This is a genomic window from Desulfotomaculum sp. (assembly GCA_003513005.1).
Classification (GTDB): Bacteria; Bacillota; Desulfotomaculia; order Desulfotomaculales; family Nap2-2B; genus 46-80.
The window spans coordinates 1-52,484 of the sequence record DOTD01000039.1 but is presented as its reverse complement, the minus strand read 5'-3'; the positions used below and the strand labels follow the sequence as shown (position 1 = coordinate 52,484).

Here is a 52,484-nt window from a genome sequence, read left to right as displayed (position 1 = left end):
ATACTCATCGCTGTAGTAATAGTAACATATTTAAAGTTTTTATCGCTCCGAAGGAGGCGTCATGGCAGGAAGAGAGCATTGGCAAAGTTGGCTAAAGAGCAGTTCGTATCTACATGAACTTGAAAATAAAACAAGCAGTTGTTGAAGAACTATCTTAAAAGTTTTAAGAATGAATCCAAGTATCGCTAGGATAAATTGCCAACCAGTAAAATGGTTTTATAATCATACCTTCCGGTTAGGGCTGCTTAAGAATCGCTTGTTTCTTTTTAACTCAAGGCATTGAATTGATTAAGGTTCGTTAGGAGATTTGTCGAAATTTGGCTTATTTTTGTACTAGATGTAAGCTATTTTCTATTCAAGGTTTTAAATGATATAATAATGGCGTCATAAGAATATGAAAGGGTGGATACAGCGTTGGAGGGGCAGGAAACTCATGTTTTAGCAAGGTATGCGACTATTGCGGTTGATGTTGCAACACGCATCGCACGGGGGGAGTATAGGGAAGGTCAGAAGGTGTTTGGGAGATCTACCCTGGCAGGAAAGTATAGTGTGTCACCAGAAACAATCCGCCGGGCTTTGACTCTTCTTCAGGAAACCGGTATTGTCGGCGTTGTTCCCGGGGTTGGAGTTGTCGTCCAGTCCCAGAAAGCCGCCGAAGCTTTTTTAACCGAGTACGGTCACCGGAAAGTACTGCGGGACATGCAGAAAAAGCTGCACAGCCTGCTTAAAGAAAGAGAAATCATAGACCAGGAAATCGAAAAACTAATGAACGAACTGTTGGATTATACCTTAAAAATGGCCGGCAACCTGCAGCGAGTAGAAGAAATAAGAGTGTCGCCCAGTTCGGCTCTTGTCGGTAAAACACTGGCCGAGGCGGAGTTCAGGACAAAGACCGGAGCAACAGTCCTGTCTGTTTACCGGGGCGGGGAAGAAATCCTTTCACCGCAGGCCGATACTGTCGTTTACAGCGGGGATGTTTTAATCCTCATTGCTCCTCCGGAATTAAAGGATAAAGTATACGGGCTTGTGAACAATATCCCGCCAGACAGCGCAAGTGAGCATCTCTAAATTCGTCGAATTATTGACATGTGCTTGAGATTGGCTTTATAATATTCATAAAAAAGAACACCTTCGGGGACGGGTGGAATTCCCTATCGGCGGTAAGAAGCGCTAAGGCTTTGAGCCCGCTAGCCTATATGGCTGATCTGGTGAAAATCCAGGGCCGACAGTAACAGTCTGGATGGGAGAAGGTTTTGCTTTGATTCCTTATTATTTTTAAGGATTGATCAAGTTGTCTTTTGCCCCGGAGGTTTTAACGGGGCTTTTGTTATTTATGAGTGATCAAGACATGCTTTATATGGGCAGGGCTTTGGAACTGGCCAGGCTGGGCAGGGGAAAAACAAGCCCCAATCCTATGGTTGGGGCGGTGGTTGTCAAGGACGGCCAGGTGGCCGGGGAAGGTTACCATCACAAAGCGGGGAGCCCTCATGCCGAGATTATCGCACTTGACAATGCAGGTGAAAAAGCAAAGGGCGCCACACTTTATGTGAATCTGGAACCCTGCAGTCATTACGGCCGGACCGGTCCCTGCGCAAATGCCGTTGTTGAGGCCGGAATAAGCAGGGTTGTCATTGCGATGAGTGATCCCAACCCGCTGGTCTGCGGCAAGGGAATATCTTATCTTGAGCAGCGAAATGTTGAAGTCGCTACAGGTGTGCTGGAGGATGAAGCCCTTCTTTTAAACGAAGTTTTTATCAAATATATAACCACAGGCAGGCCTTTTGTAATATTAAAAGCGGCAATGAGCTTAGACGGTAAAATTGCTGCCCATACAGGGGATTCCCGTTGGGTTACAGGTCCTGAAGCCCGCAGCCGGGTTCATGTTTTGCGCAGTTTGTACGATGCCGTTCTGGTGGGTATAAATACTGTGCTGGCTGATGACCCGCTTCTTACGGTACGGCTGCCCGATGAGAAAGGGAGAAATCCCATACGGATTGTAGTTGACAGCGTGGCCCGCATACCGGTAAATTCTCTTGTGCTCTCGCAGCTGGCTGAAGCGCCGACAATTATAGTAACAACCGGGAGCGCCGGCGCACAAAAAATTGCCCGGCTGAAAAAAACGGGGGCGGAAGTGCTTGTCGTGCCGGGAGACGGGCCCCGTGTGGATTTAAAATGGTTGATGGCGGAATTGGCCAGGCAGGAAATTACCAGTGTGATGATTGAAGGGGGAGGGGAAATAAACGCTTCAGCTTTGGAAAGCGGCCTGGTGGATAAGATAATCTGGTTTATCGCCCCAAAAATAGTTGGCGGGCGGCTGTCTCCGAGCCCTGTGGGAGGTTCGGGAGTGTCTCTGATGGCGGAAACCAGGCAGATTGAAAACTTAACTGTGACGCGGTTTGGCGAGGATATCTGTCTGGAGGGTTACCTGAAAAAATTAACATGATTAAAGATCGGGGGGCATTGAACTGTTTACTGGTCTGGTAGAGGAACTTGGCCAACTTATAACAATTGTGCGGGGACCGGCGTCGGCAGGATTAAAAATTAAAGCCGGGCAGGTTTTAAAACAGGCGCGCCAAGGGGACAGCATAGCTGTCAATGGTGTTTGCCTTACAGTTACAAAGCTTGGTGAAGGTTTCTTTACAGCGGATGTTATGGCTGAAACCCTGGCCAAGTCCAACCTGGGCAAACTGGGGCCTGGAGATATATTGAATCTTGAACGGGCGATGCGTTTGGACAGCCGCCTGGGTGGGCATTTGGTCAGCGGCCATATTGACGGAGTTGGTGTCATTTCAGGGAAAAGGACGGAAGATCTGGCCGTTGTGTTTGATATTTCAGCCCCTGTTGAGGTAACGCGTTATTTAATAAAAAAAGGTTCGGTTGCTGTTGACGGCATAAGCCTTACCGTTGTAAATTTTAATGAGCAAAGTTTCAGGGTCTCGATTATACCTCATACTGCCAGGAATACTACACTGGGTTATAAAAACCCGGGGGAAACTGTAAATCTCGAAGCGGATCTAATTGGAAAGTATATAGAAAAATTTATATCGAACAGCCGCCCGGATACCGGGGAGAAAAAGGATGGAATATCCTTGTCTTTTCTGGGCGAGCAGGGATTCTTATAGAAAAAGCCTGGTAAAAAGTTTCTTTGGAAAGGAAAAAAGGCGATGGAATATAAGTTTAATACTATCGAAGAAGCTATTCAGGAGATGCGGCAGGGCAAAATGATTGTTGTGGTTGACGGCCAGGATCGGGAAAACGAGGGAGATCTGGTAATGGCCGCTGAAAAGGCCACACCGGAAGCAATTAATTTCATGGTCACACACGGCAGGGGGCTCTTATGCATGCCGTTAGCGGCTGAGCGGCTGGACGAACTGGATTTGCCGCCTATGGTGGCCAATAACACCGATCCTCACGGTACCGCTTTTACTGTCTCTGTCGATCACAGGGAAACAACTACAGGTATTTCGGCTTTTGAGCGCGCTTTTACAGTTAAGGCGATATTGGACCCGGTGACTACTGCTGATGATTTGAGGCGTCCCGGCCATATCTTTCCTTTAAGGGCCAAGGAAGGCGGCGTTCTCCGCCGGGCCGGCCATACCGAGGCTTCGGTGGATTTGGCCAGGCTGGCGGGGTTGTTTCCGGCCGGGGTTATCTGTGAAGTAATGAGGGAAGACGGGAAAATGGCCCGCGTGGATGACCTGATCAAATTCTGCAGCCTTCACGGATTAATGATTATTACCGTGGCTGATCTGATTCAATACAGGAGGCGTACGGAAAAACTTATCAGAAAGGTTGATGAGGCGAAGCTCCCCACCAGGTATGGCGATTTCATCGCTGTAGCCTATGAAAGCACCCTTGACGGGAAGGGGCATCTTGCGCTGGTAAAAGGTGATCTAAGCGCCGTCGAAGCTCCGCTGGTCAGGGTACACTCGGAGTGCCTGACAGGAGATGTTTTTGGGTCACTGCGCTGCGATTGCGGTGATCAGGTTATCACGGCGCTGGAAATGATCGAAAAGGAAGGCGCCGGCGTGCTGTTATACATGCGCCAGGAAGGACGGGGGATTGGCCTTTTAAATAAAATTAGGGCTTATAAGCTTCAGGACGGGGGGAAGGATACTGTCGAGGCTAACGAAGAACTCGGCTTTCCGCCTGACTTAAGGGATTATGGTATTGGAGCTCAAATCCTGGCGGACCTCGGTCTGGAAAAAATTCGCCTGATGACCAATAATCCCCGAAAAATAGTCGGTCTTGAGGGATACGGCCTGAAGGTTATCAAAAGAGTTCCCATTGAAATTTCTCCGGGAGCTGACAACCGCTTTTATTTATCTACCAAAAAGGAAAAGTTAGGCCATTTGTTGGAAATAGACGGTTAATTTTTTTAATTAAAAAGGAGTGAAAAAATTGAAGGTTTACGAAGGTCATTTAATGGGCCAGGGCTTAAAATTCGGGGTGGTGGTCGGACGTTTCAACGAATTTATTACCAACCGCCTTTTAAGCGGCGCTCTGGATACACTGAAACGTCATGGGGTTGCCGATGATGATATAGAAGTGGCCTGGGTTCCGGGCGCCTTTGAAATACCAACGGTAGCCCGCCGAATGATCGGCCTTGGGCGTTTTGACGCTGTTGTTTGCCTCGGTGCTGTAATTCGCGGCGCAACTCCGCATTTCGAACATGTGGCAAACCAGGTATCCAGAGGCGTCGCTAAAATCAGCCTGGACAGCGGAGTACCCGTTACATTTGGTGTTATCCTTGCCGATAGTATCGAACAGGCTATTGAACGTGCCGGCGCCAAAGCAGGAAATAAAGGTGGCAGCGCTGCTGAGATGGCCATTGAGATGGCCAATTTGCTTAAGGGAATTTCCGGCGGAAAGGAAGAATAACTTGTGGGACAGTTCCGGACGGTGCGGAGTTTAAAGGAAATTGACGAACTTACCATATCACCTGACAGGTTTCTTTTTTCCGCCAGCGCGCAGGAGATAAAAGAGGGCTGGACTACGGATATCTACTTTGTAAAGGCCAGAGAAATTTTAAAAGAAACCGGGTTGGATAAAGTTCCGGTAACAGCAGAAGTTTTCGCTCGCCATTCGGGGATATTGGCAGGCGTTCCCGAGGTTAAAAACCTTTTACAGGATACAGGCGTTGAGTTATGGTCCCTTCAGGAGGGCGAGCCATTCCGGGGAAAAGAGGTCGTTATGCGCATCAGCGGCCTCTATGATAACTTCGGAATTTTTGAAACGGCCTTACTGGGCATCTTAGCCAGTTCAAGCGGTTGGGCGACTGCCGCCAGGCAGTGCAAGGACGCCGCCGGCACGAAGAAGGTTGTTTGTTTTGGAGCCCGCCATGTACATCCTGCCGTTGCGCCTGTTATGGAAAGAGCTGCTCTCATCGGCGGCGCAGACGGAGCGAGCTGTATTCTGGGGGCGAAACTGGCCGGCCGGGAACCGACTGGAACGATGCCTCATGCTGTAATTATTATTCTGGGCGATACGGTAAAGGTTGCGGATATCTATCAGCGGATTATGCCTGAGGGGGCGCCGGTAATCATACTAGTCGATACTTTCAAGGATGAGGCGGAGGAAACATTGAGAGTTGCCGAAGCCCTGAAAGAAAGGTTAAGTGGTGTCAGGCTGGATACGCCAGGCGAAAGAGGCGGGGTTACACCTTCACTGGTTACTGAAATAAGGGCGCGCCTTGACCTCGGGGGCTTTTCACATGTCCAAATTCTGGTTAGCGGGGGATTAACGCCTGAACGTATAGTGGTCCTTGACAGGGCAGGCGCGGATTCTTTCGGAGTAGGAAGTTATATATCGTCCGCCCCGCCCATCGATATGACAATGGACCTGAAAGAAGTCGACGGAAAACTGGTTGCCAAGCGGGGCCGCATTCCGGGGATTACCCATTCGCCGCGTTTAAAAAGGCTTTAAGAAAACTGCCGGTTGGCTTTTTTAGATTGCTCTTTTTACTTTTCCGCTTCTTAAACAGCGCGTACAAACAAGAATTCTTTTCGGCGTACCGTCAACTATCGCCTTAACCCGCTGCAGGTTTGCCGCCCAGGTTCTCTTTGTGCGGATGTGGGAATGGCTTACCTTCATGCCGACTTCTATACCCTTCCCGCAGATTGTGCATTTTCTGGCCAATCAATACATCTCCCTTGAAGAATAGACTGTTAGTTATTCTATCAAAAGTTGCAGGGTCATGCAAGTATGTTTTCCAGGACACAAGGTAATCACCCCATAGACCAAAAAATTCAGTACTTGAAAACGGTTGGCCCGAAAAGGGCGGCGATCTTTAATAAGCTGGGGATCGAAACTGTTTACGATCTGCTTTATTATTTCCCGCGGGATTACGAAGACAGAAGCCAGGTAAAGACTGCCTTTGAAACTGCTCACGGCGAAAAGGCCACTCTTATCGGGACGGTAACGGGTGTAAAGGAAACAAAACCGCGGCCGGGCCTGGTCGTTACCAAACTGCTGCTTAAAGACAGCGGTGGTTTTTTTATGGGGATCTGGTTTAACCAGCCTTTTCTAAAAAAACAGTTTTCGCCCGGGAAGAAGGTTGTCCTGACCGGTAAAATAGACCGTGCTACAGGGCAGGTTCAGGTATATGCAAATGATTTTGAGCTAATGGAAGAAGGGGAAGAACTTTTGCAAGGCGGGCGAATCGTGCCCGTTTATCCGCTTACCGAACAGCTCAGCCAGCGCCTGTTGCGCAGGATCATTAAAAAAGGGCTGGCTGAATGGACCCACAGGCTGAGGGAATTTATCCCGCCGCATTTAGTTGAAGCGCACGCGCTGCCTGTTTTGCCGGAAGCCCTGGAGGAAGTTCATTTTCCGGCCAGCATTCAAAAAGCTCAAAAAGCAAAAGAACGTTTTATCTGGGAAGATTTATTTTTATTTCAGGTTGCCCTTGGTTTGCGGCGTTTAAAACTGACCAGGATAAATAAACCCCATCAATACCTCCCCCACCCGGATATTGTGGAAAAATTCACCGGCAAGCTCCCCTTTACTCTGACGGCAGGCCAAAATAACGCCTGGCAGGAAATTAACAATGATTTGGACAAGGCCGGTCCGATGTACCGTTTGCTACAGGGCGATGTTGGCTCAGGCAAAACTGTTGTCAGCCTGCTGTTTCTGCTGAAAGCGGTCGGCAGCGGCCTGCAGGGAGCGCTGATGGCGCCGACAGAGATACTTGCCGAACAGCACTACCTCGGCCTGCGGCGCCTTCTGGGTGATTCGGGGATTGAAATAGGATTCATTTCGGGCGGCCTCAGGAAGAAAGAACGCGCAGTGTTTCTTGAAAGGCTGCGCGCAGGCCAAATATCAATTATAGTAGGTACCCACGCCCTTATCCAGGATGATGTGGAATTCAAGAACCTTGCAGCGGTTGTAATTGATGAACAGCACCGTTTCGGCGTGCGGCAGAGGGCCCTTCTGCAGTCCAAGGGGCAATATCCGGATGTCCTGATCATGACCGCTACACCGATACCGCGCACTCTAGCACTGACTTTATACGGTGATTTGGAAATCAGCACGATCCGGGAACTTCCCCCCGGCCGCAAACCGGTTAAGACATACCTGTCAACAGACATGGGATCAGTTTACCGTTTTGTCCGCAAGCAGGTGGATCTTGGCCGGCAGGCATATATTATTTGCCCTCTGATCGAGGAATCCGAGAGATTTGATGCGCAGGCGGCGGTTGAACTGGAAAAAGAACTATCCTCGGGAATTTTCTTTCGGGACTGCAGGGTAGCTCTATTGCACGGAAGATTAAAAACCGACGAAAAAGAAAGGATTATGAGGTCTTTTTACAGCGGTGCGGTTGATGTTTTAATCTCAACTACTATCATCGAAGTGGGTGTAGATGTGCCAAATGCGAGCGTAATGGTTATTTTGGGAGCGGAACGGTTTGGCCTCGCCCAGTTGCACCAGCTGCGCGGGCGTGTGGGACGGGGAAGCGAAGAATCATACTGTATTCTTGTGTCGGATTCGCCGTCTGAAGATGCGCGGGAACGTTTGGAGGTCCTTACCAGGGTTGCAGATGGTTTTTCTCTTGCCGAAGCAGACCTGTCTTTAAGGGGGCCGGGTGAACTGACGGGATTCCGCCAGTCCGGCCTGCCAGAATTTAAAGCCGCCGACCTGATCCGTGATCAGCGCCTGCTTTTGCAGGTCCGTGGCGAGGCTTTTAAATTGCTGGAAACCGATCCGGAGCTTATGCGCCGCGATAACATATTATTGAGGGAGGAATTACAGGCAAGGTCGATGTTAAATTGGGGCGGGGGTTGATTTTTGAACAAAATATAATGATATTCTTAATATTTAAAGCATCAAATTAAAATTTAACTTTAATAGTTTTTAAATCCTTATTTTCAAGCTATTAACTGGGTAAAATGTTCTAGTTTAAAGCCATTTATTAATGCTCATAATAAGCTTAAGCTGAAAATAAGGAGGTGAAAATTAAATGGCACAGGGACAGAAATCAAACAGGATTCTCATTAATCAGGCTTCCAACGCAATGGAGCAGTTCAAGTGGGAAACTGCTGCCGAGCTTGGAATTCAGGTTCCCCAGGGTGGTTACATGGGTGATATTCCTTCCCGTGTTAATGGTGCAATAGGCGGCAATATGGTCAAAAAGATGATCGCTGCTTACGAAACAAGCCTGGCTAGCGGCAACCAGCCTCCGACCCCTCAGGTTACTTCCAGCGGCGCCCGCTAGAGCGTTCCTTAAGGAAGTTTTTCCTGACTGAGAACCGAAGATGAGTAAAGGATATATTTTCTCTAAACTACAGGGTTTAATTGAAAATGGATATTAGCCGGAAGACCAGTTTGTAAAGTATAACTGGTCTTCTGTGTGTTTTTAACAGTATAGATACCCATGCTGCCAATGCAGTGTCTTCAATAAGATGAAAATTCATCAGCAAAGGGGGGGCAATGCCTTAAGTGCGATTTTGAGCCTTCATTCAAAGAATGAGTGAACCTTAAGGACAAGCGAGGGAACTGTTTGAGGCGCATGCGCTTAAGTTTGACTTAAGCCCGAGGGTGAACGAGTTCGTACAAGTATAAGAGGCGATTATTAAGCACGCAGGCAGTTGACCTCCCTAAGATAAGCTAATTTTCAGTATATACGGTTATCAATAATTAATGCATATAGAATGTATAGTCATCCTGGGTTAATTCCGGCTGTAAAGCCGATGTTATACCGGTTGCTATAATTTTTGCCGTGCTGTGGATCAAGGTGTCAATCTCTTTGGGAGTAACTGTCAGATTTCCTCCGAAGGGTTCGAGCACTTTATTGATCACCTGTTGCGAAAAGTTTGGCCCTGTTTGATTGTTTGCCTGCGCCTGTTTTAAATACTGTTCAATAGCATCACTTGCTATAACGGCAGCGTGAACCACTGTGGGCACACCGATCGCTATTACTGGCACACCCATTGTTTCCTGGTTAATACCGGATCTCTGGTTTCCTATACCGGAACCGGGCTTAATTCCAGTGGTGGCTATTTGGATTGTTGTTGCGATGCGTGTTGCACTGCGGGCAGCAAGTGAGTCGACGGTGATGATTAATTCCGGGTGGACTTTTTCCGCAACTCCCTTGATAACCTCCGCAGTTTCTATACCCGTAATTCCCAGTACGCCGGGCGCCATGGCGCTGACTGATCGCATTCCTTGTTTTAATGTCTGAGGAGCGTAATTAAAAAGATGGCGTGTAACCAGACTTTGCTCAATTACTTCAGGACCCAGCGCATCAGGGGTTGCCCGCCAGTTTCCCAGCCCGGCCAGTAAAATATTAGCGTATTCGGGGAGGTTGATTAATTTTTTGAGATAGCGGGCCAGTATCTCGCTTATTTCCTTATGCGCCAGGGGATTGTTTTCCCTGATTACAGGCGCTTCAATGGTTATGTAAGTGCCGGCCGGTTTTCCCATGATTTTTTCGGCGTAAGGTTCAATAATATCTACTATGGTTACCTGGGCATGTTCGTAATTCTCCTGATCGACCTTTACACCCGGAATTTCCTGACCGGTTTCCCCGCGCACAATTTCCCTTGCTTCCAGGGCAAGGTCCAAGCTGATTCCAAAATTCTGGCAAACTTCACTTAACATGATCGACACCTTCTATGATTGCATAGATATAGCATTCCCTCATAAATTTTGTTTATGTGCGTAGATTCCAGGAAAATACTTAATTAATACAAATTAGTTTTATCATTGTGTTAAGATTATGGTAAAATGTACGGAAGAAGGAAAGCTTGGCATGGTTAGGGTAATTTCCGGCATATACAGAGGCCGCCTGCTTAAAGTGCCCCGCGGGTGGAAAGGTCGTCCGACCGGTGACAGGGTAAAAGAAGCTCTTTTTGATATACTCGGCGCAAGAGTTCAGGAGAGCAGGTTTTTGGACCTTTATGCCGGAACCGGCAATGTGGGTATCGAGGCAGTGAGCCGGGGAGCGCGGCGGGTCTGCTTCGTAGATCAAAACAGCAAAGCTGTGCAGGCTATCTATGAAAACCTAAAATTTTTAACCGGGGACTTATCCGCTCAAGTTTGCGTAATTAAGTCGAATGTTTTAAAAGCCCTTAAATTAATGGCAAACAGAAAAGAGCTTTATGATATTGTCTTTCTTGATCCGCCGTATGAGCAGGGCCTTGAAAATCCTACAATCGAGATGATCGGCAACAGCGGTTTGCTCTTACCGGATGGCGTTATTATTGTGGAAAGCAGTAAAAGAGAGGTGTTGCCGGCTAGGATTGATAATTTAACATTAACACGCCAACACAGGTACGGGGATACACTGTTGACTTTTTATAGTTTAAAACCTGAACTGGCTGATTGTCCAAGCCAATAAAAGGGAGGTTTGTAAGTGGAGCTGTCAAATATCCTTAACGAACTTGAGGAACTGGTTGAAGAAAGTATGCGGGTTCCCCTGACAAGGAAAGTTTTAATCAATGAAGACCGGCTATTGGATTGCCTTGACCGGATTCGCACATCCATACCGGAAGAAATGCGTCAGGCAAAATGGTTGATTCAGGAACGCGAAAAGGTGCTTTCTGATTCAAAAAGAGAGGCGTCAAGGATTCTGGATGATGCTAAAAGACAAATGGACAGGCAGGCTGAGGAAAGTGAAATAACACGCCAGGCTCAAATAATAGCTGAGGAAATGATCCAGAAGGCGGAACAGGTTGCCTTTGAAATTAAACAGGGGGCACGAGATTACGCTGATGATGTTTTAGGCGGGATTGAAAAAGACCTCGAGAAACTAACGGACCAAGTGAAAAAGGGCAGGGAAGAATTGAACGGTTTAAAACAAACTGATTAACGTTAAAGCAAACTGGTTAACGAATCAAAAGGGGCCTTCCAAATGGAAGACCCCTTTCCTAAAGAATTAACTTTACAGGTTGATATTCGAATATTTTCTCCAGGGTCTGGCAACTTGTTTGTTTTCCAGTATCTCCAGGGCCTGGCAAATAACTTTTCTTGTATCGTGCGGCATAATCACATCGTCAACATAACCGCGTTCCGCGGGCTGGTAGGGATGCTCGTATGCCTTATTGTATTCTGCAATTCTCTTCGCTGCTGTTTCTGCCGGGTTCGGAGAATTCTTAATTTCCTTGGCAAAAATTACACTTGCCGCAGTAGCGCCGCCGACGATGTTAATCTTGGCTGTCGGCCAGGCGTAGCACAGGTCTGCCCCGATGCTCTTGTCCAGGATGGCGTAATGAGCGCCAGCATAAGATTTTCCGGTGATTACTGCAATAAGGGGCACCGTAGCGTCGGCCCAGGCATAAAGGGTTTTTGCACCGTGACGCAGGATTCCTTTATGCTCTTCTTCGGAACCAATCCAGAATGCAGGGCAGTCGACAAGGGTTACTACAGGGATATTGAAAAGGTCGCATGTGCGGACGAATCTGGCCAGTTTATCAGAGGAGTCGCAGTTCATAGCGCCTGCAAGGAAGTCGGGATTGTTGACAACCATTCCGACTGATCTCCCATCGAAGCGTGCGAAGCCGACGATTAATTGTGGAGCAAACTCCTTGTGGATTTCAAAGAAGCTTCCCTTATCCACAACCATATCGATAAGCGGGTATGCATCGTAAGGTGTCATCAGCAGCGGGTCAGGCAGGAAGTCATCCAGTTCCGGGATCTCTCTGTTGGGGTCGTCGCCAATTTTTACAATCGGGGGCTTTTCCCTGTTGTTTTGGGGCATGTAGGAGAGAAGTTTCTTAGCCGCATCTATGCACTCAAAATCGTCTTCTCCCACGATATGCGTGTTTCCTGCCCTAACAGCATGCGGTTCCCAGCCGGAAAGCTCTTCCAGGGAAATATCCTCACCTGTTTGTGTTTTTACGAAGGCCGGTCCGGCAATTCCTAAAAAGCCGGTTTTTGCGCTTTGAATCAGGAAGTCGTTCATAATCGGGTGGTAAGCCTGACCGCCAAGGCAGGGGCCAAGAAGCAGCGCTATCTGGGGGATGATTCCTGAAGCGCGGCACTGGGCTGCAAAGGTCCAGCCGTATGCCTCCAGGGTATCCATTCCTTCCTGCAGACGTGCGCCGCCGGAGTCGTTAATGCCAATAAAGGGCCAGCCCTTATTCTGGGCAAATTCAAGAGCCCAGACGAATTTTTTGCCGTGATACTCACCGAAAGTCCCGGCCATAGCCGTGAAGTCCTCTGAGATTACAACGACGTTACGGCCGTTTATTTTTCCGTATCCAGCCACAACGCCTTCTGCAGGGACGTACACTTTATCCATGCCGAATTCTGATTGGCGGTGCTTCATAAAAGCGCCGACCTCCCAGAAACTGTGCGGGTCCAGAAGTAAGTCAAGTCTCTGGCGGGCGTCGGTCTGTCCTTTTGCCCTGCGTTTTGCTAAGGCGTCTTCTCCTCCCATTCCAAGGGCGGCTTTCCGCCTTTTCATATAATCATCATAAATATCATCAAATTTAGTAGCCATTACGCGCCTCCTCTTTTTGTAATAATTCACAAGGGGTCAAAAAATAATAATCTAAATGACTATCTGGTTGGTAGAAATCCAACCTTTAAATTGCCCCTCATCTTCCCTTTCCCTTTCAAACTAAGGAAATACCACTTTTCCTGATTATCTTTTTTGTATAAAATTAACACCTCCCCGTTTAAGCGTTATCTGTGAAAGCAAAAAGACAAAAGCCGTGTATGCCGCGACAAAACCATGTGTAAGCAAATTTCCAAAAGAATTATAACTTGGGGATGGTGAACTTGTCAACATTAACGGCTTTAGTGTCTTTACAGATGCTTTTTTCTTGACATTGGGCAATACTGTGTTAAAATATTACATGTGGTTTGACGATGGTTTTGAAAACCGCTTATTTAATTGTAGTTTGAAACAGGATAAAGGAGAGTTGAACGGGTGTACGCAGTTATTGAAACTGGTGGCAGGCAGTACCGGGTACGGGAAAAGGAAACGCTTCTTGTAGATAAGCTTTCCGTTGAAGCTGGTCAGGAAATTACCATTGACAAGGTGCTGGCCGTTTCGGACGGAGAAAATATAAAAATAGGAACACCTTTTGTAACAGGGGCAAAAGTTATTTTAAAAGCTGTACGACACGGACGGGATCGCAAAGTGATCGTGTTTAAATATAAGGCAAAGAAAAATTACCGCCGTAAAAAAGGCAGCAGGCGTTCCTTTACACAGGTATTTGTAGAAAAAATCGAACAGGTTGTTTAGCAATCGGGAGGTGAATAATCATGGCTCATAAAAAGGGAGTTGGAAGTTCACGCAACGGGCGGGATTCACAGCCCAAGATGCTTGGCGTAAAACGTTTTGACGGTCAACTTGTTTCTGCTGGCAGCATCCTTGTGCGTCAGAGAGGAACAAGGATCCATCCCGGAACTAATGTTGGCAAGGGCAGGGACGATACATTATTTGCGCTTGTAGACGGCCTTGTTTCCTTCCAGCGCAAAGGCCGTGACAAAAAACAGGTCAATGTGGAACCTGTTCCTGCAGTATAGGTTTCCATCAACCAATATGAGAATGAAAGGCCGGTACAAAACCGGCCTTTTTTATAATGCCGAATTAATAATTTTGGAGGGCCTTGTAATGGATACGGAAATGTTTCTGGAAATAATCCGGATGCAAAGGCATGATTTTTTAAACCACATTCAGGTTATTTCCGGTTTTTTACAGTTAAATAAAATAGAGCAGGCCAGACACTATATTGATGAAGCCGTAATGCAGATTAACCGTTTCGGAGAATTTACCCGTCTAAAACCGCCTGAGGTTGCCGCAGCATTATTGGGGGCCAGGAACCAGGCTGCAAAATACGGTATTGAGATCGATCTGCAGGCTGGGGGAAACCCGGAAACATGCCTGGCGCCAGGGAAAGATTTCGGTTTAAGCCTGCAGAAGATATTGGATAAAGTGCTGTCAGGTTTTTTGCCTGAGTCAGAAGACCGTAATTTGAGAGTCAGCTTTATGGAAGAACCGGGAAAGTTTATCTGCCGCCTCGGTTTTCCCATTTCGGCGTCCAGTAATGACCTGAATAAAAGTATTGAAGCCGTTAATCAGAGCATGAGCGCCTGGGGGGGCAATGTTGTTCTTACAGAAACAGAAGGTCTGTGCGAAGTATTGTTTTGCCTGCCCCAAAAGGAAACTGGCTAGAAGTTATTAGTGATGGTGAGTTAGTTTGTTTTACGATAAAGTTAAAATTTTCGTTAAAGCGGGCGACGGAGGCAACGGGTGCGTTGCTTTTCGCAGGGAAAAGTATGTTCCCGACGGCGGACCCTCGGGAGGCGACGGCGGACGGGGCGGCGATGTTATTTTCCGTGTTGACGGCGGGCTGTCAACTTTAATTGACTTTCGCTATAAAAAGCATTATAAATCGGAACGGGGTCAGCACGGAATGGGCAAAGATATGCACGGCCGCGCGGGGAAAGATCTTTACCTGCGTATTCCTGCGGGTACTGTCGTACGCAACGAAGATACGGGGCAAATAATTGCCGATCTTGTTACAGAAGGCCAGGAATTCATTGTGGCTCACGGGGGGCGCGGCGGCAGGGGTAACGCGCGTTTTGCAGGTCCCCACAACAAAGCTCCAACGATAGCTGAAAAAGGGGAACCGGGGGAGGAACTCCAGTTGGAGCTTGAGCTGAAACTCCTGGCGGATGTGGGTCTGATCGGGGTTCCCAACGCCGGCAAATCGACATTGATTTCCCGGATTTCTGCCGCCCGTCCCAAAATCGCTGACTACCCGTTTACGACTGTTGTTCCCAATCTTGGAGTTGTAAGAGTAGACGAATCCTTCAGCTTTGTGGTTGCCGATATTCCCGGTTTGATAGAAGGGGCGCATACGGGTGCGGGCCTTGGCCACCAGTTTTTAAGGCACCTTGAACGGACCAAGCTGCTTGTCCATGTCCTGGACATCAGCGGAATGCAGGGGAGGGACCCGCTTAATGATTTCTCGGTTATTAACAGGGAACTTTCTTTATATAATCCCACTCTTTCCCAGCGGCCCCAGCTGGTTGCCGCAAACAAAATCGACCTGCCTGAGGCAGCGGAAAACCTTTCCCGCCTGCAGAAGCATCTTTCGGGGGAATATAAAATTATTCCCGTTTCTGCCCTGACAGGCGAGGGGTTAAAAACTCTTGTCTATAATATAGGACAAATGCTCCTTCAGATCCCTGTTCCTCAAACCGTTCCTGAATATTCCAGGGTTACAATCTTTAACGAAGAGGAGCCCTTTAAAGTGGTTTATAGGGATGGAGTTTATTATGTAGAAGGAGAAAAGATTAAAAAAATTGTTGCCATGACAGATTTGGATAATTCCCAGTCAGTAAAACGGCTGCAGAAAATCTTTGACCGGATGGGGCTGGAAAAAGCGTTAAAGGATGCCGGCATAAAAGAAGGCGATACAGTCCAGGTCGGAAAATACGGATTTATCTTTTATCCGTAAATATTAAAGAGCAAGGTTAAAAAAGGAAGGATAGTTATGCTATACTTTAAAAAGCATTCAATTAGAGGTGACCTTTTTGGAATCAAGGGATTTATCTCCTTTAAAAAGGGTTGTAGTTAAAATAGGTTCGAGTTCTCTGATCGGCAAAGATGGCGCTTTGAATATTTCCCAGGTTGAAAGCCTGGCTGATCAGATTGCCGGCATAAAGCGCGAAGGCGTTGAAGTACTTCTGGTCAGTTCTGGCGCAATAGGTCTGGGAATACAGAGGCTCGGTTTTGCACGCCGTCCAAAGAGTATTCCGGAAAAACAGGCCTGTGCTTCAGTTGGTCAGGGGATGTTGATTAATTCTTACGAAAAGGTGTTCGCACAATATAGTATTGCTGTTGGACAAGTCCTTTTGACACGTGAAGATTTTTCCGACCGCAAACGGTTTTTAAATGCGCGCAATACAATGTCTGCCTTGCTTCGTATGGGTGCATTACCGGTGATTAACGAAAATGACACGGTCGCGGTGGATGAGATACCGCTACGGCTGGGAGACAACGACAATCTTGCCGCGCTGGTCAGCGTACTGGTTGACGCTGATTTGCTGATTTTATTGTCTGATATAGACGGGTTGTATACGGGAGACCCGCGCTTTTCATCATCAAAATTGATTTCCGAGATTAAAGAAATAACGGAGGAAATAGAAAAAATTGCCTCAGGTTCCAGGTCTGCCCTCGGTACCGGGGGAATGATTACAAAGCTTCAGGCTGCAAGGATTACCATGCATTCCGGAATAACAATGGTGCTTGCCGCTGCGGGTGAAAAGGAAGTAATCCGCCGGGTGCTGTCAGGAGAAACCCTGGGCACAATTTTCTGGCCTTTGTCACGGCTTGCCAACAGGAGAAGATGGATAGCCTACAACTCGACCGTTCAGGGGAGGATCTTTGTTGACGACGGCGCTGCGGCAGCCTTGCTGCACAAGGGAAAGAGCCTGCTGCCGTCAGGCATACGGCGTGTTGAGGGCAATTTTAAAATCGGGAATACGGTAAGTGTTATAGAACCGGGAGGACGTGAAATTGCCAGGGGAATCGTAAATTATTCTTCTGAAGATATAGAAATGATTAAAGGCACGAAGACATGGGAAAGAGCAAGAACATCAGGCCGCAAGGCGTATGATGAAGTGATCCACCGCAACAACCTGGTCATGAATGTTTAAAGAGTGTAAAAAGAGGCGACCGGTATTGAAAAAAATCGGAATTATGGGAGGCGCTTTCGACCCTGTTCATTACGGTCATTTGGTAGCCGCGGAAGGAGCCCGCTGTCATTTTAATTTGGACAAGGTTATCTTTGTGCCCGCCGGCAACCCGCCGCATAAAATCCCCAAGCAAATCTCCAGCGCCCACCATCGTTTGGTGATGACCCACCTGGCTGTAAGCAGCAACCCCTTTTTTACTGTTTCGGCAATAGAAACAGAAAGGGAGGGTATGTCCTATACAATAGATACGGTAAGAGAAATTTCCGATCTTTGCCGGGATGCGGATATTTATTTCATAACCGGGGCGGATGCCGTCCTGGAAATTTTAAGCTGGAAGAATGTTTTTGAGCTTCTTTCCATGTGTTTCATTATTGCAGCCACACGTCCGGGGTACAAACTGGTCAGCCTGAAAGAATGTTTACCCGGACTTTCTGACGATAAACTCGAAAAAATAATTGTCATGGAAGTGCCCGCTCTGGCTATTTCGTCTACGGACATACGGCAGCGAATTCTGGCCGGAAAGCCGATTAAATACCTGCTGCCTGAGAACGTGGAAAAATACATCAAAGAGCACAGCCTGTACAGGGACTGATATTCTTTTGAATTGAGTTAATTCCTTCTGGAAATAATATAACGACAAACTTATTCATTCAGAAGGAATGGGGTGTTTTTAGAGAAGTGGCACGCACATTATATGTGGGTAATCTTCCATGGGCAGCAAAATCTGAAGATTTGGAAGAGGTTTTTTCCAGGCATGGCGCCGTGCTCGGCAGCCGGATAATCCGGGACAGGCAAACGGGCAGATCGCGTGGTTTTGGTTTTGTGGAAGTTAAGGAAGAAGACGCCGATGTAATTATTGACGCAATGAACGGCAAGGAAATGGAAGGCCGTGTATTAATTGTAAATAAGGCGAAAGTACGTGAAAAGTAACAAAAAAATGGGAAGGCGGTCAAACGGGCAGCAGGAACTTTGATCATTAGGGCGAATTATTAATAATAAGTAATTATAGAAGCTTTTTTCGATAAGGGGGAATATTTTTGACGTTAGATCCGGGTGTGTTGGCAGAAACTGCCGTATGCGCCGCTAGATCTAAGAAAGCCTTTGATGTTGCCGTCCTGGATATAAGCGCCTCTTCTATCATGGCGGATAACTTTCTAATCTGTACCGGAAAATCGACAATTCAAGTTAAAAGTATTGCCGAGGGGATTATTGAAGAGATTAAAAAGGAAGCAGGGCTCATTCCCCGATTGGAAGGTTGGCGTCAGGCCAGGTGGATTTTAATGGATTATGGAAGCCTGATTGTTCATATTTTTCTGGAGGAAGACAGGAAGTTTTATAATCTTGAACGGCTGTGGGGCAACGCAGGCAAACTTGGCCTGGCTAGAAACGAATGACGTCTTTTATGTTGTCTATGATTAATTGTCATTTTTATAAGACATGTTATAATAAAATGTGTTATGGCTTTTAAATAAAAATATCCCGGGAGAGGGGGTGGAGGTATGGTAAAAGGCCTGGTAACTGTTGTTCATATACTCGTTGCCCTAATATTAATTGCTGTGGTATTACTGCAGTCGGGGAGGAGCGCGGGGCTTTCCGGGGCCATTACCGGTGGCGCGGAAGCCCTTTTTGGCAAGAAAAAGGGCTTGGACGAGTTACTGGGCAAGGTTACGACAGTTGTGGCCGTTATATTCGGGATCACCTCGCTTATGCTGGGTTTCTGGCAATAGGCAGGGGAGAGAAAGTTTTTCAAAAGGCCTCTATAAAGTAATTAATCAGTTCCTTCCCATTGTATCCTTTTACTAATAGGGATAAGGGACAAATCTGATGCAGAAAGGAGCTTTGAAAAGCCTGGTCAGAGGCGCCTGATCTAAAATAATCAGGTTTAAAAAACCAGGTGAAATACTTTGGCTAGTTTAGCATCTATTTCATGGATGGGTATTATTGCTTCTATAATTGGTATTTTATTTGCAATCTTTCTTATTTCGTGGGTACTCGGCAGACCGGCAGGTTCCCAGCGGATGCAGGAAATCTCCGGCGCCATTCAGGAAGGCGCGATGGCTTATTTAAGCCGTCAGTACAGGACTATCGCCATAGTTGGTGTAATTGTGGCCATTTTACTATGGGTCGGCCTGGATATGCAAACGGCAGTTGGATTTATTATAGGAGCTATTTTCTCGGGTTTGTGCGGTTACGTCGGAATGGTCGTCAGCACCCGCGCCAACACCCGTGTTGCGGAAGCCGCCAAAACTGGTATAGGCTATGCGCTGGTTGTTGCATTCAGAGGCGGTTCGGTAACCGGCATGATCTGTGTGAGCCTTGCGTTACTGGGTATTTCCGGATTGTTCCTTATGTTTAACAATCCGGTTTCTTTAGTTGGAATGGGTTTTGGAGGCAGCTTGATCAGTGTGTTCGCCCGTCTTGGCGGAGGTATATATACCAAGAGCGCAGACGTGGGCGCCGACTTGGTCGGTAAAGTTGAAGCGGGTATTCCCGAGGACGATCCCCGGAACCCCGCTGTTATCGCTGACAACGTGGGAGACAACGTCGGCGACTGCGCCGGTATGGCCGCAGACTTATTTGAAACTTATGCTGTAACTGCAATAGGCGCGATGCTGCTGGGTCACCTCGTGTTTCCCGACAACCCGATCGCAGTGGCTTTCCCGATCATCCTTGGCGCGGTAGCAATCATCGCCTCGATTATCGGGAGCTTTTTCGTCCGCATGGGCGGCAACCAGAATATCATGGGAGCTCTTTACAAAGGGCTCTGGGCGTCAGCTATTCTTGCGCTGATTGGTTTCTGGTTTGTTGTTCCAATGTTCGCTCCCGATCCTGGCTATTTCTGGCCTGCTCTGGTAGGGATAGTAATCACCATGCTGATGGTTTATATTACAGACTACTATACTTCTAAAGCCTTCCGTCCGGTTAAGTCGATTGCCGAAGCCTCACAGTCAGGGCACGGCACAAACATTATTACCGGACTTTCTGTTGCTATGGAGGCAAGTGTAATACCCGCCATCGTAATCGTAATCGGTATTTTGGTGTCCTATTCTATTGGCGCCGGAGTAGGCGCCGGAGCAGGCGGCGGACTGTACGGCATCGCCATCGCTTCCATGGCCATGCTCTCCATGACCGGTATCGTGGTGGCTATTGATTCCTACGGCCCGATCACTGACAACGGCGGCGGCATTGCCGAGATGGCCGAACTGCCCCCGGAAGTACGCGCAATTACTGATCCTCTGGACGCAGTAGGCAACACCACCAAGGCTGTAACCAAGGGTTACGCAATCGGTTCCGCAGGCTTGGCGGCAATCGTTCTCTTCGCTGATTATACACACCAGTTATCAGCTAAATTAGGAGGACAGGAAGTCACTTTCTCAATCAATAACCCGATGGTTCTTGCAGGTCTTTTAATCGGCGGCGCCCTGCCTTTTCTGTTCTCCGCATTTGCAATCGGCGCTGTCGGTCGGGCTGCAGGCGAGGTAGTTGTTGAAGTGCGCCGTCAGTTCCGCGAAATAAAGGGATTGATGGAAGGAAAGGCGCGTCCCGAATACGGAAAATGCGTTGATATCGTTACTGCCAGAGCTTTAAAAGAAATGATCGTACCGGCTCTTATACCTATCCTGGCGCCGATCATAGTAGGATTTGCCCTTGGCAGAGAAGCTCTTGGCGGAATGCTCTTAGGTACAATTATCACCGGCTTGTACCTGGCTCTGCTGCAGACCTCAGGAGGCGGCGCCTGGGACAACGCCAAGAAGGCAATTGAAGATGGTTTATACGGCGGCAAAGGATCTATGGCTCACGCTGCGGCGGTAACCGGCGACACAGTGGGCGACCCCTTGAAGGATACGGCAGGCCCGGCGATCAACCCGATGATTAAGGTCGTCAATATCGTTGCTTTGCTAATCGTACCTTTGATTTACAACATATCCCGTTAGACACATTTAAGCTAAACAAAACAAACTAACAGCCGGGGCGACCCGGCTGTTAGTTTTATAGGGGTGAAGAAATGGAAGACCAGAGAAATAATTTATGCTTCGCCTGCAGTCCTTTTAATCCGATTGGCTTTCACCTGGAATTCGAATTACAGGACAAAGTTTGCCGGGCTTTTTTTACGGCTGGTGAAAATCACCAGGGGTGGAACGGTTTAATGCATGGCGGCCTTGTTTCCACACTTTTAGACGAGGCCATGGGCCAACTGCTCTGGCGCCAAAATAAAATCGCCGTGACGGCTGAAATAAAAATCGGGTTCAGCCTGCCGGTTCCCATAGGCGAGAAACTTCTCGTAGAAGCGTGGGAAACGGAGAACAGCAGAAGATTATACAAACTTTCCGCCGCAATTACCTTGCTCAACGGGAAGCAGGCTGTTACCGCCGAAGGCAAGTTCCTTCCCGCGAAACTGCAATAATCTGGGTTTTTTAGAAGAGGATTTCCGTATTTAATGTCGAATAAAATATATATCTGTTGTTTAATACAGTTAGTCAAACGAAAAACCGGGGTGCTAATATGCTTCGTTTTTATAACGTTACCAAGACGTATAAGAACAATTCCATAGCCTTAAATAATGTAACCCTCCATATAAAAAAAGGTGAATTTGTTTTTCTCGTCGGCCCGAGCGGAGCAGGTAAAACTACCCTGACCAAACTAATCTTTCGGGAAGATGTACCAACGCGGGGGCAGGTTGTCTTCAACGGTAAAAATGTTGTCCGCATGCGCCCGGGGGAAATCCCCTTCCACCGCAGAAAGATAGGTATGGTTTTTCAGGATTTCCGCCTTCTTCCCCAAAGGACGATTTATGATAATGTTGCCTTTGCATTGCAGGTTACGGGTACTTCGAATCACTGGATAAAGAAACTGGCGCCGGAAGCGTTGAAAGTAGTTGGTTTGGAAGGGAAAGCAAAAATGCGACCCGAACAACTTTCCGGAGGAGAGCAGCAGAGGGTATGCATAGCCCGTGCAATTGTCAATAGCCCCTTGTTATTAATTGCTGATGAGCCCACCGGCAATCTGGATCCCGGTACTTCCCGCGAATTGATGAAGCTGTTTCAGGATATAAACGGCCGCGGAACAACTATAATTATGGCCACACATGCCTGGGATATAGTAGATTCAATGAAAAAAAGAGTGGTTGCCTTGTCCGGCGGCAAAGTGGTGAGGGACGAGGAAAGCGGGGATTATCATGGGGCGTAGCGCCGCCGTTTATTATTTTAGAGAAGCTTTTGATTCTCTTGTCCGCAATAACTGGCTGTCACTTGCCTCGATAGGCGTGGTGACGGTATCCTTGTTTATTCTTGGCTGTTTTCTTTTAGTTGCCATAAATACCAGCGCAATTATAAATACCCTTGAGTCTATGATTGAAATAAATGTCTTCCTGGAAAACAACCTCGAACAGAGTGAAATCAAACATTTAAATGAACAGCTAAAATTTCTGCCGGGAGTTTCTGAAGTAGAGTTTGTTTCCAGGGAAAAGGCTTTGGAAAATATGCTGACCAGTTTAGGCAGCGAAAGAGATATTACTGATAATTTGGATGAAAATCCACTCCCGGACTCATTCAGGGTAAAGATTAAAAATGTCGAATTGGCGCCTCAGATAGCTGCTAACATTTATAAATTCAATGGTGTCAGCAATGTTATCTACGGCCAGAAGATAGTGGAAAGATTACTTGTCGTAACGCACTGGATAAGGACAACGAGCCTGACAAGTATTATAGTTCTTGGGTTGGCGGCTGTATTTCTTATTTCCACAACAATTCGCGTATCAGTTTTTTCCCGCAGAAAAGAGATTGGAATCATGAAATACCTTGGCGCCACCAACTGGTTCATACGTTTCCCCTTTTTGCTGGAAGGCCTGGTTTTAGGGTTTTCCGGCGCCCTGCTGGCCTCAATAATCGTATATTTAGGGTATACAATTATCATTGATAAGATAGCCGTTACAATGCCTTTTCTTCCGGTTGTAGCGCAAATAGACAAGCTGGCGCCTGTTTATTTGGGGTTGTTGGTTTTAGGGCTGCTTATCGGCGCGGCAGGCAGTTCGATCTCAGTGCACAGGTTCTTAAAAGTTTAGCATTATTTATAGGGGAGAGTCTTGAGCCAAATGTTATCCAATAAATTTATTAAAAAGCTGATTTTGATTTTTGTAATGCTTTTTTTTGCATGTTCTTTTGTGAACCATGCGGAGGCAAAAAGCCTTGAAGAAATGCTGAAAGAGACAAGAGACAAGCTTTTTGTCAAAAAGCAGGAGGTAAAGCAGGAAAAGAAAGCAGTCAACAGCTACGTAAACCGTTTATCTTCGATAAACAAGACAGTTAATGATAAAGAAGAACAAATCTCAGATTTAAACACCTCTTTATCTGTTGTCACAACCAAACTGACAAAAGCCGAAAAAGATCTAAAGAAAGCCGAAGAAAGCCTGGTCAGGAGCAAATCCCAGCTAAGCGACAGGCTGTATAATATTTATCTTTTCGGTCGAATCAGCTATCTCGAGGTACTGTTGGACTCGAAAAGTTTTGGGGATTTTATAATCAGATATGAACTGCTGAAAGCAATTGTAGGGCACGACGCAGAAATAGTAAGCAGGGTGCGGGATCAAAAAAAGGAAGTACAAAGCAGGAAGTCGGCTCTGGAGGATACGCGCTTACGGGTAACTGACCTTTTACAGAAACAGGTCACCGCAAAAAATGAGTTAAAGAAAAATCAGCTTGCTCAAAGAAAATTGGTTGCTTCAGCAAAGACGGGATTAAGCCGCCACGAGGATGAAATCGACCGCCTGGAAGCTCAGGAAAGGGAAATAGTTGAAAAGATCGCCCTGCAAAATTCAAACGGAGAGGCAAAGGGCAGCGGAAGTTTTACCTGGCCGGTTCCCGGATATACAAACATTTCTTCGGGTTTCGGCAGCCGTATGCACCCGATTTTACATGTTATGCGTTTTCATGACGGAATAGATATTCCCGCTCCGAAAGGAGTAAAAGTTGTGGCCACCCAGGACGGAACAGTAATCAACGTTGGCTATATGAGCGGGTACGGCAATATTGTCATGCTGGACCACGGCAACGGCGTCGCCTCATTGTACGCGCACTTGTCCTCCCAGCTGGTCTCCACGGGCCAGAATGTAAAAAAAGGACAGGCCATAGCAAAAGTGGGAAGCACAGGAATGTCAACGGGTCCGCATTTGCATTTTACGATTATGGTCAAAGGAAAGCCTGTAAATCCCCGCTCTTATGTATAAGATACGATTATTAAGCACGTAGGCAGTTGCCCTCCCTGAGGATAGTCAATTTTCAGAGCAATTCAAGGCAGGAGAATATCTCCTGCACTTTTATTTTTTTGGTTTTTAAATCCTGTCCACAGGTATATCATAATAACATGTTCTTGAAATTTTTTGCAGGGAGGGTGGTTATGAACCGTTCATTTCAAAATAACGATAATGAAAACTGGTTGACGAGGGGATTGGTTATTTTTTCTTTCTTAATCCTGTTCTTTACAGCCGGCGCTGTTGCGGTTATTGTTACGAATTACAATCATATGGGAAATCTGTTTAAGGTAATTTCTCTTGTCGGATCCCGTTACCTTGAACCTGTGAAAACGACGACTCTCGTTGACGGGGCCATACGCGGTCTTGTTGATTCTTTGGATGATCCCTACTCGGCTTACCTTGAACCGGATGTGCTTTCAAAGATTCTTCAGGAGCAAATAAAAGGGACAATAGAGGGTCTGGGTATCCTGGTCGGCACTAAAGACGGCTATCTGGTGGTTGTTCGCTCCTACACGGGGACGCCGGCCAGAAAAAAAGGCATTATTGAAGGGGATATAATCTTAAAAATTGGCGACCGTGACACAAAGAATATGGATCTGGAGACAGCCGTGGGCTTGATCAAGGGACCGGTTAATACAAAGGTTAAGCTCACAATTAAAAGGGCAGGCGTTTTTGACGAACAATTATTTGAAATAACAAGAGAAAAAATTAATGTGCCTACTGCTGACGGTTACCTGTTGCCTCAAACAAAGATAGGTTATATCTCAATAGAACAGTTTACCGAGGGTACGCCCCAGGAAGTAAAAAATATTCTGGAACTGCTGAAAAAGCAGGATATGAACGGTATAATCCTGGATCTCCGGGATAATCCGGGCGGCGAACTCAGGTCAACAGTAAAGGTGGCGGAATACTTTGTCCCGAAGGGACCGGTTGTTTATATTGACTACCGTTTTGGAAAAGATGAGACCTTTTCTGTGGAAGGCCATAACCTTAAAATGTCTACAGTAGTACTGGTGAATAAGATGAGTGCAAGCGCGGCAGAGATTTTGGCCGGAGCAATAAAAGACAGAAAGGCAGGGCTTCTGGTTGGTGAAAAGACCTTTGGGAAAGGTATCGTTCAGGAAATTTTTACACTTGGCGGCGGCGCTGGTGTAAAGCTGACTACAGCCCGTTACCTGACTCCTGCCAAAAATGATATTAATAAAAAAGGAATCGTTCCCGATGTATATGTTGAACATAGCTCAAAGTATGTTGGAAAAGACACACAGCTTCAAAAAGCAGTCGAGGTTCTGGAAAAGATGACGAAAGAGGCAGCCTGATCTTTTAGAATAGAAAAACTGACGGGGCAGTGACGAGTTGTTTTTAATAAATTATCTATGGCTTATAATTACTTCTTTAGCCGATGTTTTAACTGAGTGGATTTTCTGGCTCGTTGTCGGCCTGGTAGCTTTGCAGTACAGGCACATGGCCTTAGAAAGAGACAGCCTGTTTGGCGTTGTTACGAGAAGGGCCTGGCCGGATTTACTTACTGCAGTTGCATATGGAATCATAGGCGGGCTGGCTGGTACTATGCTGATTATTACGGTTGGTTTAAGCCTTGATGGTTCCAACCTGCTTTACCTGTGGCCGATTGCTGTCCTTTTAATGTTGATCAATCCCCGCTTTTTATGTTTTGCTTATGCAGGTGGAATACTGGCCCTGTCTAACCTTATTTTGGGTTTTCCTTCCCTGAATATAGTCCAGGTTTTAGCCCTTGTCGCTGTTCTGCACATGGTCGAAAGCGTGCTTATCCTGGTAAGCGGACACCTCGGAGCTGTCCCTGCCTACTTCAGGACTCCGGGCGGGCGTGTTGTCGGTGGATTTAATCTTCAAAAATTATGGCCAATTCCTATAGCGGTGTTATCTGTTGCGGGCAATTCGATCAGCTTTGGCAGCATGCCCGGGTGGTGGCCCCTGCTGAGAACCTCCTTTCCGGGAGGACCGGAATATTTTGCTTATGGACTTATTCCTGTGGTAGCCTGCCTGGGTTACGGAGATTTGGCCATCTCTCATAACCCGAACCAGAAAAGCAGATTATCGGCCTTGTACCTGGGAATTTACAGTATTATACTGTTATTTTTGAGTTATCTGTCTCAGGATATGCGGACGGCTGCCTTTATTGCGGCTTTATTTTCTCCGCTGGGGCATGAGCTGGTTATTTTTTTTGGCCGGAGACTTGAGTTGAAGGGTAAGCCTCTTTACGTTCCAACTGAACGCGGTTTGCGTGTTCTGGATGTTCTGGTTGACACGCCTGTTTGGAGAGCGGGTGTCCGTTCCGGGGATGTTATTTTATCGATAAACGGCCGGGAAATTTCCAGCGAAATGCCGCCGGACCAGTTTTTAACGGAAGAACGTTATTGCGAGGTAGAATTTTTGCATGGACAGGATCAGGTATATAAGAGGGGAACGGCTGCTGTCCGGGACGGTCAGGAAGTTTTGAGTTTTATTCCTGTGCCGGACAGCTTCGAAAATAGATACGTGGATTTAGGAGCAAAGAGAACCTTTGGACAGTTTTTAAAAAAACTTGTCCGCCGTTAACTCACACCCTTCGCCGCCCATAAAACGACTTCCGCTATTGCGCCGCCTTGGCTGGAGTTGTAAATTCTGACCTGTCCGTTATGCTCAGTGACGATTTTCTTTACTATTGGAAGACCAAGACCGGAACCCCTGTTTGCGCCGGTATAAAAATATTCAAAAGCATGATTCAGATCTTCCGTATTAAAACCAGCTCCGTCATCATGTACCGTTATTAGTACCTTGTTTTTACTATCAATAGTCTGGGACTTAACTTTGACAAAGCTTTTAGCATGACGAATCCCGTTGGACAAGAGATTGATCAAAAGACTGCACAATTGATCCCAGTCACCGCTGACCCAGGTATCCTTCTGCACCAAAGATACTATTTCTATTTTCTTTTCCATGGCATAACCGCCGACAGTCCTCCTGCACTCTTCTATAATATAGTAAAGATCATGAGGGAGAAAATAATTCTTATGCGGCTGTTCAAGGATGGAAATGTCTATTATGTTTTCTACCAAGTTTCTCATGCGTAAGCTTTCTTTATGAATAATTTCTATAGCATTTTCCATTTCTGGACCGGTAAAGACACCATCACGGATACCTTCCGCATAACCATTTATGCTCATTAGGGGTGTTTTCATCTCATGGGAAGCATTCCGAAAAAAGCGGCGCATCCCCTCATCATGGCTTTTTAGTTGGTCGGCCATCTGGTTAAAAGTAGCGGTTAGCTGGGACAGTTCATTATTTGACTTAGTCTCTAAACGAATATCAAACTGGCGATTGCCCACAGCTATTGCATATTCTTCCAACCTTCTTAGGGGTCTTACAAGATAGCGAATCAAGAAGAATGCTATTATAAGGGCAACTAAAAGGGCGATTAAAAAACAGCCAAAGAACAATAACAGCATTTCCCGGTACAAGGTATGCAAAGTGCTGAAAGCTAAAAATGTTATTACCGTTCCCTCTAACCCGGCAGACGATCTTATAGGCACTTCAGCTGCCAGATAACTTTCACTCTTAAAAATATTTGACTTATTCCTGTCAAATGTTTCCCCTTCACGTAACTTTACCGCCAACTGCGATAATGACAAGCCGGAAGAAAACAGCTCCGGTTTACTGCTGAAACTAATTTTATCCTGGGGATCAAGCCATAAAAAGTCGCTTTCTACCGACCGGCCTAGTAGGATTATGGTTAGGGGAAAATCATATTCTCTATTTGCTGGTAAGCCGGACTGACGGGAAAGAATAGCATGCGCTATTTCCCAGGCCTGCTTTTCTAAACCAATCTCAGCCCGTTTTTCTAAAATTCCTATCAACAACGGATAGAAAACTAAAGCTGTCACCAGTAAGGTTGAAATAACTACAGCAAGATAACTTATAATTATTTTAGTTGAAATACTTTGCAGCTTACCCATCTAATCGGTACCCATAACCCCAAATAGTTTGAATATTGGTTTTTGAACCGCTCTTCCTTAACTTCTTGCGCAGGCGTTTAATCAGGTCATCTACAGCCCGTTCTGATCCCATATAATCATAGCCCCAGATTTTGTCCAGCAACTCTTGGCGGTTGAAAGTACGCTGGGGATGCTGAACCAGCAGCAGAAGAAGGTCAAACTCCCTGGTAGTCAAACAAAGTTCACATTCATTGACCAGACCCAATCTGTCATTAGGACGTAATTTGAGGTTGTTAACCTGAATGTATTGTCCTATGTCAGGAGATTTTTTCGTGCGGCGTAGCACTGAGTGCACTCGTGCTACTAGTTCACGAGGGCTGAAAGGTTTTGACAGATAGTCATCCCCGCCTATTTCAAGCCCCGTAATACGATCTAAAGCTTGTCGGCGCGCCGAAATAAATATTATCGGAACCCAGCTGTGCTCCCGGATTTTCTGGCAAAAAGCCAGTCCGTTCTGTCCGGGCAGCATTATGTCCAGGATGAACATATCCGGATATCCTTCCTCCAAACGGTGGTCTAGTTCCTCAATACTGCCGAAAGCCTCTACCTTAAAACCTTCCTTTTGGAGATACTGGGTAATTAATACCCGTATATTAACTTCATCATCTATAACAAAAACAGTCTGCAAAGTACCCACCTCTTAAGACATATCTGGTGTCTCCTCTTAACTTATTTATAGTATGGTTAAAATTGTGGCAAAAATATATAAAATAGTTAGTCTATAAAATACATTTTTGTGTCTATTATTCCTTAATTCTGCCACAAATACAGTATATCATTAATTTAACCTATTATTGAATTGTTCTTTATGATTATGAAAACAAGTGAATGGAGAATGTCCATGTATTGACTAACTTTAGAATCGATATTGTAATTGAAAAATGCGCTGAATCTCTTATTAAAAAGAGAGCGGGGGAACCGATTTTATTGGGGTGAAACCGATTTTGGTAGGGAATTCCCTTTTCCCGAATCCGTCAGCTAACCTCGTAAGCGCCGAAAGGGAATCCGGGTTTGATATTATATTAACATAACCAGAGGGTTGCCTTTGGTTATTTTTATTTAACTCTCGGTTCTTTTCGATTATTACCATTCCTGTTCATGAACAATTAAAAGGAGTGATAACATGAGAGAAGCAGGGAACACGGATAATCTGTATCAATCTATACTTAGAAGTAAAGAACTTAAAAAGGACACTCTCGCTTTCCTGGAGTATGTAAAATCGTTGCCTGATATAGAAGAACAGGCTGCAGAAAGAAAGCATAGGATATTGGAAGTTCTGGGCGGCACAGAGGAAGACTGGAATAATTGGAAATGGCAGCTTAGGAACCGGGTTAAAGATAGTATAGTTTTAGACAAAATAATCGGTTTAAGTGACCTGGACAGAAAACGCATAGATAAAGTAGGCAAGCTTTTTCGCTGGGCTATTTCTCCTTATTACCTAAGCTTGGTAACTGTAGATTATCAGAACAGTCCCATATATCGTCAGGCTATTCCTGATATTAGAGAATTATCTCCGGGAGGCAGTCTTGATCCGATGAACGAAGCAATTACTTCCCCAGCTCCCTGTGTTACTCGCAGGTATCCGGACCGTATGATTATCAATGTAACCAACCAGTGTGCAATGTACTGCCGTCACTGCCAGAGAAGACGCAATATCGGGGAGATTGATCAACATGCATGCCTGGAAGATATTGGCATAGCGCTTGATTACGTTGCCCAAAATAAAGAAATTCGGGATGTGCTTATTACCGGGGGAGATGCATTGCTGCTAAGCAATCAGACATTAGAATTTATCCTGCACAAGCTACATAAGATTTCTCATGTCGAAATAAAACGTATCGGAACCAGAACCCCGGTAACCATGCCACAGAGAATCACGCCGGAGTTAGTTGAAATTATACGCAAGTATCCGCCAATCTTTATCAATACACAATTTAATCATCCTCTGGAGGTTACACCGGAGGCTAAATCAGCCTGTGATAGTCTTGCCGAAGGCGGGGTTGTACTCGGCAATCAATCGGTTTTGCTGCGAGGGATTAATGATGAGTCTTTTATAATGAGAAAACTATTTCAAGAGTTGTTGAAAATAAGGGCCCGTCCCTACTATATATTTCATGCCAAGAATGTGCAGGGGACATGTCATTTTCAAACAAGTATTGCCCAAGGATTGAATATTATAGAGTCATTACGCGGTCACACCTCTGGGCTGGCAATACCTACGTTTGTCGTTAATGCTCCGGGTGGACTTGGGAAGATACCGATAATGCCCAATTACATCAAAAAGATACAAAAAAATAAAGTTCTCTTGCGCACATGGGAGGGTAAATTGGTACAAATAGAGGATTGTCAATAAATTCAGCAGAGAAAGTAGTTATGAGATTTAAGACACGCAAAGGAGAATGGGATAAAGTGGTGAACTAATCTAACAGGGTTAACATAATTACAATTGGGGGTTAAGAGTTGGAAGAGGAAAGGGATGTTAAAAAAAAAGTTGGTTTCAACCAGTTGCGGGTAATCTTAGCGCTAGTATTTTTATGGGCATGCCTTTTAGTAGGGGGGTTTTGGTATGCCAGACAATACATTGACCAAAAGGTACTGGAAATTCAAGAGACTAATGCATTAAACGTGCAGGATCTAGAGGAAAAAATGCAGTCTTTAAGCGCTGAAATGAAAATTATAAAGGAGTCTCTAACCCAGACGGATAAAACTTTATCCAGCACCGGAACAGCAAGCGAGGAAGTTAAAAAGCATATTGAAGAAATGGACAAACAGTTAAAAGAACTGGAAAAAAGTCTTAATGTTTTGCAGGAATCCGGTAATGAGGATTATTAACATTTTTTTTATCAGCCTGCTGATTCCCTTGACCGGCTTTTTTGGTGGTATTTACTATACCTTACAAGGTTGCGCTAACATGCTGCAAATCCCCCTGAAAGAAATGGTGTCTTCCACAGAACAATTGCAGCATGATATCTTAAATATGGAGCAAGAGACTGGTTTTATAAAACTAAACGCTGTGGAACTGGAGCGTCTGCAACATGAGAATGAGAGTGTGTTAAAAGAACTCACCCAGAAAACATGGTCGCAAAAGAAAATGTCTGATGAAATATATGAAAAGCTCATAATAAACAGGTTGGGGATGCCTATTGGCGAGTACCATTCCGACAGAGTACAGATTGAAGTATTTGAACTTAAGGGTTTGGGTTACCGGGGATATATTGCCAAGCTTAAAATATTTGATCCCACTGTTTTCCAAATAGCTCTAGGCAAGGACACTCTGGGTGAAAGCGAGATTACCAGCGCTGCAGTTAAGCGGACCGGTGCGGTACTGGGAGTAAACGGTGGTGGTTTTTATGATATTATGCAAGATGGTAGACAATACATCCTGCCCATTGGCAATACCGTCATTAACGGCAAGTTAATTGATGGGTTTAAATCCTCGCATGATGACCTGTTTTTTGCCGGAATAGATTCAACAGGGGAACTGTTAGGTGATATTTTTTATGAAAAAAATGAGTTGTTAAAGCTTAAACCGGTAGCCGGGGTTAGTTTTGTTCCTGCCTTAATCAAGAATCGCAAGCCATTACCTATCCCTGTTAAGTGGCAGAATCAGAAACAACCCAGGACTATTATCGGTGAATACGGCAATGACGATTTAATTTTAGCTATTGTTGATGGGCGCCAAGCTGATTGGAGCAGTGGAGTTACTTTAGAAGACCTGCAGATTAAGTTGATTGAATTTGGTGTGATAGAAGCTTATAACCTGGATGGCGGGGGATCAAGTTCATTTGTCTTCAAGGGCAATGTCTTAAACCGTCCTTCAGACGGCAAAGAGCGTCCTGTAGCCACCAACATTGTCATACTACCTTAAAAACCTTTTTTGATTACCTGGAAAAACGTCGTCAAGAAATGGTTGCACATGGAAATTTATTATGATATGATAACAACAAACATACTCATATTTATATATGAGTTGTCAGTATAAATATACTAAGAATATAATATTATTCCTATTCCTGTTTCGCTTAATTCTTATCAAAGAAGCGGGGGAACCAGATTCCGGGGTGAATCGATGATCAGGCAGAATATACAGCTGCCCGATCTCGTAGGGCTACTTTTTAGTCCGAATCCGTCAGCTAACTTCGTAAGCGTAAAAAGGGAGGAAGAAGGCGGTCTATAAACTAGGCGCTTATTTATTCTCTTTTTACCCCTGGACTGTTTGTTCCGGGGTTTTATATTTACATCCATTAGCGGTTCCTGGGTTGTGCCTTGTTGGCAGAATAAAATTCATAGGAGGTCTAAACGTGAGCGTAAAAGTGACTTCTCTTAGCGATAGACAAAATAGAAACTGCCTGGATTGGCTCTGGCAAATGAAGCATAGGATTCAGTCAGTTGAACAACTAGCAGGATATTTCTATTTAACTAAAGAGAAAAAACTGGAAATACAGGAAGCCTGCAATTCCTTTCCCATGGCAATCACTCCTTATTATGCATCTTTAATTAATAAAGAGGATCCTTTTTGCCCTATCCGTTTGCAGTGCATACCCGATTCCCGCGAATTTATCAAGGGCTGCGGTGATATGGACGATCCCTTGCACGAGGATACTGATTCGCCTGTACCGGGGCTGACTCATCGCTATCCGGATCGGGTGTTGCTGCTTGTAACTAACGAGTGCTCCATGTATTGCCGCTTTTGTACCAGGAAACGCAAAGTAGGTGACCAGAATAGATTCATCTCCGATCAGGATATAGATCGCGGCATTAACTATATCACAAATCATCCGGAAATTCGCGATGTCCTGCTTTCGGGGGGAGACCCGTTTATTCTTTCTGACAACCATTTGGAACGAATCATCCATAAGGTTAAAGAAATTCCTCATGTACAGATAATTCGTATCGGAACCCGCACCCCGGTAGTGATGCCGCAACGGATTACTGAAGAACTCGTCAAAATGCTTAAAAAATATCATCCTATTTGGATAAATACTCACTTTAACCACCCGCGCGAATTTACACCGGAATCTACCCGGGCGCTGTCCGTGCTGGCAGATGCCGGTATCCCCTTGGGTAACCAGACTGTATTATTGAGAGGGGTTAACGATTGCCCTACAATAATTAAGAAACTTGTCCATCTCCTGGTAATAAACCGTGTGCGTCCGTATTACCTGTACCAGTGTGATTTATCAAGGGGTATCGAGCATTTTCGCACCCCAGTTGCTAAAGGCATAGAAATAATGGAGGCTCTAATCGGTCACACTTCAGGGTTTTGCGTTCCTCATTATGTAGTAGATGCTCCAGGGGGAGGAGGCAAAATTCCGGTCTTACCTCATTATCAGCTTTCAATAACCAGTACCAAAACCGTACTGCGCAATTATGAAGGGGTCATTTGTGTCTACGAGGAACCAAAAAATTTTGAATCAGTCTGTCCTGCCACCTGTACATTGTGTAAGGAACGTAAGGTTAAGCATGAACCAGTGGGACTGCAAAAGCTATTTGATCCTCTTAATCAGATTGTCAGCCTGGTACCCGAAGGAAACCGGCGCAAAATCCGCAACAGCAAACCTAAAGGAGTAACTAATGTCTTTTGAAATCAGGGACATAGAAAACATTGACCCGGATAGATGTGAAATTGTAACCGGCACTGATTTTAAGTGTAATATTTTAATTTCACCCTATAACCGAAGAATTACAATAAATAACTTCAAACTTCTTCGGGATGAGAATGCTGGGAATATGATCCATGAATTAATAGAAAAAGCTTCTGCAAGCGGCTTGGATAAAATATGGACCAAATCAGACGCCAGATGGAAGCAGGCCTTGTTGAACGCTGGAATGAAGCTGGAAGCTTCTATTCAAGGATATTTTAAAGGTAATAGAACAGCTTTTATCTTTGCTCTGTATCTTAGCCGCCGAAGGCAAGTCCCTTCAAATAACAGGAGCAGGGAACTGGTAGATAAATTGCTTTCCAGTTCTAAGCCCGGCATGGTAAAACGTAAACTGCCTCCCGGGGTATCATTAAAATGGGGACAGGCACAACATTGCCAAGCCCTTGCCAGGTTATATCGCAGGGTTTTTACTACCTATCCTTTTCCTGTATATGATCACTGCTATATAAAGTCCATATTAAATAATGGCAGAGCCTACTATTTAACAGCCTGGTATCAAGAAGAATTGATAGCAGCTTCATCAGCGGAAGTCAATTATATACAAAGAAATGCCGAGATGACAGATTTTGCCACTATGCCTGAGTGGACTGGGCAGGGTCTTGCCGGTATTTTATTGTCACAAATGGAATCAAGGCTAAATAAAGAAGGGTTTAGATGTCTTTACACCATTGCACGCAGCAGTTCAATCGGGATGAATAGTGTTTTCGCCAAAGCTGGATATAGATATGATGGTGTATTAATTAATAATTGCAATATTGGTGAAGATTTCGAAGATATGAATGTGTGGTCAAAAGTAATTTAAATATATTACTAACAACTGCTGGCAAAGTTGTGGCAGTGATAGTCATGTTTGGTGGAATTGCATCATTTGGATATATTGCCGGTTCATTATTGGAAAATATTATAAAAAAGGGGCAAGGAAAATTGACTATAAATTTCGAAATTAACTGCTTTGGCCATCAGACATATGAATCCTTCTTGTAAAATAATTGTTGAATCATTAAATCCGGAAAATATCGATCATTTTCGTCGAGCTGGGGCAGATGAAATAATTTGTATTGGGGACATTTCTTCGAAACTAATATTTCGTTCGAGTATGTACTCAGGAGTGACAAATTTATTTCGGGAACTTTTAACAAATGATTATGGCAATGAAATCTATTCGGATAATGAGCTGGAAAGGAACGGTAATACAGGTAATAATAATAATAAGAAATAATACTATTCCAGTGGCATTTATAGTCTCAGAAGATGACCGTTGACAAGTTATTTTAAAGGGTAATATAATTTCTTAAAACGGCTGCAGCAACGCGGCAGTTTATTATTTTTGGGGGTGGGCGTTTTGTGTGAAGCAAACGCATATCTGCGCGAGGGCGGGATTGAGGAGTTATTTTTTGAATCCGTGGATAAAGTAATTCCCCGGGAAGACGGCCTTATCCTGGAAGATATTTTTGGCCGGCGTAAAATAATTAAAGCAAAGATTGCCGAGCTTGCCCTGGTCGACCATAAAATAATTCTGGAAAAGGAATAAAACCCCTCTTTGTATCAAATTATTTGATTTCTTGATCGTACGCAGGAGGGGGACAGAATTGTTTTTTGATGAGTATAACCTATTATCAAACCCGGCTTGGGATCTTTCCGGATATGATAACCTTGCCGAACTGGAAGAGAAGGTAAAAACCTGCAACAGATGTGATCTGCGAGGCGGATGCCGTGGTGTGGTTTTTGGAGAAGGCAGTTTAAAAGCGAGCCTTGTGCTTTGCGGTGAGGGGCCGGGAGCGGACGAGGATGTGCAGGGCAGGCCGTTTGTTGGCAGGGCAGGGCAATTGTTGGATAAAATCCTGCAGGCCTGCGGGTTCGAGAGATTCAACCACGCATATATCCTTAATGTTGTTAAATGCCGGCCTCCGGGCAACAGAACTCCCAGTACAGAAGAGATTACAGCCTGCAGCCCTAACCTGCAGGCCCAATTACGGATTCTAGAGCCAAAGATTCTTGTATTGCTTGGCGGCGCCGCTCTACAGGCTTTACTGGATCCAAAAGGCAAAATAACACGTGAAAGGGGCAACTGGGTAAAAAAAGGTGAGCTTTACATAATGCCTACATACCATCCGGCGGCCCTCTTGCGCAATCCAAACCTGAAAAAGGATACCTGGGAAGATTTCAAGCAGGTAGTGGCCAAATACCGCGAGCTTGTCGATCCCTGCCATTACTCGTCATATTGTTAATTATCATTTAATCACGGGCAGGTTTGACGCCAGCGGTTTGAGTTCATCTGCCGGCCAGGAGGTTGTCCCGAGGCTTTGTGCCTGCTGCAATAAATAAATATACTTTTTTTGAGAGGCAATTATTTTATAGCTTGAATAATCGATAAAATCTTTTTCTGCAAGAGTAAATTCCTTTAACGCTGCCTGCCAGTATATGCGTGCCTCATCTACAGAATCAAGAATAGAAAATAATTTTTCTGCAGGCCGTTTTTCTGCAAAAAGCCTGTAAAACCGCTGCCAGTAAAGTTTAAGTTTTTCCATCCAATCATCCCTTTCTTTTCCATCCTGAATTAATTTGTATGACTAAAATTTGGAATTAAGTACTCATTTAAACGGATTTCATATTTGCTTCCCGGATTAAGCATAATACTGAATAGGTTTAAGAAGGAGAGATATAAATGCTCGTTGCGTTTAAACGGATATTCCCGTTATTGATGGCGGTATGCCTCATTGCGATAAATGGCTGCAGTCAGCAAGCAGAGAGAAAACCAATTGGAGCAAGCCTTAACATTGCTGTATCCTTCTCTGATCTACGGCTGGACGGAAACAAAGTCATTCAACAGGAAATGATGAAGAGAAGTAAAAAAGAAGATATAAAAATAGAATTTCTGGATGCGAAAAATGACCCCCAGGAACAGATCAAGCAGCTCGATCAGGTTTTACAGAAGGGAACAAAACAGCTGAAGGCTGTAGTTGTTCAACCTGTTGATTCAACGTCGGTTAATCCGGTTATCGAACGCTTCAAAAAGGCAAATATAAAAGTATTAGCCCTGGAAACTTTGCCAAGGAATGTTCCGGTAGACGGCTATATAACTTCAGATCACCTTCTTGCCGGCAGGTTGGCAGCAATTTACCTGCTTAAAGCGCTTAACGGCGGTTACACAAATCAGGTTGTTCCTGGAATTGAAAGGCGCCAATTATTGAATACGATTATTATAAGGGGTGACCAGAAAGATCAAATTTCAAATGAAATAGTTGCCGGAATCCGGGATGAATTAAATAAAGAGCCGCGAGTGAAAATTATCGAAGAAATCGTCTATCTAAGGAATGATCCCGGATTGGGCGTTATGTCGGCAGACCAGGTTTTAAACAAGTATAACTACGACAGGATCGATGCCATATTGGCCACTGACAGCAGACTTGTTATGGAGTATGTAAAAGCGTTGAAGTACCGGGGTTTCAGTCATTATATAATTACAGTCGGAGTGGGGGCGAATGAGGAATCTTCAAGGGCATTAATTGAAGGTGGACATAATGCGGAAATAGATACCATGCCCGAATTAGTGGGACAGTATGCCTATGACGCGGCGGTCAGCCTTTCCCAAACGGGCAGCTGGCAGTACGATAACCGTATTTTAAATGGTGATTACGGTGTTCCAACCAGGGTCGTTCCCGTACAGCTGGTTCAAAAAGACAACTCCTACCTGCTTGAACAGCGTTGGGGCAAGGAGAAAGAGCAGGGAGGCGGGCAGGAAAGCATGGAACAAGGAAGTGAAAGCCAGGACAGCAGCGAGGACAGTGAGGGCAGCGGGAGCGGCGGAAGCAGCCAGAGACAGGGGCAAGGAGGCTCAACAGGCGAACAGAAAAATGCCAGGACCAAGTTAAGGATTACAACCCAGGAAGGAAAGAAAGTAGAGGTCGAGATTCCGGGTGAGATAAAAAATATCGAATCGGTTCAGGAAGGGCAGGCCGGCAAGGAGAACGAGGCAGGAAGTGAAAGCGCAGACGGCGAATAACATTAAAAAACTGATCAGTGAAGTGGGATACATTGAATTTTGAATTAAAATCTGATTTCGAGCCCCGCGGTGACCAGCAAAAAGCTATTTTTGAGCTTATCGAAGGCATAAATATGGGTTTTTCCAGGCAGACTTTGCTAGGGGTTACAGGAAGCGGAAAAACATATACGATGGCCCAGGTAATTCAGGCTGTTCAACGCCCCACGCTTATTCTGGCCCCCAATAAAACACTCGCCGCACAACTTTGCGGCGAGTTTAAAGAATTCTTTCCTCTAAATGCTGTTGAGTATTTTATCAGTTACTATGACTACTATCAGCCGGAAGCTTATATCCCCCAGACAGATACATACATCGAAAAGGACTCCTCGGTAAACGAGGAAATCGATAAGCTGCGCCATTCCGCAACCTGCTCTCTCTTTGAACGGCAGGATGTGATTATTGTGGCCAGCGTTTCCTGTATTTACGGCCTTGGTGATCCGGGGGAGTACGGGGATCTGGTAATTTCTCTTCGCAAAGGGGCTGTCTTCGAACGCGGCGCGTTGTTGCGGAAACTGGTGGATATACAGTATCAACGCAATGATATAAGTTTCACCCGCGGGACTTTTCGTGTCCTGGGAGATATAGTGGAAATATACCCGGCCTCTTATACAGAAAGAGCCGTGCGGGTGGATTTACAGGGTGATCAGATTGAGCGCCTGGTTGAATTTGATGTCGTCAGCGGTGAGGTTCTGGGCGCCCGGCAGCATGTTTCAGTTTTTCCGGCCAGTCATTATACAGTCTCGCGATCCCGGCTGGAAAGAGCAATCTCAAATATCGAAATTGAATTAAAAGACCGCCTTGCAGAATTGAATTCCAGGGGTAGAATCCTTGAATTTCAGCGTTTGGAACAGCGTGTAAATTATGAAATAGAAATGATGCGCGAAATGGGATACTGCAAGGGCATTGAAAATTATTCGCGCCACCTGACCGGAAGGCTGCCAGGAGAGCCTCCTTATACGCTGATTGATTATTTCCCTGACGACTTTCTTATGTTCATTGATGAGTCCCATGTTTCAATACCTCAGGTGAGAGGGATGTATGAAGGGGATCGATCACGCAAAGAAACATTGGTGGAGCATGGTTTTCGTTTGCCTTCCGCTTTTGACAACAGGCCTTTAAAATTTGACGAATTTGAAAAAAGGATTAACCGGGTGATCTTTTCATCAGCGACTCCCGGCCCATACGAACTTGAGCATAGCAGACGGATTGTCGAACAAATCATCAGGCCTACAGGCCTGGTGGATCCCGAACTTTCCGTTCGCCCGATACGCGGCCAGATAGATAATCTGCTTGGGGAAGTACGCAGCCGTGTAACCAAAAAGCAGCGTGTTCTTGTAACCACCCTGACCAAGAAAATGGCGGAAGATTTAACCGATTACCTTGGAAGTTTTAATATACAGGCGCGCTACATGCATTCAGACATCAATGCCCTGGAACGTATGGAAATAATCAGGGATCTTCGTCTGGGAGTATTTGATGTTCTGGTAGGGATCAATTTGTTAAGGGAAGGACTGGATCTGCCAGAAGTGAGTCTTGTAGTTATCCTTGATGCGGACAAAGAGGGTTTTCTCCGTTCCGAGCGTTCTCTTATCCAGACAATCGGCAGGGCTGCCCGGAATGTTGAAGGAAAGGTTATCATGTATGCTGATCAGGTAACTGATTCAATGAAAAGGGCTATCGGGGAAACTGAACGGCGGCGAAGGCTTCAGGTGGAATACAACCGGAAATACAATATTACCCCCCGGACGGTAGAGAAGGCTGTCCGGGACTTGATTGAGGCTACCCGCCCTGTTGCCAAGGGAAAAAAACAATCTGACGGCGGCTACGTTAAAAAAAGCGCCAACAAAAAGGAGCTCAAGCAAATTATAATCAAGCTGGAAAAAGAAATGCGCGAATCTGCGCGAAAACTCGAATTTGAACGGGCTGCCGAGCTAAGGGATTTGATTATTGAACTGCGGTTGGAGCTTCACGGCAGGAATAAGGAATTGACTTCCCGCCAGGATATTCTTTAAAATTAAAACTTGATCAATTGACCCGCAATCAGTCCTATAGCTGCGGACACAACAATACATACTCCCACCCAGAGCATATCCTTTTTTACCCGCTGAACGATTTGAACTACCGTTTCGACCTGAGTGTTTTCCTGCGCATTTTTATCTGTCTTTTCTTTAGCCGTTTTTACCCGCTGAACGGCTTGATCTTTAGTTTCAAACTGATCTGTTTCCTGCGTTTTAATAACTGCTTTTTCTTTTGCCATTTCAACCTTAGCGGTTACCCGCTTTTTCTTACCTGCTTTTTCTTTGGCCATTTAATTGCCTCCAGATAATATCAGACACTTTTAGAAAACCGGCTTTATAAAAAAAGAACATCTTATACTTTTATAAGCTTTTAGAAAGCGCCTACCGGACCAGAACCCGTATTAATTTATAAACAGTATAGCATATATTATTTTTTTTGCCATGGAGATTTTTAAGGTTTAGATTTGCTTGAATGATTGCTGGAACTGTTCCAGGGTCATTAAGATTGACCGCGGTTTACTTCCTTCGAAACTGCCTACTATTCCGCGCTGCTCCATTATGTCAACCAGCCTGGCTGCCCGGGCGTATCCGATATGAAATCTTCTCTGAAGCATTGAAACCGAAGCGTTTCCCTGTTCGATAAATAACTGTACAGCCTGTGGAAGGAGGCTGTCATCCTGTTCAGAAAAGGAGACGTTTTCTTCATCGGGAACATTGGCCATGTCTGGATTGTAATTTGGCTGGGCCTGTTCTTTGAGGAAGCTGACCAAGTTTTCAGTGTCTTTGTCGGCCAAAAATGCTCCCTGGATTCTTGCCGGTTTGGAAGAACCAACGGGAAAGAACAACATATCTCCCCTCCCGAGCAATTTTTCCGCGCCGCCCGTATCAAGAATAGTTCTTGAATCCATCTGGGAAGATACCGCAAAAGAGGCGCGGGAGGGTATGTTTGCCTTAATCAGTCCCGTGATGACATCTACTGAAGGCCGTTGGGTGGCCAGCACGAGGTGTATTCCCGCTGCCCTGGCCATCTGAGCGAGCCGGCAAATAGAATCCTCTACTTCTGCAGGCGCAATCATCATCAGGTCTGAAAGCTCGTCAATGATGATCAGAATTAAGGGCAGCGTGCCATTGCTGTTCAAAGTCTGGGTTGCATCCACGGACCCGGCCGGAAATCTGTCTTCGCCGAATTCTTTCTGGAGTTCCGCCTGCATTTTGTTGTACCGGATTATGTCCCGTGCTCCCACTGCGGCAAATAAATCATATCTTTGTTCCATTTCTTTAACCGCCCAGTGCAGGATTCCGGATGCTTTTTTAGGGTTTGTAACCACGGGGGTAATCAGGTGGGGAATACCATTATAGTTGGTAAGTTCAACCATCTTGGGATCGATTAAGATTATTTTTACTTCCTCAGGTGTGGCCTTGAACAGGATACTAGCCACTATTGTGTTGATACAGACGCTCTTCCCGGATCCGGTTGCCCCTGCTATAAGGAGATGAGGCATTTGGGAAAGATCCGTAACAACTGGCGCGCCCGATATGTCCTTGCCCAAAGCAACCGTGATTTTTGAGGAGGCTGCGCCGAATTCTTTGCTTTCAACCAGTTCTTTCATGTGGACGGTGGAAATTTCTTTGTTAGGGACCTCGATGCCTATAGCTGCCTTGCCGGGAATTGGAGCTTCGATGCGTACATGCGAAGCGGCCAGCGCAAGTGATAAGTCGTCGGAAAGACCGACAATCCTGCTTACTTTTATGCCTGCAGGAGGCTGTATTTCGTAACGTGTGATAGCAGGGCCTACTGTTACCTGGGTCACACGGACATTAATTCCGAAGCTGGCCAGCGTCTCTTCAAGGGTGCGTTTTTTTTCGTTGATTTCCTTATCCGTTACAGTATGATCCCTGGTTTTTTTCCAGTTTAACAAGGATGTCGGCGGAAGGCAAAATGTTATACCGTCGGAGGCCGCTGAAAGCTTGAAAGGCTGCTGTTTTGCTTTCGTTCTTCCTGTTTTTTCGGAAACTGTATGAATTTGAGCCTCATCATTAATTTCCTGTGCTTCTCCGTCAGATTTTTTGTCCTGGATTAAGGCTGACGGGAGAAAAACCGGGGTGTCTTCATCGTTGTTGACAATTAAGGTATTTGCCTGTGTATTATTTATCTCAGCAGTGTTTTCTCCGTCCTCTTCAGCTTCAATGAAAATAAAGTCAGTAATTTTATCATACGCCTTTTTAATTGCCGTACTGGAATAATTGACCAGAATGCCGCATAAACGGGAGACGGGCAGTTGCGTTAAAAGAACAATTGAAATGATCATCAAGGAGGACAGGATAATATAGCTGCCTGTTTGATCGAAGTATTTTAGAAGCAGATAACTTCCGGCGGCTCCTAAAATACCCCCTCCGGCGCCTTTTTGTCCGGCTTTGAAGGAAGACTCGACAGGTATGGAAAGATGGATAAGACTCAGGATTAAAAACAACAGCAGCAATATCCCGATTATCTGTGTGTCCAGTTTAATTTTATTACGCTCCCGGATAATCTTTATTCCCAGGAGTAAAAAAAGGGCCGGAATAAGTATACGTCCTTGCCCGGCTGCAGCAGAAAGGCACTGATTTAAGAATTGTCCAACCGCGCCGACAGCATGTGTAAATAAACTTACCAGGCCTAAAAGAGCGAACGTAATTGCGGCAATTCCATAAAGCTCGGATTTTAATTCATTCTCGAGCATCTTGGACACCTAATTTCCCTCCGTTGCTTTTTTACATGATAAGTTCCGACAAGATTCCCCTTATCTCACCATATTTTTGAGCTTACCATATAATGGTCAAATAGGCAAGTCCAGCTATGAAAAGAAAATATTTATTTTTTTAAGAGGCGATTATTAAGCACGCAGGCAGTTGACCTTCCTAATGCAAATGAAATTATATTAATATCTGGTTCTTATGTCAGTACCTAGTGGGAGATGATTTAGATATTAAACTGTTTACGGAGTTAACATTTAGTAATATAATGGTTAAAAAACCGGAATATTTCACTTGAAATGTGGAACTTTTAACTCATATATAGTGTCTAATAAGGTAAAGTGAAGTTTCCGGCTCCGGCAGGAGTGTTATCCTTTGGAAGCCGTTAAACAGCTTGTTGAAAAATCCTTAGAAAATGACCTGTCTGCTTTTGAGCAGTTAATCAACATATATCAGGGCAGGGTTTATACCCTGAGTTACCAGTTGACAAACAGTTATGCGGATGCCCAGGATCTTACCCAGGAGGTTTTCATAAAAGCTTATTATTCTTTAAAGGGTTTCCGGAACGAAGCTGATTTCGGTACCTGGTTGCACAAGATAACCGTAAATATGTGGTTAAATACGAAACGTAAGAGGAGTATACAAAACGCAGTATCCTTAAACGAGCCAATTTCAGACGGAGAAAATGAGGTTTACCGTGATTTGGCTGCTACAGACGGTGATCCTGAGCAAAGTCTTGAAAGCAAAGAATTTAACGGCCTTGTAAGAAGAGCGCTGGGTGAGCTTTCCCGGGAATACCAGGCAGTGGTAATTCTTCGGGAAATAGAAGGTTATTCATATGAAGAAATGTCACTGATTATGAACTGTTCTCTTGGCACCGTTAAATCCCGTTTAAACAGGGCCAGGCAGGTTTTAAAACAGCAGGTAATCAAGTTGGCCAAGGAATCGGGTTATGTTATTCCTGGAACCCGTAAAAACCGGGTTACAGAAGAGGTGTAGTAAATGAACTGCCGAAAAGCAAAAAGCATTTTAGTGTCAGATGAGCCGTTGTTTAATGAGCATCGCGCCTTGTCCGATCATTTGGCAGTTTGCAGCGGATGTGCTATGGAAGCCGAGCATTTCAATGCAATCAGCAAAGCGTTGCGTGAAATGAACAGTCCTGTAAAAGCGCCTGACGGACTTGCCGCACAGGTAATAAACAGACTGCGTTCGGAAAGCGCCAACCAGGGAGAAGTATATTCTCCCGCGTTTAACCTCCGCTTCCGGTGGTCTCAGGCATGGAAAAGAAGCCTTGCCGCGGCCGCCGCCGCTGTTTTGCTGATTGGCGGTTCGATGGGAGTAGCAGCCAGATTAGGGGTGCTGAATATTTCCGGAAATCCAGCTTTCATTGTTAAACATACACCTCCTTTAAATCAACCCGCTGTCGAAGTTCCTGTACAAGTTCCAGAAACACAAATAGCATCACCGACTGGAAACGAATCTAATCAACCTCAACAAAATAATCTTCCGGAATCTGGACAAACCACGGATCCGGAATCTGGACAAACCACGGATAATGTATCCGCAAAACAAGCGACGGCAGAACAAAAAACGCCACATCAGGCAGCGGTCCAACAAACAACAACTGAGCCAAGGGTATTTTTGAATGTTCCCCGTTCAATAGAATGTATTCTCTGGAAGATTAAAGTTACCGATATCAATAGCGCTACTGACAGGGTGCTTGCCTGGGCAAAGACAGGCGGCATTTCTTATTCGGTAGAAAATGAGATTCCGTTGGATGATGGCCGGACTATAGACATATTCCGTTTTGGAGCGCCAAAAGCAAGCGCTGATGAATTCAGCGATTTTATTTCCGGACTTGGCGATACTCTTGAAAAGGACAGAAATATACGGGATGTAACAGGTGAGTTCTCGGGCAAATTGGAAAGATATCACAGCCTGCTTGCCCAGAAAGATAATTCTAATGGCCAGCAAACAAAGCAACTGGACGCAGAAATAAAAGCGGTAGAATCCGAACTGACCCTAATGGATAAGGAAACCCAGGAACAGGTAGTATTTATCGTCTGGCTCCAAAATTAATTTTTTAATAGCTTAGCCGTCTGCCAGATAAGGTAAGCGGCTTCACACCTTGTAATATAATTCTGCGGCGCATTCTTTTCTAACAGCGACTCGCTAAAGCCGGCTACGAGGGAATCTATCCCTTGTGCATCAAGGTTAAAGCGGTCTTTATTTTTTTTCAGAGCTGTCGTCAGAAGTGATTCTGCTTCTTTCAAAGAGAGCGGCTGGCTGATGTAGAGATCCAGGTCGGGTAATCCGCCGCTGATCAGTTTGTACTGCAGTGCAATGTTTAACGTCTGTTTTGCCCAGGAAGAAGCCCGGGTGTCAGGTGTCTGTTCTGTTTCTGTTAGCCCAATCAGTCTGATTAACATGGCGATATATTCGCCTCTGGTAACATTTTTACCGGGCTTATAGCTTTTATCCGGATATCCGGTCAGCAGCCCTTTTGAAGCAAGAGAAGTTATTTCTTTTTCAAAAGTATTGCCGCTGATATCATTGAAAAATTCCGGAACATTGATATACATTCCGGCTACTCCCCCCGACAGGCGATCTACTGCCACTGCCTGAACAGATTTAACATCCGGTTGACTTAAGGAAATACTAAAACGGCCGTCAGATTCCGGCAGTATTTCTATCGATTTTTCAAGGCCCAGATAGAAATAAACGCAATCTCCGTTTGTAGAACCACTCAGGTTTATATTCTTCCCTTCCCGTTGACAGGAAATCTGCAGTCGGGGTGGTTTATTTTCGGTAGTTGCTTTGAGACAGGAGATAATGCTGTCATCACTTTTGGGTACCTTTAGAAGAGTATAGGTAACCTGTTCACCGGGTAAGACGTCATTCATCATAACCGGATATCCGTTTTTAATTACCATAGTGCGTGATGAAATAAACGCCTGGTCGCCGGGCGAAAATTCGGTCAGTCCGGTGTCCCTGTTAAATGAAGAAAGGGTTCCCTTTTCCTCTTTCAATGTATCAGCTGCATCCAGGCGATAAACTGACTGCCCAGTAGAGTCAAGGGCAAGGCGGACATATTCTCCCGGAAGCAGTGAGTTCAGGCTGCTTGCTTGCTGCCAACGGAATACCTGTATCTGTTCTGAATGATTAAAGGTACGCAGGTGGTTCTGGTAATCGAGAATATAAAGTCTATTTTCCAGATCGCTGTAGAAAACTATCTTACCATAACAAACCAGTGAATTAGCTATTACCGAAATTACTGTCTGATCAGCCATAACAAGTGTAAGGTGGTAACCAGGCTTTAGCTCGCTAAAGTTGGAAGGTTTGTTATCAATGGTGACCGGCGCGTTATCAATCACCTGGTATTTTTTACCTCCCAGGAGAATCAGTTCGTCATTGACAGGATCAATATATTGACACTGCCCAGTGACCAGAGAACGGTTGGCGGCTATATAGCCCACTTTGCCATCCGACGGCGCGCCGATTAACCGGACTGACATACCCGGCGCCAGTTGTTCAAGATTTCGAAGAGCCGGGGCGCCAAAAGGAAGATCCTCGCGGCTGCCCTTAACCATTGAATCGGTAAAGGAAAAAAATACATCATCGGCCAGTAAATAGGGCTGCTGCTGTTTAAAAATGTAAACCTGTTTTTTATCTGTATCTATTTCGTTCAGGATTCCTTCTTTTGTAAAATAATCGGTCTTTATCCACCAGATTGTTTGAGAGGTAGGATTGACCGAGGCAAAAACTTCAACACCACCAGGAATTGAGTTAAGATTAGTTGTTTTCTGCCCGTTAACTGAAATAATTGAGCCAGGGTGAAGGTAATATCCTCCTTCTTGTTTTGAGGCGTTCATTTCAAGCCAAAGAGTCCCGCTTGATAACGTTAAAGGTTCTGTTGATTTGTTCCTCCAGATTATACCGCTTAAATACAGGTGATTTTCCTGAAGGCCAAGATAGGCATTTTCACCGGGATAAATATTTTGTGGACTCCATTGTGTTAAATCCGGTCCGCCCAGTGAAATTTTTCCCGCTGCAGGAATAGGTATCTTCTCCCCGCTGACAAGTGTTATTGTATTTGATTTTTGATTAATCTGATCAACTATGTCCGTTTTCAGAGGCTGGCCGTAAACTATGGAAAAATCTTGCGCAGGCGCTTTCCGGGCTTTTATCTCCCGGGTAAGCTTGCTGGCTTTTACTTCAATTTTATAAATACCCGGTTTTGGCGCTGAAACAAACACCTGCTCAATATTATTCTTGTTATCTTTAAGACCTTTATAACCTTTATTAAAGCTGTCGTTTCCGAAACAAACCTCACCGTCAGGCCCGGTTACTGTAAGATCTAAATCATTTACAAGAGCGGCAGCGGCGCCTGGAACAGCTTCCGGATCCGTCCAGGCAAGGGTTGCCACAAATGGTTCGCCTTCATCAGTAACAGTGTAGTCATAAGTTCTGACTTGACCCTGTCGGAGGGGATTTTGTTCATCATCGAAAAGAAAAGATTTTTCTTTTAGAGCCAGAACAGTATTGCAGATATCCAGCTTTCCGAAGCCTGCTCCGGTATTGTCCGGTAATGGCTGCGCTCCGTTGACCAGCGCCGCTTTCATTAACGCAGCGGATGGATAACGAAGATTGAACTCTTTCAGGAAAAATTCACGCAGTAAAGCCGCCGCTCCCCCTGCTACAGCGGCTGCCATACTTGTTCCTTGCATCTTTGTATAAGCCGTGTTTGTGATAAAGTTGCTTTTTATAAGAGGCGCCGCAGCAGAAATGATCCCCGAGCCCGGGGCGACCAGATCTGGTTTTAAGCGTCCGTCGGAAGTTGGACCGCGGCTTGAAAAACTGGCTAACTGAGTTGCGTTATCCTCGCCTGGCCCAAATGCTGGTCTTGCTCCTTCACTTGCTCCTATGACCAGGGAATTCTTACTGTTTGCCTGTTGTGTGAGAGTTCCGCTGTTTGGTCCGTCGTTGCCGGCGCCGAAAATAACCAGAAAATCAGGATGTTTTCGGATATATGCGTCTATCTGAGAAGCGCTGTACAAATAGGCATTGTTTTTTCCACCCCATCCGTTGATATGGATCCTTGCCGACGCGTCATAGGCAGGCTGAAAAAGTCTATCGATGTTCAGCGGTGGGGAAGCTTCTCCCTCAGAATTTAGAATGCATTGAAAATAAATACTTGCTTCCGGCGCTATGCCCCTGTATTTTCCATTAGAAGCGGCGCCGGTTCCGGCTGCAGTAGATGCCATATGTGTACCATGACCGTTTGGGTCGTCAGTTTCTTTCCTGTCAGTATAAGATTTGAGCATGACTACTTTGGGATACTGCCCGGTCTGGCTTTTCAGATCCGGATGAGGATTGTTCATCTGGCCATTACCCAGGCCGCTGTCGGCAAGGGCAATGATCTGTCCTTTCCCGGTAAGCCCCTCCGGGCAGACAAAGTCACGCGTTGCCAGTGGTTCTGCGCCAATAATTGCCGCCGAGCGGTCATTCAGAAAGGAAATCCCAGATTGGACCGGGGCTGTTTTACAAATTTCACTCAGGTGAAGCAGGGGATTAAGGCAAACAGACACAGCGCAGATTAATAAGCTTAATGGAAGCGTTGAAAAGAAAAAAGAACGTATTTTTTTTTGAATTAACGGAAACAAGTTCATTTTTTTACCTGCCGTACCATGATAGACTTTAAAGAAATTCGACAACAAAGTTTTTATTCCTCCTTGGAGTCGTACCAGTTATTGACTTGTTTAGGATAATGCAGGCAAGAAGCTGTTAGAAAAAGTAAATAATGCATTTTTCGAGTATTTTTCAAATAAAACGTTAATTGCATGGTGGATATAAATCTGTTATAATAGAGATATTCTGAATAGAGATATTCTGTTTGAAAAAGTTGATAAATTGGTGAATTTGGCATTTCAAAATCCAAAACTTCTTCGTTATAGAGACCAATTTGGCGTTAATCAAGGGATTGACGATTGAAATATCTCCACTATGTAATTAGTGTTTTTTTCAAATAAAGTGAAAGGAAATGTCCTTATCTGCATTGAATTAATCTAATGAAGTAATCTATTATCTAATGAAGTAATCTATTGAGGTGATAAAAATAGCGCGACGGTCATGGCGGCTATGATCCCGAGAACAATAAACATCCAAATAGGAAAGAGTGATAACACGTGAAATAGCGAATAAGGGCGAATAACAGCGAATAATTAAGCAGGCTTGTCCCTTGGCTTTTTTTCAGCAGTATTATTGCATACAAGGTCAATTCCTTGTGTTTGTTGAAAGATTAGTCAAATGGTAGAATAGATAGGATATTTTTACTTTTGATTTTTGGAGATAAAAGTGGAAAAACTGTTAGCTCCTATTTTAGCGTTTTTTATTGCATTATTGATTACTCCTGCAGTAAGGAAGTTGGCTTTTGCTTGGGGAGCGGTTGATCTGCCCAATCCACGCAAGGTTCACCAGCACGTAATGCCCCGCCTGGGCGGACTGGCAATTTACGTGGCTTTTGTAATTCCGTTGCTTCTGACAATGCCTGTCGGTCCTGTCTTCGGCCTGGTTACAGGGGTTTCTTTGATTGTATTAATCGGGGTGATAGACGATATTAAGGGACTTTCTCCGTGGGTAAAGCTCGGAGGACAGATTTTAGCAGCTTATTCACTTATTTTATTTAATATCCAGATAGGTTTTGTGACTAATCCTTTTAACGGACATAGTATCGTACTTGGTTGGTGGGGAATCCCCATTACAATATTCTGGGTGGTAGCGGTAACTAACGCTATTAACCTGATCGACGGTTTGGACGGTTTGGCTGGAGGGGTTTCCTGCATTGCGGCGCTTACTATAGCAGCGGTGGGATGGACACAGTGGAAGTTTTTTGGCGTCGCCGGTCAGCAGGAAATTATTATGCTCGCTATTATTTTAGCAGCGGCGATTGTTGGTTTTCTGCGGCATAATATATACCCGGCAAGCATCTTTCTCGGAGATACCGGATCTATGCTCCTCGGTTTTACTCTTTCCGCAGTTTCAGTTTTAGGTTTAACAAAAAGCGCTACGGCTGTGTCAGTTTTTATTCCTCTTGTGATTCTTGGCATTCCGCTGTTTGATGTCCTGCTGGCCGTTTTCCGGCGTTACCATCTTCGCAAACCAATTTTTCAGGCAGACAGGGAGCATATTCACCATAAGTTGATGAGTTTAGGTTTTAATCATCGTCAGACAGTAGCGGTTATTTACGGAATAAGCTTCTTATTGGGAGTAAGCGCCGTAGTATTAAATATGGTTACATCAGATCAGGCAATGGTTCTTCTGGTTATTCTAGCTGGTCTGGTTATAATTCTTTCCGGTAAAATTGGCCTGTTCAGCGTCTCCAAAAGGACAAGCCGAACCGCTTCACGAAGTTCCTCCCAGCATCTTTAGAGTATAAGAGGTGTAGATATTGCGCGTTACCAAGGCTGTTATTCCGGCTGCCGGTTTGGGAGTCCGTTTTTTACCCGCTACTAAAGCGCAGCCAAAAGAGATGCTGCCCGTAGTGGATAAACCGGTTATCCAGTACATAGTGGAAGAAGCGGTCGAATCAGGCATTGAAAACATTCTTATTGTTACCGGCCAGGGGAAGAAGTCTATTGAGGATCATTTCGATAAATCGCAGTTACTTGAGGAACACCTACAGGAAAAAGGGAAAGTTGCTCTTTTAAACCTGGTCAGGGAGATCAGTGAGATCGCCGACCTGCATTATGTCCGCCAAAAGGAACCGCGCGGACTTGGACACGCTATTTATTGCGCACGCAGGTTTGTTGGAGACGAGCCTTTTGCAGTCCTTTTGGGAGACGATCTGGTCAGAAGTGAAAAACCGTGTTTGAAGCAGTTGCTTGAACTTTATGACGAAGTCCAAAGCACCGTTCTTGCGGTTAAGGAAGTGCCCGCGGCGGAGGTAAACAAATACGGAATCCTGGATGCTGATTTTTTGCGTGAAGGTGTTTACTATATCCGCGATTTGGTAGAAAAGCCTCCTGTTGATCAAGCTCCCTCCAGGTTGGCTATTATGGGCCGTTATGTAATTAGCCCTTCTATTTTTCCCATACTTGAAAATACACCCCCGGGTCAGGGCGGGGAAATTCAGCTTACTGACGCTTTAAAGGTTTTGTCTAAAGAAGAGCCTCTATATGGAATCAACTTCGAGGGACGCCGTTATGACGTTGGCGACAAACTTGGCTACCTAATGGCAACGGTAGAATTCGCCCTGGATTATCCTGAACTGGGCAAGGATTTTGAGTCGTATCTGAAACAGCTTGTAAGTACTCTGGGTTGATTTGCTGAAGATAAGCGATCAACATTAGCTTCTTTTGATTCAGTTGTAAAAGCAGTCTCCCTTTCTTTAACAATGTTTAAAAATCCTCCCTTCCATTTCATTTACAACGTATAATTCAATTATCTGCTGTTAAACTAAGATCATTATATCCGCAGGGGTGGTGGATTATGAATCCTTTTTTGGATATTTTGGTCAGGGGCATGGGCGCGTTCATTACCGTGATTATTATTTCCCGCGCGATAGGAAATTCTCAAGTGGGGCAGTTAACCATCAGTGACTTTGTAAATGCTATCTTAATCGGTTCGATTGCCGCAAACATGGTTACGAGCCTTAATGAAAGCGGGTGGCCGCTTTTTTTTGGGCTTGTCTTAATCGGCCTTTTTACACTTGGCGCCGAAACCCTTGCTTTAAAATATCGGCCGGCGAGAAAAATTATTGAGGGAGAACCTGTTGTACTGGTTCACAATGGTAAAATACTTGAGGATAATATGAAGAAGCTAATTTACCACGTTGATGATTTAATGATGCAGTTAAGGGATAAAAATGTTTTTAATATAGCTGATGTTGAATTTGCCATTTCTGAGCCTAACGGAAAGCTGAGTGTGCTTCTTAAAAGCCAGAAACGTCCTGTTACACCTCACGACCTGCAGCTTTCCACAACTTATGAAGGAGTGCCTTCCGAAATGATCTCGGACGGGATAGTTATCATGCAGAATTTAAAGCAAAACAATCTTACCGAGGAATGGTTGTACAAAGAACTTGAAAAACAGGGTATCAAGTCTGTCAAGGAAGTATTTTATGCCAGCCTTGATGCAAAGGGCCAGCTGTATATCGACAAGAAACAGGATGACCTGGGAAATGTTACTGATATAACCGATAAACTTCCGGGTGAGATGCCCCAATAACAAGGTGTGATTTTTCCCGTTGATGTTATCACCTTTTCTGCCTGTTCGCATATGATAGGGGCACAGGAGGTGAAAAACATTGTTTAAGGTGTCGGATTTGAACAAGCGTGATATAGTGAATGTTGTTGACGGTTCGAAACTGGGGCCGGTGAAAGATATTCATATAGATGTTGAGAAAGGGACGATTGAAGCAATAATCCTGCAGGGCTCGCGCCGTTTCTGGCTTTTTTCGAGCAGAAAAGATTTTATTGTTCCCTGGGGAGCAGTAAAGAAACTCGGCAAGGACGCTGTTTTAATTGAGATGCACGATTGGACGGTATGACTGTGCGGCATACAATCCCGGCGCTTCGAAAAGCGCCGTTTTATTCTACTTTAGTGAGTTCTCCT

At 45.2% G+C, this 52,484-nt stretch carries 52 protein-coding genes and 1 riboswitch; of the genes, 42 read left to right on the top strand and 10 right to left on the bottom strand.

The annotated features are described in order from the left end of the window. Positions 1 to 414 precede the first annotated feature (414 nt). From DEH07_04795 to DEH07_04770, 6 genes are all read left to right on the top strand, one after another. Positions 415 to 1,068 carry a GntR family transcriptional regulator gene (locus DEH07_04795; GenBank protein HBY03854.1) on the top strand — a complete coding sequence of 218 codons (654 nt, stop codon included), beginning with the start codon at positions 415 to 417 and terminating at the stop codon, positions 1,066 to 1,068. A gap of 55 nt (positions 1,069 to 1,123) precedes the next feature. After that, positions 1,124 to 1,256: riboswitch (FMN riboswitch) on the top strand. Between the two features lie 77 nt (positions 1,257 to 1,333). Continuing rightward, positions 1,334 to 2,443 (top strand): bifunctional diaminohydroxyphosphoribosylaminopyrimidine deaminase/5-amino-6-(5-phosphoribosylamino)uracil reductase RibD, encoded by a 1,110-nt coding sequence (ribD, locus tag DEH07_04790; protein ID HBY03853.1) that lies wholly within the window; start codon positions 1,334 to 1,336, stop codon positions 2,441 to 2,443. Between the two features lie 22 nt (positions 2,444 to 2,465). After that, complete coding sequence (locus tag DEH07_04785) at positions 2,466 to 3,122, top strand: riboflavin synthase (GenBank protein ID HBY03852.1); 657 nt, start codon at positions 2,466 to 2,468, stop codon at positions 3,120 to 3,122. 42 nt (positions 3,123 to 3,164) lie between these two features. Further along, positions 3,165 to 4,373 (top strand): bifunctional 3,4-dihydroxy-2-butanone-4-phosphate synthase/GTP cyclohydrolase II, encoded by a 1,209-nt coding sequence (locus DEH07_04780; GenBank protein HBY03851.1) that lies wholly within the window; start codon positions 3,165 to 3,167, stop codon positions 4,371 to 4,373. A gap of 52 nt (positions 4,374 to 4,425) precedes the next feature. Then, the gene (locus tag DEH07_04775) at positions 4,426 to 4,881 is read left to right on the top strand and encodes a 6,7-dimethyl-8-ribityllumazine synthase (protein HBY03850.1); all 456 of its coding nucleotides are present in this window, start codon (positions 4,426 to 4,428) and stop codon (positions 4,879 to 4,881) included. Between the two features lie 3 nt (positions 4,882 to 4,884). Further along, on the top strand, positions 4,885 to 5,925 hold the full coding sequence (locus DEH07_04770; protein HBY03849.1) for a nicotinate phosphoribosyltransferase: 1,041 nt from the start codon (positions 4,885 to 4,887) through the stop codon (positions 5,923 to 5,925). Between the two features lie 21 nt (positions 5,926 to 5,946). Here DEH07_04770 and rpmB read toward each other — a convergent pair whose 3' ends face one another. Next, a complete protein-coding gene (rpmB, locus tag DEH07_04765) occupies positions 5,947 to 6,138 on the bottom strand; it encodes a 50S ribosomal protein L28 (GenBank protein HBY03848.1) in 192 nt (63 codons plus the stop codon). Between the two features lie 66 nt (positions 6,139 to 6,204). On the opposite strand from rpmB, the gene DEH07_04760 reads away from it, so the two are divergent. Continuing rightward, positions 6,205 to 8,283 carry a DNA helicase RecG gene (locus DEH07_04760; protein HBY03847.1) on the top strand — a complete coding sequence of 693 codons (2,079 nt, stop codon included), beginning with the start codon at positions 6,205 to 6,207 and terminating at the stop codon, positions 8,281 to 8,283. A 175-nt stretch (positions 8,284 to 8,458) separates the two neighbouring features. Beyond that, on the top strand, positions 8,459 to 8,713 hold the full coding sequence (locus DEH07_04755) for a spore protein (protein ID HBY03846.1): 255 nt from the start codon (positions 8,459 to 8,461) through the stop codon (positions 8,711 to 8,713). A gap of 422 nt (positions 8,714 to 9,135) precedes the next feature. On the opposite strand, the gene DEH07_04750 is transcribed toward DEH07_04755, so the two are convergent. Then, the gene (locus DEH07_04750; protein ID HBY03845.1) at positions 9,136 to 10,098 is read right to left on the bottom strand and encodes a GPR endopeptidase; all 963 of its coding nucleotides are present in this window, start codon (positions 10,096 to 10,098) and stop codon (positions 9,136 to 9,138) included. Positions 10,099 to 10,249: 151 nt separating this feature from the next. Between DEH07_04750 and rsmD the strand changes: the two genes are divergently transcribed. Both rsmD and DEH07_04740 read left to right on the top strand, forming a co-directional pair. Continuing rightward, complete coding sequence (gene rsmD / locus DEH07_04745; protein ID HBY03844.1) at positions 10,250 to 10,837, top strand: 16S rRNA (guanine(966)-N(2))-methyltransferase RsmD; 588 nt, start codon at positions 10,250 to 10,252, stop codon at positions 10,835 to 10,837. A gap of 15 nt (positions 10,838 to 10,852) precedes the next feature. Further along, on the top strand, positions 10,853 to 11,308 hold the full coding sequence (locus tag DEH07_04740) for an ATPase (GenBank protein HBY03843.1): 456 nt from the start codon (positions 10,853 to 10,855) through the stop codon (positions 11,306 to 11,308). Between the two features lie 72 nt (positions 11,309 to 11,380). On the opposite strand, the gene DEH07_04735 is transcribed toward DEH07_04740, so the two are convergent. Further along, a complete protein-coding gene (locus tag DEH07_04735) occupies positions 11,381 to 12,940 on the bottom strand; it encodes a methylmalonyl-CoA carboxyltransferase (GenBank protein HBY03842.1) in 1,560 nt (519 codons plus the stop codon). 432 nt (positions 12,941 to 13,372) lie between these two features. Here DEH07_04735 and rplU point away from each other — a divergent pair, with 432 nt between their 5' ends. The 16 genes from rplU (at position 13,373) to DEH07_04655 (ending at position 26,980) form a co-directional block, all read left to right on the top strand. Beyond that, a complete protein-coding gene (rplU, locus tag DEH07_04730) occupies positions 13,373 to 13,690 on the top strand; it encodes a 50S ribosomal protein L21 (protein ID HBY03841.1) in 318 nt (105 codons plus the stop codon). 20 nt (positions 13,691 to 13,710) lie between these two features. Further along, positions 13,711 to 13,974 (top strand): 50S ribosomal protein L27, encoded by a 264-nt coding sequence (locus tag DEH07_04725; GenBank protein ID HBY03840.1) that lies wholly within the window; start codon positions 13,711 to 13,713, stop codon positions 13,972 to 13,974. Continuing rightward, entirely contained in the window at positions 13,949 to 14,623 is a 675-nt protein-coding gene (locus DEH07_04720; GenBank protein HBY03839.1) for a hypothetical protein, read from the top strand. Before DEH07_04725 ends, DEH07_04720 begins: the two co-directional genes overlap by 26 nt. Before the next feature lie 25 nt (positions 14,624 to 14,648). Beyond that, positions 14,649 to 15,914: a GTPase ObgE gene (locus tag DEH07_04715; protein ID HBY03838.1), complete on the top strand. Its 1,266-nt coding sequence runs from the start codon at positions 14,649 to 14,651 to the stop codon at positions 15,912 to 15,914. Positions 15,915 to 15,990: 76 nt separating this feature from the next. After that, positions 15,991 to 17,115, top strand: a complete 1,125-nt coding sequence (gene proB, locus DEH07_04710) for a glutamate 5-kinase (protein ID HBY03837.1) — start codon at positions 15,991 to 15,993, stop codon at positions 17,113 to 17,115. Further along, positions 17,108 to 17,746, top strand: coding sequence for a nicotinic acid mononucleotide adenylyltransferase (locus DEH07_04705; GenBank protein HBY03836.1), 639 nt, complete (start codon positions 17,108 to 17,110; stop codon positions 17,744 to 17,746). Before proB ends, DEH07_04705 begins: the two co-directional genes overlap by 8 nt. Positions 17,747 to 17,832: 86 nt before the next feature. Then, positions 17,833 to 18,084 (top strand): RNA-binding protein, encoded by a 252-nt coding sequence (locus tag DEH07_04700; GenBank protein HBY03835.1) that lies wholly within the window; start codon positions 17,833 to 17,835, stop codon positions 18,082 to 18,084. Between the two features lie 107 nt (positions 18,085 to 18,191). Beyond that, entirely contained in the window at positions 18,192 to 18,548 is a 357-nt protein-coding gene (rsfS, locus tag DEH07_04695; GenBank protein ID HBY03834.1) for a ribosome silencing factor, read from the top strand. Between the two features lie 105 nt (positions 18,549 to 18,653). Then, positions 18,654 to 18,881, top strand: coding sequence for a preprotein translocase subunit SecG (locus DEH07_04690; GenBank protein HBY03833.1), 228 nt, complete (start codon positions 18,654 to 18,656; stop codon positions 18,879 to 18,881). A 204-nt stretch (positions 18,882 to 19,085) separates the two neighbouring features. Further along, the gene (gene hppA / locus DEH07_04685; protein ID HBY03832.1) at positions 19,086 to 21,089 is read left to right on the top strand and encodes a sodium-translocating pyrophosphatase; all 2,004 of its coding nucleotides are present in this window, start codon (positions 19,086 to 19,088) and stop codon (positions 21,087 to 21,089) included. 71 nt (positions 21,090 to 21,160) lie between these two features. Next, positions 21,161 to 21,559, top strand: coding sequence for a thioesterase (locus tag DEH07_04680; GenBank protein HBY03831.1), 399 nt, complete (start codon positions 21,161 to 21,163; stop codon positions 21,557 to 21,559). Between the two features lie 98 nt (positions 21,560 to 21,657). Then, entirely contained in the window at positions 21,658 to 22,341 is a 684-nt protein-coding gene (gene ftsE / locus DEH07_04675) for a cell division ATP-binding protein FtsE (GenBank protein ID HBY03830.1), read from the top strand. After that, positions 22,331 to 23,215, top strand: coding sequence for a cell division protein FtsX (locus DEH07_04670; GenBank protein ID HBY03829.1), 885 nt, complete (start codon positions 22,331 to 22,333; stop codon positions 23,213 to 23,215). The genes ftsE and DEH07_04670 overlap by 11 nt, the downstream gene beginning before the upstream one ends. A 30-nt stretch (positions 23,216 to 23,245) precedes the next feature. Next, positions 23,246 to 24,376 carry a peptidase M23 gene (locus tag DEH07_04665; GenBank protein HBY03828.1) on the top strand — a complete coding sequence of 377 codons (1,131 nt, stop codon included), beginning with the start codon at positions 23,246 to 23,248 and terminating at the stop codon, positions 24,374 to 24,376. A 170-nt stretch (positions 24,377 to 24,546) separates the two neighbouring features. Then, positions 24,547 to 25,722, top strand: coding sequence for a peptidase S41 (locus DEH07_04660; protein ID HBY03827.1), 1,176 nt, complete (start codon positions 24,547 to 24,549; stop codon positions 25,720 to 25,722). 37 nt (positions 25,723 to 25,759) lie between these two features. Beyond that, positions 25,760 to 26,980 carry a PDZ domain-containing protein gene (locus DEH07_04655; GenBank protein HBY03826.1) on the top strand — a complete coding sequence of 407 codons (1,221 nt, stop codon included), beginning with the start codon at positions 25,760 to 25,762 and terminating at the stop codon, positions 26,978 to 26,980. Here DEH07_04655 and DEH07_04650 read toward each other — a convergent pair. The 3 genes from DEH07_04650 to DEH07_04640 form a co-directional block, all read right to left on the bottom strand. Further along, a complete protein-coding gene (locus DEH07_04650) occupies positions 26,977 to 28,377 on the bottom strand; it encodes a hypothetical protein (GenBank protein HBY03825.1) in 1,401 nt (466 codons plus the stop codon). The two genes, DEH07_04655 and DEH07_04650, sit on opposite strands and share 4 nt — an antisense overlap. Continuing rightward, on the bottom strand, positions 28,370 to 29,044 hold the full coding sequence (locus DEH07_04645) for a DNA-binding response regulator (GenBank protein HBY03824.1): 675 nt from the start codon (positions 29,042 to 29,044) through the stop codon (positions 28,370 to 28,372). Before DEH07_04645 ends, DEH07_04650 begins: the two co-directional genes overlap by 8 nt. A 270-nt stretch (positions 29,045 to 29,314) precedes the next feature. Next, positions 29,315 to 29,506, bottom strand: a complete 192-nt coding sequence (locus DEH07_04640) for a hypothetical protein (GenBank protein ID HBY03823.1) — start codon at positions 29,504 to 29,506, stop codon at positions 29,315 to 29,317. A gap of 33 nt (positions 29,507 to 29,539) precedes the next feature. Between DEH07_04640 and DEH07_04635 the strand changes: the two genes are divergently transcribed. The 8 genes from DEH07_04635 to DEH07_04600 all read left to right on the top strand — a co-directional run bounded on the left by DEH07_04635 (position 29,540) and on the right by DEH07_04600 (position 36,307). Then, the gene (locus tag DEH07_04635) at positions 29,540 to 30,769 is read left to right on the top strand and encodes a lysine 2,3-aminomutase (protein ID HBY03822.1); all 1,230 of its coding nucleotides are present in this window, start codon (positions 29,540 to 29,542) and stop codon (positions 30,767 to 30,769) included. A 107-nt stretch (positions 30,770 to 30,876) separates the two neighbouring features. Next, a complete protein-coding gene (locus tag DEH07_04630; protein HBY03821.1) occupies positions 30,877 to 31,248 on the top strand; it encodes a hypothetical protein in 372 nt (123 codons plus the stop codon). Then, positions 31,235 to 32,284 (top strand): multidrug transporter, encoded by a 1,050-nt coding sequence (locus DEH07_04625; protein HBY03820.1) that lies wholly within the window; start codon positions 31,235 to 31,237, stop codon positions 32,282 to 32,284. Before DEH07_04630 ends, DEH07_04625 begins: the two co-directional genes overlap by 14 nt. 499 nt (positions 32,285 to 32,783) lie before the next feature. Beyond that, positions 32,784 to 34,001: a lysine 2,3-aminomutase gene (ablA, locus tag DEH07_04620; GenBank protein HBY03819.1), complete on the top strand. Its 1,218-nt coding sequence runs from the start codon at positions 32,784 to 32,786 to the stop codon at positions 33,999 to 34,001. After that, positions 33,991 to 34,881, top strand: coding sequence for a putative beta-lysine N-acetyltransferase (ablB, locus tag DEH07_04615; GenBank protein HBY03818.1), 891 nt, complete (start codon positions 33,991 to 33,993; stop codon positions 34,879 to 34,881). The genes ablA and ablB overlap by 11 nt, the downstream gene beginning before the upstream one ends. A gap of 150 nt (positions 34,882 to 35,031) precedes the next feature. Beyond that, a complete protein-coding gene (locus DEH07_04610; protein ID HBY03817.1) occupies positions 35,032 to 35,298 on the top strand; it encodes a hypothetical protein in 267 nt (88 codons plus the stop codon). A gap of 123 nt (positions 35,299 to 35,421) precedes the next feature. Beyond that, positions 35,422 to 35,610 (top strand): RNA-binding protein, encoded by a 189-nt coding sequence (locus DEH07_04605; protein HBY03816.1) that lies wholly within the window; start codon positions 35,422 to 35,424, stop codon positions 35,608 to 35,610. Between the two features lie 58 nt (positions 35,611 to 35,668). Then, positions 35,669 to 36,307 carry a uracil-DNA glycosylase gene (locus DEH07_04600; GenBank protein HBY03815.1) on the top strand — a complete coding sequence of 213 codons (639 nt, stop codon included), beginning with the start codon at positions 35,669 to 35,671 and terminating at the stop codon, positions 36,305 to 36,307. Between the two features lie 3 nt (positions 36,308 to 36,310). Here the strand turns inward: DEH07_04600 and DEH07_04595 are convergent, their stop codons facing one another. Next, positions 36,311 to 36,607: a hypothetical protein gene (locus tag DEH07_04595; GenBank protein ID HBY03814.1), complete on the bottom strand. Its 297-nt coding sequence runs from the start codon at positions 36,605 to 36,607 to the stop codon at positions 36,311 to 36,313. A 137-nt stretch (positions 36,608 to 36,744) separates the two neighbouring features. Here DEH07_04595 and DEH07_04590 point away from each other — a divergent pair, with 137 nt between their 5' ends. Together DEH07_04590 and DEH07_04585 are read left to right on the top strand one after the other, a co-directional pair. Beyond that, positions 36,745 to 38,082, top strand: a complete 1,338-nt coding sequence (locus DEH07_04590) for a sugar ABC transporter substrate-binding protein (protein HBY03813.1) — start codon at positions 36,745 to 36,747, stop codon at positions 38,080 to 38,082. 32 nt (positions 38,083 to 38,114) lie between these two features. After that, positions 38,115 to 40,133, top strand: a complete 2,019-nt coding sequence (locus DEH07_04585; protein HBY03812.1) for an excinuclease ABC subunit B — start codon at positions 38,115 to 38,117, stop codon at positions 40,131 to 40,133. A gap of 2 nt (positions 40,134 to 40,135) precedes the next feature. Here DEH07_04585 and DEH07_04580 read toward each other — a convergent pair whose 3' ends face one another. Both DEH07_04580 and DEH07_04575 read right to left on the bottom strand, forming a co-directional pair. Continuing rightward, entirely contained in the window at positions 40,136 to 40,429 is a 294-nt protein-coding gene (locus tag DEH07_04580; protein ID HBY03811.1) for a hypothetical protein, read from the bottom strand. A 168-nt stretch (positions 40,430 to 40,597) separates the two neighbouring features. Then, entirely contained in the window at positions 40,598 to 42,859 is a 2,262-nt protein-coding gene (locus DEH07_04575) for a cell division protein FtsK (GenBank protein ID HBY03810.1), read from the bottom strand. Between the two features lie 388 nt (positions 42,860 to 43,247). On the opposite strand from DEH07_04575, the gene DEH07_04570 reads away from it, so the two are divergent. Both DEH07_04570 and DEH07_04565 read left to right on the top strand, forming a co-directional pair. Then, on the top strand, positions 43,248 to 43,871 hold the full coding sequence (locus DEH07_04570; GenBank protein HBY03809.1) for an RNA polymerase subunit sigma-24: 624 nt from the start codon (positions 43,248 to 43,250) through the stop codon (positions 43,869 to 43,871). Between the two features lie 3 nt (positions 43,872 to 43,874). Continuing rightward, on the top strand, positions 43,875 to 44,951 hold the full coding sequence (locus DEH07_04565) for a hypothetical protein (protein HBY03808.1): 1,077 nt from the start codon (positions 43,875 to 43,877) through the stop codon (positions 44,949 to 44,951). On the opposite strand, the gene DEH07_04560 is transcribed toward DEH07_04565, so the two are convergent. Then, the gene (locus DEH07_04560) at positions 44,948 to 48,589 is read right to left on the bottom strand and encodes a hypothetical protein (GenBank protein HBY03807.1); all 3,642 of its coding nucleotides are present in this window, start codon (positions 48,587 to 48,589) and stop codon (positions 44,948 to 44,950) included. The two genes, DEH07_04565 and DEH07_04560, sit on opposite strands and share 4 nt — an antisense overlap. Before the next feature lie 637 nt (positions 48,590 to 49,226). Between DEH07_04560 and DEH07_04555 the strand changes: the two genes are divergently transcribed. The 4 genes from DEH07_04555 to DEH07_04540 all read left to right on the top strand — a co-directional run bounded on the left by DEH07_04555 (position 49,227) and on the right by DEH07_04540 (position 52,419). Then, on the top strand, positions 49,227 to 50,300 hold the full coding sequence (locus DEH07_04555) for an undecaprenyl-phosphate alpha-N-acetylglucosaminyl 1-phosphate transferase (GenBank protein HBY03806.1): 1,074 nt from the start codon (positions 49,227 to 49,229) through the stop codon (positions 50,298 to 50,300). A 19-nt stretch (positions 50,301 to 50,319) separates the two neighbouring features. Beyond that, positions 50,320 to 51,192 carry a UTP--glucose-1-phosphate uridylyltransferase gene (galU, locus tag DEH07_04550; protein ID HBY03805.1) on the top strand — a complete coding sequence of 291 codons (873 nt, stop codon included), beginning with the start codon at positions 50,320 to 50,322 and terminating at the stop codon, positions 51,190 to 51,192. Between the two features lie 167 nt (positions 51,193 to 51,359). Then, a complete protein-coding gene (locus DEH07_04545) occupies positions 51,360 to 52,097 on the top strand; it encodes a DUF421 domain-containing protein (protein HBY03804.1) in 738 nt (245 codons plus the stop codon). A 79-nt stretch (positions 52,098 to 52,176) separates the two neighbouring features. Beyond that, positions 52,177 to 52,419, top strand: a complete 243-nt coding sequence (locus tag DEH07_04540) for a YlmC/YmxH family sporulation protein (GenBank protein ID HBY03803.1) — start codon at positions 52,177 to 52,179, stop codon at positions 52,417 to 52,419. Positions 52,420 to 52,484 lie beyond the last annotated feature (65 nt).

Bases quoted from the DNA above. Each gene is read 5' to 3' on its own strand.
- ribD (HBY03853.1), top strand. From the start codon at position 1,334: ATGAGTGATCAAGACATGCTTTATATGGGCAGGGCTTTGGAACTGGCC.
- DEH07_04780 (HBY03851.1), top strand. From the start codon at position 3,165: ATGGAATATAAGTTTAATACTATCGAAGAAGCTATTCAGGAGATGCGG.
- DEH07_04775 (HBY03850.1), top strand. From the start codon at position 4,426: ATGGGCCAGGGCTTAAAATTCGGGGTGGTGGTCGGACGTTTCAACGAA.
- DEH07_04760 (HBY03847.1), top strand. From the start codon at position 6,205: ATGTTTTCCAGGACACAAGGTAATCACCCCATAGACCAAAAAATTCAG.
- DEH07_04755 (HBY03846.1), top strand. From the start codon at position 8,459: ATGGCACAGGGACAGAAATCAAACAGGATTCTCATTAATCAGGCTTCC.
- DEH07_04750 (HBY03845.1), bottom strand. From the start codon at position 10,098: ATGTTAAGTGAAGTTTGCCAGAATTTTGGAATCAGCTTGGACCTTGCC.
- rsmD (HBY03844.1), top strand. From the start codon at position 10,250: ATGGTTAGGGTAATTTCCGGCATATACAGAGGCCGCCTGCTTAAAGTG.
- DEH07_04735 (HBY03842.1), bottom strand. From the start codon at position 12,940: ATGGCTACTAAATTTGATGATATTTATGATGATTATATGAAAAGGCGG.
- DEH07_04725 (HBY03840.1), top strand. From the start codon at position 13,711: ATGGCTCATAAAAAGGGAGTTGGAAGTTCACGCAACGGGCGGGATTCA.
- DEH07_04720 (HBY03839.1), top strand. From the start codon at position 13,949: ATGTGGAACCTGTTCCTGCAGTATAGGTTTCCATCAACCAATATGAGA.
- DEH07_04705 (HBY03836.1), top strand. From the start codon at position 17,108: ATGTTTAAAGAGTGTAAAAAGAGGCGACCGGTATTGAAAAAAATCGGA.
- DEH07_04690 (HBY03833.1), top strand. From the start codon at position 18,654: ATGGTAAAAGGCCTGGTAACTGTTGTTCATATACTCGTTGCCCTAATA.
- hppA (HBY03832.1), top strand. From the start codon at position 19,086: ATGGGTATTATTGCTTCTATAATTGGTATTTTATTTGCAATCTTTCTT.
- DEH07_04680 (HBY03831.1), top strand. From the start codon at position 21,161: ATGGAAGACCAGAGAAATAATTTATGCTTCGCCTGCAGTCCTTTTAAT.
- ftsE (HBY03830.1), top strand. From the start codon at position 21,658: ATGCTTCGTTTTTATAACGTTACCAAGACGTATAAGAACAATTCCATA.
- DEH07_04670 (HBY03829.1), top strand. From the start codon at position 22,331: ATGGGGCGTAGCGCCGCCGTTTATTATTTTAGAGAAGCTTTTGATTCT.
- DEH07_04665 (HBY03828.1), top strand. From the start codon at position 23,246: ATGTTATCCAATAAATTTATTAAAAAGCTGATTTTGATTTTTGTAATG.
- DEH07_04660 (HBY03827.1), top strand. From the start codon at position 24,547: ATGAACCGTTCATTTCAAAATAACGATAATGAAAACTGGTTGACGAGG.
- DEH07_04650 (HBY03825.1), bottom strand. From the start codon at position 28,377: ATGGGTAAGCTGCAAAGTATTTCAACTAAAATAATTATAAGTTATCTT.
- DEH07_04640 (HBY03823.1), bottom strand. From the start codon at position 29,506: ATGGTAATAATCGAAAAGAACCGAGAGTTAAATAAAAATAACCAAAGG.
- DEH07_04635 (HBY03822.1), top strand. From the start codon at position 29,540: ATGAGAGAAGCAGGGAACACGGATAATCTGTATCAATCTATACTTAGA.
- DEH07_04625 (HBY03820.1), top strand. From the start codon at position 31,235: ATGAGGATTATTAACATTTTTTTTATCAGCCTGCTGATTCCCTTGACC.
- ablA (HBY03819.1), top strand. From the start codon at position 32,784: ATGAAGCATAGGATTCAGTCAGTTGAACAACTAGCAGGATATTTCTAT.
- ablB (HBY03818.1), top strand. From the start codon at position 33,991: ATGTCTTTTGAAATCAGGGACATAGAAAACATTGACCCGGATAGATGT.
- DEH07_04595 (HBY03814.1), bottom strand. From the start codon at position 36,607: ATGGAAAAACTTAAACTTTACTGGCAGCGGTTTTACAGGCTTTTTGCA.
- DEH07_04590 (HBY03813.1), top strand. From the start codon at position 36,745: ATGCTCGTTGCGTTTAAACGGATATTCCCGTTATTGATGGCGGTATGC.
- DEH07_04580 (HBY03811.1), bottom strand. From the start codon at position 40,429: ATGGCCAAAGAAAAAGCAGGTAAGAAAAAGCGGGTAACCGCTAAGGTT.
- DEH07_04575 (HBY03810.1), bottom strand. From the start codon at position 42,859: ATGCTCGAGAATGAATTAAAATCCGAGCTTTATGGAATTGCCGCAATT.
- DEH07_04565 (HBY03808.1), top strand. From the start codon at position 43,875: ATGAACTGCCGAAAAGCAAAAAGCATTTTAGTGTCAGATGAGCCGTTG.
- DEH07_04545 (HBY03804.1), top strand. From the start codon at position 51,360: ATGAATCCTTTTTTGGATATTTTGGTCAGGGGCATGGGCGCGTTCATT.